44 protein-coding genes and 1 tRNA gene are annotated in these 43,348 nt (G+C 64.0%); 23 read left to right on the forward strand and 22 right to left on the reverse strand.

Features of this window, described 5'->3' with window-relative positions:
* Positions 1 to 265 precede the first annotated feature (265 nt).
* Positions 266 to 2,062, reverse strand: coding sequence for an adenylate/guanylate cyclase domain-containing protein (locus Q3C01_RS37895; protein WP_458150406.1), 1,797 nt, complete (start codon positions 2,060 to 2,062; stop codon positions 266 to 268).
* Between the two features lie 219 nt (positions 2,063 to 2,281).
* Between Q3C01_RS37895 and Q3C01_RS37900 the strand changes: the two genes are divergently transcribed.
* The gene (locus Q3C01_RS37900) at positions 2,282 to 2,917 is read left to right on the forward strand and encodes a LysE family translocator (RefSeq protein WP_458150408.1); all 636 of its coding nucleotides are present in this window, start codon (positions 2,282 to 2,284) and stop codon (positions 2,915 to 2,917) included.
* Here Q3C01_RS37900 and Q3C01_RS37905 read toward each other — a convergent pair.
* Positions 2,914 to 3,666 (reverse strand): sulfite exporter TauE/SafE family protein, encoded by a 753-nt coding sequence (locus Q3C01_RS37905; protein ID WP_458150410.1) that lies wholly within the window; start codon positions 3,664 to 3,666, stop codon positions 2,914 to 2,916. The genes Q3C01_RS37900 and Q3C01_RS37905 overlap by 4 nt on opposite strands.
* Positions 3,667 to 3,758: 92 nt before the next feature.
* Between Q3C01_RS37905 and Q3C01_RS37910 the strand changes: the two genes are divergently transcribed.
* The gene (locus Q3C01_RS37910) at positions 3,759 to 4,652 is read left to right on the forward strand and encodes a LysR substrate-binding domain-containing protein (protein WP_458150411.1); all 894 of its coding nucleotides are present in this window, start codon (positions 3,759 to 3,761) and stop codon (positions 4,650 to 4,652) included.
* A 6-nt stretch (positions 4,653 to 4,658) separates the two neighbouring features.
* Complete coding sequence (locus Q3C01_RS37915; protein ID WP_458150412.1) at positions 4,659 to 5,306, forward strand: glutathione S-transferase family protein; 648 nt, start codon at positions 4,659 to 4,661, stop codon at positions 5,304 to 5,306.
* A gap of 121 nt (positions 5,307 to 5,427) precedes the next feature.
* Here the strand turns inward: Q3C01_RS37915 and Q3C01_RS37920 are convergent, their stop codons facing one another.
* The 3 genes from Q3C01_RS37920 to Q3C01_RS37930 form a co-directional block, all read right to left on the reverse strand.
* Positions 5,428 to 6,405 (reverse strand): Bug family tripartite tricarboxylate transporter substrate binding protein, encoded by a 978-nt coding sequence (locus tag Q3C01_RS37920; protein WP_458150413.1) that lies wholly within the window; start codon positions 6,403 to 6,405, stop codon positions 5,428 to 5,430.
* Between the two features lie 21 nt (positions 6,406 to 6,426).
* Complete coding sequence (gene hisN / locus Q3C01_RS37925; protein WP_458150414.1) at positions 6,427 to 7,209, reverse strand: histidinol-phosphatase; 783 nt, start codon at positions 7,207 to 7,209, stop codon at positions 6,427 to 6,429.
* A 552-nt stretch (positions 7,210 to 7,761) separates the two neighbouring features.
* Positions 7,762 to 8,652: an N-formylglutamate amidohydrolase gene (locus Q3C01_RS37930; RefSeq protein WP_458150415.1), complete on the reverse strand. Its 891-nt coding sequence runs from the start codon at positions 8,650 to 8,652 to the stop codon at positions 7,762 to 7,764.
* 316 nt (positions 8,653 to 8,968) lie between these two features.
* Between Q3C01_RS37930 and cpdR the strand changes: the two genes are divergently transcribed.
* On the forward strand, positions 8,969 to 9,328 hold the full coding sequence (gene cpdR / locus Q3C01_RS37935) for a cell cycle two-component system response regulator CpdR (RefSeq protein WP_254105854.1): 360 nt from the start codon (positions 8,969 to 8,971) through the stop codon (positions 9,326 to 9,328).
* 75 nt (positions 9,329 to 9,403) lie between these two features.
* A tRNA-Val gene (locus tag Q3C01_RS37940) sits at positions 9,404 to 9,478 on the forward strand.
* Between the two features lie 354 nt (positions 9,479 to 9,832).
* On the opposite strand, the gene Q3C01_RS37945 is transcribed toward Q3C01_RS37940, so the two are convergent.
* The 3 genes from Q3C01_RS37945 to Q3C01_RS37955 are packed head-to-tail and all read right to left on the reverse strand — an operon-like array spanning position 9,833 to position 14,182.
* Positions 9,833 to 10,804, reverse strand: a complete 972-nt coding sequence (locus Q3C01_RS37945; protein WP_458150416.1) for an HlyD family secretion protein — start codon at positions 10,802 to 10,804, stop codon at positions 9,833 to 9,835.
* Positions 10,791 to 13,121 carry an ABC transporter permease gene (locus Q3C01_RS37950; protein WP_458150417.1) on the reverse strand — a complete coding sequence of 777 codons (2,331 nt, stop codon included), beginning with the start codon at positions 13,119 to 13,121 and terminating at the stop codon, positions 10,791 to 10,793. The genes Q3C01_RS37945 and Q3C01_RS37950 overlap by 14 nt, the downstream gene beginning before the upstream one ends.
* The gene (locus tag Q3C01_RS37955) at positions 13,118 to 14,182 is read right to left on the reverse strand and encodes an HlyD family secretion protein (protein WP_458150418.1); all 1,065 of its coding nucleotides are present in this window, start codon (positions 14,180 to 14,182) and stop codon (positions 13,118 to 13,120) included. The genes Q3C01_RS37950 and Q3C01_RS37955 overlap by 4 nt, the downstream gene beginning before the upstream one ends.
* A 397-nt stretch (positions 14,183 to 14,579) precedes the next feature.
* On the opposite strand from Q3C01_RS37955, the gene Q3C01_RS37960 reads away from it, so the two are divergent.
* Entirely contained in the window at positions 14,580 to 14,795 is a 216-nt protein-coding gene (locus Q3C01_RS37960) for a hypervirulence associated TUDOR domain-containing protein (RefSeq protein ID WP_458150419.1), read from the forward strand.
* An 87-nt stretch (positions 14,796 to 14,882) separates the two neighbouring features.
* The gene (locus tag Q3C01_RS37965) at positions 14,883 to 15,347 is read left to right on the forward strand and encodes an L-2-amino-thiazoline-4-carboxylic acid hydrolase (protein ID WP_458150420.1); all 465 of its coding nucleotides are present in this window, start codon (positions 14,883 to 14,885) and stop codon (positions 15,345 to 15,347) included.
* A gap of 4 nt (positions 15,348 to 15,351) precedes the next feature.
* Here Q3C01_RS37965 and Q3C01_RS37970 read toward each other — a convergent pair whose 3' ends face one another.
* Positions 15,352 to 15,537 carry a hypothetical protein gene (locus Q3C01_RS37970; RefSeq protein ID WP_458150421.1) on the reverse strand — a complete coding sequence of 62 codons (186 nt, stop codon included), beginning with the start codon at positions 15,535 to 15,537 and terminating at the stop codon, positions 15,352 to 15,354.
* Between the two features lie 192 nt (positions 15,538 to 15,729).
* Between Q3C01_RS37970 and Q3C01_RS37975 the strand changes: the two genes are divergently transcribed.
* On the forward strand, positions 15,730 to 15,972 hold the full coding sequence (locus tag Q3C01_RS37975) for a hypothetical protein (RefSeq protein ID WP_458150422.1): 243 nt from the start codon (positions 15,730 to 15,732) through the stop codon (positions 15,970 to 15,972).
* 34 nt (positions 15,973 to 16,006) lie between these two features.
* On the opposite strand, the gene Q3C01_RS37980 is transcribed toward Q3C01_RS37975, so the two are convergent.
* The 3 genes from Q3C01_RS37980 to Q3C01_RS37990 are packed head-to-tail and all read right to left on the reverse strand — an operon-like array spanning position 16,007 to position 18,434.
* Complete coding sequence (locus Q3C01_RS37980; protein WP_458150423.1) at positions 16,007 to 16,672, reverse strand: HAD hydrolase-like protein; 666 nt, start codon at positions 16,670 to 16,672, stop codon at positions 16,007 to 16,009.
* A gap of 36 nt (positions 16,673 to 16,708) precedes the next feature.
* A complete protein-coding gene (locus Q3C01_RS37985; protein WP_458150424.1) occupies positions 16,709 to 17,302 on the reverse strand; it encodes a DUF1349 domain-containing protein in 594 nt (197 codons plus the stop codon).
* Positions 17,303 to 17,342: 40 nt separating this feature from the next.
* Positions 17,343 to 18,434, reverse strand: a complete 1,092-nt coding sequence (locus Q3C01_RS37990) for an enolase C-terminal domain-like protein (protein ID WP_458150425.1) — start codon at positions 18,432 to 18,434, stop codon at positions 17,343 to 17,345.
* A 191-nt stretch (positions 18,435 to 18,625) separates the two neighbouring features.
* On the opposite strand from Q3C01_RS37990, the gene Q3C01_RS37995 reads away from it, so the two are divergent.
* Positions 18,626 to 20,188: an adenylate/guanylate cyclase domain-containing protein gene (locus Q3C01_RS37995; protein WP_458150426.1), complete on the forward strand. Its 1,563-nt coding sequence runs from the start codon at positions 18,626 to 18,628 to the stop codon at positions 20,186 to 20,188.
* Between the two features lie 6 nt (positions 20,189 to 20,194).
* Here Q3C01_RS37995 and Q3C01_RS38000 read toward each other — a convergent pair whose 3' ends face one another.
* The 4 genes from Q3C01_RS38000 to Q3C01_RS38015 all read right to left on the reverse strand — a co-directional run bounded on the left by Q3C01_RS38000 (position 20,195) and on the right by Q3C01_RS38015 (position 23,603).
* Positions 20,195 to 21,418 (reverse strand): ABC transporter substrate-binding protein, encoded by a 1,224-nt coding sequence (locus tag Q3C01_RS38000; protein ID WP_458150427.1) that lies wholly within the window; start codon positions 21,416 to 21,418, stop codon positions 20,195 to 20,197.
* 147 nt (positions 21,419 to 21,565) lie between these two features.
* On the reverse strand, positions 21,566 to 22,495 hold the full coding sequence (locus Q3C01_RS38005) for an alpha/beta hydrolase (protein WP_458150428.1): 930 nt from the start codon (positions 22,493 to 22,495) through the stop codon (positions 21,566 to 21,568).
* 206 nt (positions 22,496 to 22,701) lie between these two features.
* The gene (locus Q3C01_RS38010; protein ID WP_458150429.1) at positions 22,702 to 23,190 is read right to left on the reverse strand and encodes a hypothetical protein; all 489 of its coding nucleotides are present in this window, start codon (positions 23,188 to 23,190) and stop codon (positions 22,702 to 22,704) included.
* Entirely contained in the window at positions 23,187 to 23,603 is a 417-nt protein-coding gene (locus Q3C01_RS38015) for a DUF3606 domain-containing protein (protein ID WP_458150430.1), read from the reverse strand. The genes Q3C01_RS38010 and Q3C01_RS38015 overlap by 4 nt, the downstream gene beginning before the upstream one ends.
* A gap of 170 nt (positions 23,604 to 23,773) precedes the next feature.
* Here Q3C01_RS38015 and Q3C01_RS38020 point away from each other — a divergent pair, with 170 nt between their 5' ends.
* Complete coding sequence (locus Q3C01_RS38020; protein ID WP_254098688.1) at positions 23,774 to 23,920, forward strand: hypothetical protein; 147 nt, start codon at positions 23,774 to 23,776, stop codon at positions 23,918 to 23,920.
* 7 nt (positions 23,921 to 23,927) lie between these two features.
* Here Q3C01_RS38020 and Q3C01_RS38025 read toward each other — a convergent pair whose 3' ends face one another.
* Genes Q3C01_RS38025 through Q3C01_RS38035 form a run of 3 tightly spaced genes read right to left on the reverse strand, consistent with a single transcriptional unit; the run spans position 23,928 to position 27,728 of the window.
* Positions 23,928 to 25,514, reverse strand: a complete 1,587-nt coding sequence (locus Q3C01_RS38025; RefSeq protein ID WP_458150431.1) for an ATP-binding protein — start codon at positions 25,512 to 25,514, stop codon at positions 23,928 to 23,930.
* Positions 25,511 to 26,215: a response regulator transcription factor gene (locus Q3C01_RS38030; protein ID WP_458150432.1), complete on the reverse strand. Its 705-nt coding sequence runs from the start codon at positions 26,213 to 26,215 to the stop codon at positions 25,511 to 25,513. The genes Q3C01_RS38025 and Q3C01_RS38030 overlap by 4 nt, the downstream gene beginning before the upstream one ends.
* A 16-nt stretch (positions 26,216 to 26,231) precedes the next feature.
* A complete protein-coding gene (locus Q3C01_RS38035) occupies positions 26,232 to 27,728 on the reverse strand; it encodes a DUF4153 domain-containing protein (RefSeq protein WP_458150433.1) in 1,497 nt (498 codons plus the stop codon).
* Positions 27,729 to 27,915: 187 nt separating this feature from the next.
* Here Q3C01_RS38035 and Q3C01_RS38040 point away from each other — a divergent pair, with 187 nt between their 5' ends.
* Positions 27,916 to 29,220 (forward strand): glycoside hydrolase family 3 N-terminal domain-containing protein, encoded by a 1,305-nt coding sequence (locus Q3C01_RS38040; RefSeq protein WP_458150434.1) that lies wholly within the window; start codon positions 27,916 to 27,918, stop codon positions 29,218 to 29,220.
* A 7-nt stretch (positions 29,221 to 29,227) separates the two neighbouring features.
* On the opposite strand, the gene hydA is transcribed toward Q3C01_RS38040, so the two are convergent.
* On the reverse strand, positions 29,228 to 30,682 hold the full coding sequence (hydA, locus tag Q3C01_RS38045) for a dihydropyrimidinase (RefSeq protein WP_458150435.1): 1,455 nt from the start codon (positions 30,680 to 30,682) through the stop codon (positions 29,228 to 29,230).
* A 120-nt stretch (positions 30,683 to 30,802) separates the two neighbouring features.
* Positions 30,803 to 31,411, reverse strand: coding sequence for a TetR/AcrR family transcriptional regulator (locus Q3C01_RS38050; protein WP_458150436.1), 609 nt, complete (start codon positions 31,409 to 31,411; stop codon positions 30,803 to 30,805).
* Between the two features lie 101 nt (positions 31,412 to 31,512).
* Here Q3C01_RS38050 and Q3C01_RS38055 point away from each other — a divergent pair, with 101 nt between their 5' ends.
* The 8 genes from Q3C01_RS38055 to Q3C01_RS38090 all read left to right on the forward strand — a co-directional run bounded on the left by Q3C01_RS38055 (position 31,513) and on the right by Q3C01_RS38090 (position 38,007).
* Positions 31,513 to 32,208, forward strand: coding sequence for a PspA/IM30 family protein (locus Q3C01_RS38055; protein WP_458150437.1), 696 nt, complete (start codon positions 31,513 to 31,515; stop codon positions 32,206 to 32,208).
* 40 nt (positions 32,209 to 32,248) lie between these two features.
* Complete coding sequence (locus tag Q3C01_RS38060; protein WP_458150438.1) at positions 32,249 to 32,524, forward strand: YiaA/YiaB family inner membrane protein; 276 nt, start codon at positions 32,249 to 32,251, stop codon at positions 32,522 to 32,524.
* Positions 32,525 to 32,738: 214 nt separating this feature from the next.
* On the forward strand, positions 32,739 to 33,764 hold the full coding sequence (locus Q3C01_RS38065) for a hypothetical protein (RefSeq protein WP_458150439.1): 1,026 nt from the start codon (positions 32,739 to 32,741) through the stop codon (positions 33,762 to 33,764).
* Positions 33,761 to 34,978, forward strand: a complete 1,218-nt coding sequence (locus tag Q3C01_RS38070; RefSeq protein ID WP_458150440.1) for a hypothetical protein — start codon at positions 33,761 to 33,763, stop codon at positions 34,976 to 34,978. Before Q3C01_RS38065 ends, Q3C01_RS38070 begins: the two co-directional genes overlap by 4 nt.
* A 140-nt stretch (positions 34,979 to 35,118) precedes the next feature.
* The gene (locus Q3C01_RS38075) at positions 35,119 to 36,180 is read left to right on the forward strand and encodes an amidohydrolase family protein (protein ID WP_458150441.1); all 1,062 of its coding nucleotides are present in this window, start codon (positions 35,119 to 35,121) and stop codon (positions 36,178 to 36,180) included.
* Between the two features lie 15 nt (positions 36,181 to 36,195).
* Positions 36,196 to 37,308: an amidohydrolase family protein gene (locus tag Q3C01_RS38080; protein ID WP_458150442.1), complete on the forward strand. Its 1,113-nt coding sequence runs from the start codon at positions 36,196 to 36,198 to the stop codon at positions 37,306 to 37,308.
* 7 nt (positions 37,309 to 37,315) lie between these two features.
* Positions 37,316 to 37,729 carry a Rieske (2Fe-2S) protein gene (locus tag Q3C01_RS38085; RefSeq protein ID WP_458150443.1) on the forward strand — a complete coding sequence of 138 codons (414 nt, stop codon included), beginning with the start codon at positions 37,316 to 37,318 and terminating at the stop codon, positions 37,727 to 37,729.
* 71 nt (positions 37,730 to 37,800) lie between these two features.
* Positions 37,801 to 38,007 carry a hypothetical protein gene (locus Q3C01_RS38090; RefSeq protein ID WP_458150444.1) on the forward strand — a complete coding sequence of 69 codons (207 nt, stop codon included), beginning with the start codon at positions 37,801 to 37,803 and terminating at the stop codon, positions 38,005 to 38,007.
* Positions 38,008 to 38,175: 168 nt separating this feature from the next.
* Here Q3C01_RS38090 and Q3C01_RS38095 read toward each other — a convergent pair whose 3' ends face one another.
* Complete coding sequence (locus Q3C01_RS38095; RefSeq protein ID WP_458150445.1) at positions 38,176 to 39,027, reverse strand: SDR family NAD(P)-dependent oxidoreductase; 852 nt, start codon at positions 39,025 to 39,027, stop codon at positions 38,176 to 38,178.
* Between the two features lie 199 nt (positions 39,028 to 39,226).
* Between Q3C01_RS38095 and Q3C01_RS38100 the strand changes: the two genes are divergently transcribed.
* The 4 genes from Q3C01_RS38100 to Q3C01_RS38115 all read left to right on the forward strand — a co-directional run.
* Positions 39,227 to 40,723 (forward strand): aldehyde dehydrogenase family protein, encoded by a 1,497-nt coding sequence (locus tag Q3C01_RS38100; protein ID WP_458150446.1) that lies wholly within the window; start codon positions 39,227 to 39,229, stop codon positions 40,721 to 40,723.
* 119 nt (positions 40,724 to 40,842) lie between these two features.
* On the forward strand, positions 40,843 to 41,970 hold the full coding sequence (locus Q3C01_RS38105) for an alkene reductase (protein WP_458150447.1): 1,128 nt from the start codon (positions 40,843 to 40,845) through the stop codon (positions 41,968 to 41,970).
* Positions 41,971 to 42,099: 129 nt separating this feature from the next.
* Positions 42,100 to 42,603 carry a GFA family protein gene (locus Q3C01_RS38110; RefSeq protein WP_458150448.1) on the forward strand — a complete coding sequence of 168 codons (504 nt, stop codon included), beginning with the start codon at positions 42,100 to 42,102 and terminating at the stop codon, positions 42,601 to 42,603.
* 107 nt (positions 42,604 to 42,710) lie between these two features.
* Positions 42,711 to 43,348 (forward strand): thiamine pyrophosphate-binding protein (locus Q3C01_RS38115; protein WP_458150449.1); only part of this gene is annotated, 638 nt, incomplete at its 3' end.

The raw sequence follows: 43,348 nt of genomic DNA on the forward strand, positions 1-43,348 counted from the left end.
GCGCAGGAATGGACAGGGATTGTTCGGCGACACCTGGATCGAGGGGTCGAAGGGGGGCTTCGAAGCGGAGTCATGCATGGCCCAAAATCCTGAAAACAGCGAATCATGAAAAGCAGACGCGCCGATAGAGCGCGGAAAGTCCTAACAAAGCGAAAGTGCTGGACCGGCAGCTTATGCTACTACAGCGTGCAACGAAGTGTGGCCGAATTCATTGTCCTGTCAACAGAAGCGCGCGTGACAGCGCCACCCTGCAGCGGTTTGCCCTTCAGGAATCGGCGGCGCGTTTGACGTCGCTCTGGACGAGGCTGAGCTTGACGAGCGGGACGCCCGCTTTCAGTAGCCCTTCGCGGTAATGGGCGAGGTCCGGAGCCTGCTTCCAGTGAAAATTCCTCAAGTGCCGTTCGACTGTCAGGCTCGGGTAATTGCTCAACAGCACCTCGGCGGCCTCAGTGGCTTCTTCCGCCCGCCCGAGCTGCGCCAGTGCCGCGGCGCGGATCGCGAGCGCCTGCATGTGGTTCGGATTGATGTAGAGCTGCTCCCGGGCCCACGACAACGTCGCGTCGTATTGGCCCAGCATATAATGGCTGAATGCGTTCAGCGCCGCCCATTGGTAGCGCGGATCGCTGTTGCCGCGCTGCGCCGCCGTCGAGAACAGCTCGATCGCCTGGCGATGCTCGCCGATGACGAAGTGGCAGATGCCGAGTACGCCGCGCGCGCCCATGTCGTAGGGGTTGAGCGCGACCGCGCGCTTGGCGGCGTCCATCGCAGCCTCGTAATGCCCGTCCTGTGCATGGACCCAGGACAGGATCGAGAATGCGAAGGAGGACCGCGGGTCGAGCCTGACGCTGGTCTCGGCCAGATGCATCGCGGCGCCCCACATCTCGCGGGAGCCCTTGACCCAGCCGAACTGGATGCTCTGGAGCTGGATCGTCGCGAGATAGGCATGCGCGATCGACAGCTTGGGATCGAGCGAGATCGCCTCCTTGAACAGCGCGATGGCGGTGTCGAAGTCCTCCTTGGTCTGCCGGTAGTAATGTGACAGCCCCTTCAGGAAGCGGTCCCAGGCGGTGACGTCATTGGTCTGGCGCGCAGGTGCGGAGGCTTCGGCGCGGAAGATTTCGGTCGCGATCGCCGCCGACAGGTTGGTCGTGATCTCGTCCTGCATGGCGAAGAGGTCGCCGATGTCGCGATCGTAGCGGCCGGTCCAGAGCTGCTCGCCGGTCTCCGGCGCGATCAACTCGGCCGTGACGCGGATCTTGCTGCCGGCGCGCCGCACCGAACCCTGGATCAGGTAGGTCGCGTCGATCTCGCGCGCGATCAGCCGGGTCGAGAGATTCCTGCCCTTGAAGGCGAAAGTCGAGTTGCGGCTGAGCACGCGATAGAAGGACTGCAGGGCCAGCGCGTGGATCAGATCCTCCGTGAGGCCGTCGGAGAAATATTCGTCGCCGGCGTCGCTCAAATTGGCAAACGGCAGCACGCCCACGATCGCGGTGCGATATTGCTGCGGCAGCGCCGAGACCTCTTTGGTCTGCGCCACCTTTGCGGACGTGCCGTCCGGCGTCCAGGTGAAGACGCCCACCGGTTGCTTGATGTTCTTGAAGCGGTGCGTGCCGGCGTCGGCCAGGGGCATGTTGAGATGCTTGCCAGCCTCGCCATAGGCCTTGGCCGAGATCGCGAACCCTCCGGGGCTCGCCACCGATTCGAGACGGACGGCGATGTTGACGTCATCGCCAAACACCTCGTCCTCGTCGACGATGATGTCGCCCATGTGGATCCCGAGGCGGAACTGCATCGCGCGGTCGGCGGGCAAGTGGTCGTTGCGCTCCGCCATCAGCATCTGCATCGCGATCGCGGCTTCCGTGGCGCCGACGATGCTGGGGAATTCCAGCAGGAAGCCGTCGCCGGTGTTCTTCACGACGCGGCCGCCATGATTGAGAATAATGGGATGGATCGCGCTGCGATGGGCCTTGAAGACGGCATGCGTGCCGGCCTCGTCAGTGCCCATCATGCGCGAATAGCCGGCGACGTCGGCGCAGACGATGGCGGCCAGGCGTCTCTCCATATCCTCGCGGGCTCCAAGGGATCGGGCACCGGCCACCGGCGTGTCGGTCTTCCGCGAATCCGTGCATTTCCAGAACCTAGCCCTTATAGAGCACGCGCGGGCAAGCGGAAGTGTGATCCGCATTGCAATTTCGTTGTAAATCCTACGCAAATCCGGTGGTGGACGCAGCTCGCCGAGCCAGCTAAGCCGGCCGCTTGGCAGCCTTCAGGGACGCGCGACATGCTCGGCATTCACGAACTCTGGCTTTTCGTCCTCTCGGGCGTGGCTCTCAACATCACGCCGGGACCGGATACGGTCTATGTCATGGGCCGCAGCATGCAATTGGGCTGGCGCGGTGGCGCGGCGGCGACGTTCGGCATCAGCTGCGGCTGCTTATTCCATGTCACGGGTGCGGCAATCGGCCTCTCCGCGTTGCTGATGGCCTCGTCCACCGCGTTTTCGGTCGTAAAGCTGGTCGGCGCCGCCTATCTCGTGCTGACTGGCTTGCAGATGCTGTGGTCGCGACCGGTGCTCGCCGGTTCCCTGACGCGCGAGGATGGACGGACGCCGCTCCGGCGGGTTTTCCTCCAGGGCGTCTTCACCAACGCGCTCAATCCCAAGGTCGCGCTGTTCTTCCTGGCCTTCCTGCCGCAATTCGTCGCAGCCGATGCCCCGCACAAGCCGCTCGCCTTCCTGACGCTTGGCCTGATTTTCATCTCCACGGGTACACTCTGGTGCCTGTTCCTGGCGGCGTTCGCGGCGCGCGCCGCGCAGCGGCTGCGGCGGTCCGATGGAATCCTCGCCTGGATCAACCGCGCGCTCGGCGGGTTTTTCGTCTATCTCGGCTTCCGCGTCGCGATGCTTCAAGCGCGTTAAACAAACTCTTTGAGCAGCGCGCTACCGACGAGGTAGAGGCCGAGCAGGATCATCGCGATCAAGAACCAGCGGCGAAATGTCTCGGCCGGCATCTTCGAGCGCAGCGACTGGCCAATGAACATGCCGGCAAAGGCACAAGCCATGGCGACGATGCCTGGCACGGCGTTGGCTGAAGTCAGCAGCCCGCCCGCGGTGAGGTTGAAGGCGAGCGCGAGCGTTGCCACCGTGAAGAACACGCCGAGCGCCTGCACCAGCTCGTCCTTTTCCATCCCAATTGCCTGCATGAACGGCATCGATGGAACCACCTGCACGCCGGTTGAGGCCGAGATCACGCCGGTGACGACGCCGACGGCGCCGCCGACCCATTTCTCGTTCTTCGGCGCGATGCGGAACTGGAACTTGTTCAGCCCGATGATCGCGTAGATCACGAGCAGAACGCCGAGCACTACCGTGCCGTAGCGGGCATAGGGGCCGGTCAGCGCGCCCGCATTGAGCCAGCTCCCGATCACGGTGCCGAGCATCAGCGGCCACAGCCGCCTGAGGATGTCGAGCAAATGAGGGCCGACAAAGGTCTGCCAGATGTTGGTGATGATCGCCGGCACGATGACGATGGCGATTGCCCGGCCGGGCGCCATGGTCACGGCGAGCAGGCCCATCGACACGGTCGGCAGGCCGAGCCCGATCACGCCCTTGACGAATCCGGCGAGCAGGAAGACGGCGGCAATCAGAATGATGAGCGGGTCGATCATGCCGACCACATTGACCGATCGGCGGGGAAGGCACAATCTGGAGGATACGGAGATAGCCTTCGCCCTTGACGAAGGCTGAAGGAGATTGTTCCGTGCGATTCGACCTCGTCGACCTCCAACTCTTCATCGCGGTGGCCGACCAGCGCAGCATCACCCGCGGTGCCGAGCGCTCGCATCTTGCGCTGGCCTCTGCCAGCGCCAGGATCAAGGGCCTGGAGGATGCGTTTGGCGTCGCACTCTTGAAGCGCGGCCGGCGCGGCGTGGAGTTGACCGCCGCGGGGGAAAGCCTGCTTGAGCATGCGCGGCTCGTCATCCACAATGTCGATGCACTCCAGGGCGATCTCGCCGCCTATGCCAGCGGCGTGCGTGCGAGCGTGCTGTTGCTCGCCAACACCTCGGGGCTGTCCGAGCATCTGCCGCGGGCGCTCGCGGCTTTCCTGCGTGAGCATCCCGACATCAATGTCGACGTTGAGGAGCGCGAGAGCGCCGATATCGCGACCGCGATCGCGAGCGGCGCTGCCGATCTCGGCTTCGCCGCCGAGCATGCTTTGCCCGACAGCATCGAGCGATTCTTGTTCAGCGAGGATCGGCTGACCCTGGTGGCCGCTCGGCGCAGCGAACTCGGCAGTCGGCGTCAAATCGATTTCCAGGAGGTGACGGATCGCGATTTCGTCGGGCTCACCGCCTCGACCGCATTGCAGGTTCATATTTCCCGGCATGCGGCGAAGCTCGGCGCGCGTCTGCGCGTGCGGGCCCGCCTGCGCGATTTCGACGCGATCTGCCAGATGGTTGCCGCCGATGTCGGGGTCGCCGTCGTTCCGGAGACTGCGGCGAAGCGCTGCGCGCGATCGATGCCGATCGTGCCGATCCGGATCCGCGATGGCTGGGCCAATCGGAGGTTGACGATCTGCGCGCGAAGCTTCAAGGCATTGCCGCGCCCCGCCAAGCAACTGGTGGAGCACTTGCGCGCCGCAGTTCGGAGCTGAGATCATATGTTGAAGGTGTGGGGACGACGCAGTTCGTTCAATGTGCAGAAGGTGATGTGGCTGATCGGCGAACTCGGTCTCGCCCACGAGCACATCGATGCCGGCGGCTCGTTCGGCGGCCTCGATGTGCCGGAGTTTCTGGCGATGAATCCGCACGGCCGTGTTCCGGTTATCGATGATGACGGGACGATCGTCTGGGAATCGCATGCCATCCTTCGCTATCTCGCAGCGCGCCACGGGGCGGAGCGGTTTTGGTCGGAGGACCCGGCTGTGCGGGCGCGCGTCGACGGCTGGATGGACTGGTCGCAGACGGCGCTCCAGCCTGATTTCCTCACCGGCGTATTCTGGGGATTCTTCCGCACGCCCGAGGACCAGCGCAATTGGCCCGCGATTCGCGCAGCCCTTGCCCGCTGTGCGCAGCATTTTGCCAAGTTGGAACGGCTCCTCGAACAGCAGCCGTTCCTGCTTGGTGAGGAGTTATCACTTGCCGACATCACGGCCGGCACGTCGCTCTATCGCTATTTCGAACTGGAGATCGAGCGTCCCGCGCTGCCGGCGGTGGACCGCTGGTACCGCACATTGCAGGAACGGGCGGCGTTTCGCGCGCATGTGATGATTCCGTTCGGGGAATTGCGCGGCCGGCTCGCTTATTAGAGCATGATCTGGAAAAGTGTGAGGCGGCTTTCCCTCGCGACGAACGCGGAACGCGTTTGCGCGGAGATCATCCTAAAATAATAAGCTAAAGCGCGATGACCAATCACATCGCGCTTTAGAATCACTTCGCCGTCTCGACGCCGGCGTCCTTGATCACCTTGGCCCATTTCGCAGTCTCGTCCGCGATGAACTGTCGGAAATGCTCGGGGCTATCGCCGATCAGCGTCGCCCCTTGCGCGGCGAGCTTCTCCTTCACGGCGGCATCAGCCATCGCTTGCGTCGCGAGGCGGTGCAGCTTGTCGACGATCTCTTTCGGCGTGCCCTTCGGCGCCACCATGCCGTACCAGTTCTCGATCCGCAGGTCCGGAAAACCCGCTTCGGCCGTGGTAGGTACCTCGGGGGCGGTGGGTGCGCGGTCGGGCGAGCCGACGGCAATGGGTTTCAAGGCGCCCGCCTTGATCTGCGGCAGCAGCACCGGGAGGTCGAGGAAGGTCATCTGCACCTGCTGGCCAAGGAGATCGTTCACCGCGGGCGCCGCTCCGCGATAGGGCACGTGCACGATGTCGATTTTCGCCGTCAGCTTGAACAATTCGCCGGCAAGATGCGGCAGGCTGCCGGGTCCCGAGGAGGCGAAGTTGAGCTTGCCGGCCTGAGCCTTCGCCAGCGCGACCAGCTCGTTCATGTCTTTCGCCGGCACGTTGGTTGCGACGACCAGCATCTCCGGCACGGTTGCGACCAGCGTGACCGGCGTCAGGTCGGCGTGCGTGTCGTAGGCGACCTTCTCCATGCTCGGGCTGATCGTGAGCGCCCCGGCGCTGGAGATCGCGATCGTGTAGCCGTCGGGAGTGGCCTTTGCGACCGCATCGGTGCCGAGCACGCCGCCCTGGCCGCCGCGATTGTCGATCACGACCGGCTGGCCCGATATCTCGGACATGCGCTGGCCAATCACGCGGGCAATGATGTCGTTGGGGCCGCCGGCCGGGAACGGCACGATCAGCTTGATCGGCTTGGCGGGGAAATCCTCAGCCATCGCCAGCGACGGCAGGAGCAGCAGCAATCCCAATACCAATCCGGAGAGAAGCCTGCGTGAGACGGTCATGCAAGCCCTCCGCTCGCGTTGTTATTGGTTGAGGAGTTTCAGCGCTTCTTCGTGCACGCGGGGATCACCGGCGGCGATGATGCGGCCGCCGCCTTGCGCGGGCTTGCCCTCCCAGGTCGTGACGATGCCACCGGCGCCGGTGACGATCGGGATCAGCGCTGCGATGTCGTAAGGCTTCAGCTCGGTCTCGACCACGAGGTCGACGTGACCGGCGGCCAGCATGCAATAGGAGTAGCAGTCGCCGCCATAGCGCGACAGCCGCGCGCCCTTCTCGATGCGGCCGAAGATGGCGCGGTCGCGCTCGTTCATCAGAAGAGGGCTCGTGGTGTAGGTCGTCGCTTCGGCAAGCGAGGCGCAGCGGCGGACCTGCAGGCGGCGCTCGCCGGAGGGGCCTTTGTAATTGGCCGAGCCGTTGTCGCCGGAAAACCGCTCGCCGATGAAGGGCTGGTGCATCATGCCGAATACCGGCGTGCCCCTGTACAACAGCGCGATCAGCGTGCCCCAGATCGGAAAGCCGCCGATGAACGATTTTGTACCGTCGATCGGGTCCAGCACCCACACATAATCGGCGTCCTCCCGCTCGTTGCCGAATTCCTCGCCGACGATGCCGTGCTGGGGGAAGTTGGCCTTGATCAGCCGCCGCATCACCGCCTCCGCGGCGCGGTCGGCTTCGGTGACGGGGTCGAAATCCTTGGTCTTGCTCTTGTCGTCGATGGACAGCGAGGTGCGGAAGAACGGCAAAATGGTTTCGCCGGAGGCGGTGGCAAGCCGTCCGATGAAGGCTGAGAAATCGATCACCGTCACAGGCCTGTCCCTTGAACCCGAAAGCCAAACGAATGCTGGCTATTGCCTAGCTCAAATCGAGAGGCTCGGGCAGCGCTCTCTTGAATTGCACCCTGGTATTTTGGATGCAGTCCCCCGGCCGCCTCGTCGAGCCATCCGCTGACCAAATATCGATCATGGGTTTGAGAGCTTAGTTCCGGGTATGCCTCATTGGTATGCAAACGATAATCAACCCATTGAAATTCCTTATTAAAGAAACTGAATCCGGGTTTCTGCGGAGACATTGGAGCCCTGTGTTTTTTGCATAGGAAACGGCTCGAAAGCCCTTGCGCTTTGTGCAGCGCAGTCGCATATTGTTGCGGTGCGGTAGCGCCTCGCGTTACCGCTGCCCTCCTTGGGCGTTTCCTCCCTAGACTTGGGCCGCTTGCTCATAACAAGCGGCCCTTTTTTCTTGCCCATTTTCCTGGTCGATCATTTTCATTTCGATGCGCGCATCGGGGCGAAGCGAAAATCGGATCGCGTATTGAGAAGACCGTCGTCGCGACCTGTGATAGGCGCGGAAGATATTGCCGCTTATTCAGCCGCGGCCTGGAACGGTCCGAGATCGCCGAACGGAATCGTCGTGGCGAGCACGTCCGACAGGATCGCGAAATCCGCCGCGACCTGGTCGAAGCGCGGGCCGCGCTCGCGCCGCCGCTCGTCCATATAGATCGCGCGGTTGAGCTCGAGCTGCACCGCGTGCAGGCCGCTCGCCGGATTGCCGTAGTGCTCGGTGATGAAGCCACCGGCATAGGGCTTGTTGCGCCCGACCGAATAGCCGAGCCCGCTCAAGGTCTCCTCGACCCGGTCGGGAAGCAGCGGCGTGCAGCTCGTGCCGTAGCGGTCGCCGATCACGACATCGGGCCGGCGCGGCTCGTCGCGCGAGACGCCGACCGAGGGCATGGAGTGGCAGTCCACCACCACCACGGTGCCGAACATCTGGTGCACCTTGTTAATAAGCCGCCTCAGCGCGCGGTGATATGGCTTGTAGAGCGTCTCGATTCGCGCGAGCGCGTCGTCGACCGCGATACGTTCGCGATAAATCTCCTGGCCGTCGCCGACGACGCGCGGAATGGTGCCGAGCCCGCCCGCAACACGCATCGAGCGGGTATTGGCAAAGCTCGGCAGCCGACCGGAAAACATCCGCGGGTCGAGCTCGTAGGGCTCTCTGTTCACGTCGACATAGGAGCGCGGGAAATTGACGCGCACGACCGGAAAGCCGCGCGCGCTCAAATGCCCGATCAGCTCGTCCATGAAGGAATCTTCCGAGCGGCGGAGTGTCGGCAGGTCGATGCGCGAGGCCGCCAAAAAATCGTCCGGATAGACCGAGCCGGAATGGGGCGAGTTGAAGATGATCGGCGCCCGCCACTCGACGGGCTCGATAATCTCGAACGGTGGCGACAAGTCGCCGTCAAACCGGGGCATTTTGGTCAGTTTCGTCCCTCTGATTATCCGCGAGAATCCGGATTGGACTCGAACAGGCCGGCAAAGCGGGGCTCTTATGTGTCGTCATTGTCAGGAATCGCAACCATTCTGCCAAGTGAAAAGTACGGGTGCGCGCTGGAACGTGTCTTAACCGTGCAGGCATCGCGGGTGCGGGGCTCGATTGATTCGTGCCCCATTCCGGTTCACAAAGAGCGCTCTGTGTGCGGCCGAGGGACGCATTTTTCACCCGAAATTTACCCTCTGTCGGGCTTACTGAACTCTAGTAGTGTACCCTGGGGATTCGACGTTTCCTGCCATGCCAAAAATCCTGCTCGCCGAAGACGACAACGACATGCGCCGCTTCCTGGTCAAGGCGCTGGAAAACGCCGGCTTTCAGGTCTCCTCCCACGACAATGGCATGTCGGCCTATCAGCGGCTGCGGGAAGAGCCGTTCGAGATGCTGCTGACCGACATCGTGATGCCGGAGATGGACGGCATTGAGCTCGCCCGCCGGGCCTCGGAACTCGACCCCGACATCAAGATCATGTTCATCACCGGCTTCGCCGCCGTGGCCCTGAACTCGGATTCGGAGGCCCCCAAGAACGCCAAGGTCCTGTCCAAACCGGTCCATTTGCGGGAATTGGTGAGCGAAGTGAACAAGATGCTGGCGGCCTAAATCGGTCGCCTTCCGTCCTTGCGCGGGCTCCCCTGAGCCGTTATAGGGACCGCACCCGATTTTCTTGGACTTCTAGGGCACGTAGCTCAGCGGGAGAGCACTACCTTGACATGGTAGGGGTCACAGGTTCGATCCCTGTCGTGCCCACCATCTTCTTCAATCAATTGGGCACCCTGCGCCTAAGGCCTGAAGAGGTGGTTTCCGCTAAATCCGGTTTGCGCATTAGAGGGGCCGGCCGGGTTAGTCTGGGTGGCCAGCGCACGAGTTCGGACGGCCCATCGGCTAGGATCGATGCCGAAGAATAGGCCCGGTTCGATCCCCATCGGTCTGATTGTGCCGATCACGTCTCCGTCCCACAGTCGGCGTTTGTAGGCTCACGATCGTTCGGCTCAGAGAACTCCACAAGAAGAGCACCAGGGAAGCTGCGAAGCGACAACGCGCATCGGCTCGTGCCGAACCGCTCGAAGCCTCGATCGTCCCAAACACATGTATGGGTCCAGATCGTCAGCGCTCGATCCAGACGGTCATTCCCGGCGCGAAGTTTGCCGCAGCCTTCTCGGGATCGAGACGCAAGCGCAGCGTGTTGCGGTCATGATCCCCGATCACCCGTTCGGCTTGCCAGGTGGCGAATACGCCGAGCGGTCTCAGCTCGGTGACGAGGGCCTTGATTCCGGCGTCCGTCCCGTTCCGCGCCACGTTCACCGTGTCGCCCATCGCGAGCCGATCGAGATGGTCCTCGCGGACATTGAAGGAGAGCCATTGCTTGCCTGCTGCTTCGACCATCAGGATCGGTTGGCCGGCACGGACGTTTTCGCCGACCTCCGCGGCGATGACGCTGACCGTGCCGTCGGCTGGGGCGCGCAGCACCATCTTGTCGAGACGACGTTCGAGCACGGTCACGGCTGCGGCCGCGGCCTGCACCTGCGCGTCCGCGATCGCTCGTTCCTCCCGGGTCGGGCCCGCCACGGCCGCACCATAATTTGCCTGGGCCTCGGCAACATCGGCGCGTGCGCTTGCGACATCATTCTCGGCCTGGTCCAGCGCCTGTTGGGACTCAAAGCTCTGGCGCGCCAGCGTACTAGTCCTTGTGAGCTGGGCCTGCACGTAGTCGAGGCGGGCGTCTGCCTTGGCGATTGCAGCTTTTAGAGACTCGGCCTGTTCATGACGAACGCCCGCATAGACGTTGTTGCGGTTGGCTATTGACGAGCCAAGCGCGGCGCGCGCCTGGTCCAGCTGAGCGGTTAATTCCACCGCGGAGAGCCGCGCCAGGACATCGCCCGCGTGCACTTGGGCGCCCTTCTCGACGGTAATCGACATAAGTTGGCCGTTCACTTCGGGCTCGACCCTGATTTCGGTCGCTCGCACCACGCCAACGATTGCACCCGCAGATCCGGTTCGACGCGTGGAATAGATCAGCGCGCCCGCGACGAGCGCGAGCGGAATCGCGACGATGGCGACGCGACTAGCCTTGCGCATGTTCCTGTCCTCTCTTGACGGAAAATGCCGAGATCACGGCAAGCGCGAAATAGCCGAGCGCCAGACACCAAAGTGTGAACCAGTCATGCGCGACCTCCCAGATGCTGGCTCCCATCTGGTTGATGCGCACGAGGCCGTCGATCGCGGAGTCGGCCGGGAACAGCCGGCCGAATGCAAGGGCCGCGTCAGGGATCGCTTCGCGCGGCCACGCAAACCCAGCCATGAAGAACTGCGGGAGGCTCGTCGCCAGCAGGAGGATTGTTGCGTTCTCCGGCCGCGTGAACCAGGCCCCGACAGCCTGTCCCATGAAGCTCGTCGCCAGCAGAAAGATACTCGCAAGTGCGAGGATATGAGGAAGATGTCCGAGTGTCGAAAAACCGTAAATGCGCGGCAGCACGATGACGTAAAGCGCGAGCGCCGGAAGGTAGATGGTCAGGTGAGCCACGCCGCGGCCGAGCACGCCGGCAAACGCTCCGCCCCCCGCCGCCAGCGCAGTGCCGGTCAACATCGCCGCGCCGATCAGGAGGGTTTGCTGCAGGATCAGGACGAACGCGGCCGGAACGACGTAACTTGCATACCCGCCCACCGGATTGAAGATCGGCTGGAGCAGAACGTCGGCCGGACTCGAACTCGCGAGCTTCGCCTTGACCAGGCTCCCATCCGAGCGCGCGCCTCGTGAAATCAGCTCGGACGTCAACGCTCCGATGGCGGTGGCTATTCCGCTGGCGCTCGATCTGAATATGAACAGGTAGGTCGCATCCGCGTAGATCGGGATGTGGGCGGTGATGCCTTTGAGCACATCGCGCTCAGTGTTCGGTGGAATCTCGACGGCGGCAAAGGCCTGTCCACGATCGATTGCGGTGCGTGCTTCGGCAAGCGTGCGGGCGCGAACCACCACGTTCAAGGCGCCACTCGCATCCAGCGTCTCGACGATCTGCCGGCTGAGATCGCTCAGATCATTGTCGACGACCGCGATGGGAAGCTTGCGAAGGATCTGATTCAGATAGGGCTGCGGATAATAAATGCCGTAGACCAGGGGAGCCAGGAACAGGAGTGTGAAGGCGCTCCGCGTTCCGAGCACGCGTCGCCACTCCGCGTTGAAGGCACCGCCGATGCCGCGCGGCACTTCCTCTATTTCGGGCGGCTCGGGAGGGCGCGCCGTCGCAAACCAGCCCTTGCGGGTGACGCTCGCCATGCGCAGCAATGCGAGGCCGGCAAAGAGCACCGCCAGGCCCGCAAGTACCGCGAAGGGAATGGCCGAGTCCGAGACCGGCAATCCGCGCGCCGCTTGCCCCAGCAAGACTGCCATGTACCAGCGCAGCGGCAGGATCGCGCTCCAGGTTTGTGCAAAGGCATTCATGCCGATGGTGGGAAAGCCGACGCCGGCGTAGCCGAACGCGGGAGAGGCAATGAGGCCCGCAAGTCCGAGCCCCGTCGCCAGATCGCCGACCAGGAGCTGGAGCAAGGCACCCAGCGACAAATAGGCAATGATGAGCAGGGAGGCCGCGGCGACCATCAATGGCAGGTCTCCCCTGAAGGGGATTTCCAGCACGCCCTCCAGAAACAGCGGCTCGACCAGCATGATCAGGACGAAGATGACGAACAGCGGCGTGAGCTTGCCGGCCAGCGCGACCACGGGATCGCCACCGGCACTTTCGAGCCAGGCCCGCGCGTCGCGACGCCGGAACTCGGAGCCGACGGAATAGCCGGCGGCAAGCGTGATCACCACATGGATGATGGTCGGCAGCAGTGCGCGCAGCAGAAATTGCGCATAGTTCTTTTGCGGATTGACGAGCGCGATGGTCTCCGCCTTGAGCATTCCCAGGGACGCAGGCGCAGGCGCAGCGCGACTGGCAGGAGCGGCCACGGCCGCCGCGGCGGAAAGCGAGTCGCTCAGGCCCGAGGACGCGATGCCGGACGGAGTCAGGAACTGCTGGTTATAGAATCCGACGACCTGCGGCCGGCGCTGGGCTTTCAGGTCGCGCTCGAAATTCGGCGGGACATAGATGGCCGAAATCGATTTGCCGGAGCGTATGTCCTCGACGGCCGTGGACAGCGTGCCGGAGCGGTCGACGATCTTCAGGCTCGGAGACGCAGCAACGTATTCCACCAGGGTACGCGAAGCGTCCGACTTGTCCTCGTCGACGACCGTCACCCCGAGCCCGCGGATGACAGGATGGCTGAACACGGTCGTAAGGACCACGAACGCAAAGAGCGGCACGGCGAGGATCAGCAGCAGCGCTACACGATCGTGAAGCAGCCAGCGGCACTCGCGCCGCACGACCAGCAGAAATCCGGGCTTTGGCGATGGCCTCATTGCCGTGACCGCCAGTCAAGATAGGCGCTCATTCCCGGTCTCAGTTCCGGCACCGGCTGGACCGGGTAGGCGCGGATCGAAAACGTCCGCAAGTCGAAATCGCCCGTAGCCCGCGTGGCCCGCCAGCTCGCATACTCGCCCTTGGTCGCAATGAGCTTGACCTCGACGGTGATGCGGCGGTCATCGAGAGCCGGAATACGGACATCGAAGCGATCGCCGACCTTGAGGCTCTTCACGAGATCTTCGCGAAGATCGAAGTGGATCCAAACGTCGGCCAGATCGATCAGGGTGACCAGCGGCACGCCGGGCGACACATATTCGCCCGGCTCCACGTTGCGCTGGTAGACTTGCGAGGCGACTGGGGCATAGATCACGAGCTGATCAATGATCGATTGCACACTCTGGGTATCGGCATCGGCTTTCTCGACGTTGGCCTTGGCGATCGCCCGTTCCTCCTGCGTGTAGCCATTGATCGCCTGTTCATAAGCCGATTTGGCCTGATCGACCGCGCGTTCGCTTTCGTGCAGCGCGTCGGTCACCTGATCGAGCCGAGCTTGCGGCGCGTTGCCTTGCTCGGTCAAGATATGCGTGCGGTCAAACGTCTTCTGCGCCAGCACCAGCGCCGCCTGCGCACGCTCCATCTCCGCCTTCCGTGCGGCAACGGTCTCGACACGCGTTCCGATGAGCACATTGGCGAGCTGAGCGACGGCCACGGCCTTCGCCGCTTTCATCTGCTCGAGCTTGGCGACGGTCTCTGGATTGTCGATCCTTATGAGCACGGCCTTCGCAGGCACGTTCTGGCCGCGTTCGACCGGTATTTCCTTCACCCGTCCGTCGACGCGTGCAGCGATGTCAAACCGCGTGGCGTCAGCCTCGCCCTGAACAAGCAGAGGCTCGGGCCGCAGCAGATAATAGACGGAAAGCGCGACGACGACCGCTGCGATGGCGCCTACGACGATGGAAGGACCGCGCCTCGCGGAAGGCCTGCTCTTCTCGTGTCCGTCACCGGGAGCGTCGAATGCACCTTGAGGCTCCTTACCGGAGCTCGACACTTTGTCCATACCCGACTCCATCCAGCTCCAAAGTGCTAAATGTCTGGAATGACGCGACGTTCGGTGTCGTAACTCGAGTGATGGTACTTCATATTCGGAGCGACTGGCGAACTATTTTGCGGCTGCTCGCGGCCGTCCAAGCATACCTGTTCTAGCGCCCACGCTCTCATTCAATATCGGGGCAAGCATTCGCGGCACTGTTGCCCCCGAAGGCAGACTGAGTTTGCGTCGGATAGTCATACAGGTTTCGCATGGCGGAAGTCACCAAGCGGAACAATCGAAGCGCGGGTCTCGGCACTCCCGCGAAGCGCGTCCGGCGTAGCTTGAGCGAAGCGAAAGCGTAGGCGGACCTGTTGTCGCTGGGGGAGCGCGGGAACAGCTTGAGGTGGTTCGGCATTGATTCGCCATGCCGAAAACATTCAAGACGGGCGATCACGTGAGCTGGAATTCCGAGGCCGGCCGGGTGCGCGGCCATATCCTGCGCGTGCACCGGAAGGATGTTACCTATAAGGGCTACGTCCATCACGCGAGCCCGGACGATCCGCAATACGAGATCAGGAGCGACAAGACCGATCACGTCGCTCTCCACAAGGGCAGGGCGCTGCGGCTGTTAACGAGCTGATGGCGTGTTCTCGCACGTTGTTCTGGATTGCGCCGCGCCCCATCCGGGCTACGCTCGCTGCTCCTTCATCTGCGAGGCGAGGCCGCCATGAGCGTTTCCGTCATTGAGCAGGCAAAAATCCAGGCACAGGTCCTGATCCCCCTCGTGAGGGCGCTCCAGGAGGAACTGGGCGAAGCCCGTGCGAACGCGCTGGTGCGCAGCACGCTCGGCGACCTCTATCGCCGCTACGGCGAGGAATTCTGGCGGGCGAAGAACGAGCCGGATCTCGGCAAGGCCGTGTCATCCGCCTTCAAGACCTACGCCCGCGACGACGCGCTCAAGCTCGAAATCATCGAGCAGTCACGTGATGCGTTCGCCTTCGACGTGACGCGATGCGCCTATGCGGAGTTCTACAAGGCGCTCGGCGAGCCCGAGCTCGGGTTTCTCCTCGTCTGCACCGCGGATTTTGCGACCGCGGAAGGGTTCGGTCCCGACATCAGCCTCGCGCGCACGCAGACCATCATGCAGGGCGCCAGTCATTGCGACTTCCGCTACCAGCGAACGCGCGTGTAGCGGACTAGCTGGCCGACGTCACCTCGTCCGTCCGGTGCCTGATGGAGATGTTCTGCTCCATGGCCTTTGCGAGCACCGTGCCGGTCGTACGGCCAAGCTCCTTCGCAATCATCGTCACGGGCATGGTACCAGCGAGCGTCTTAAGCTTCTTGATGTCTTCTTCGTTCCACGACTTCTTCCAGCTCGGCATCGTCCCCAATCCCGCTCATGTCTGCTCCCCCGACTCACCCGTACACATTATGGTAGAAGCTGATATGGAATGCCATCTGATGTGGCCACCACGGAGTGTTCGTCCGATGACACGGGGTGTTCTGTCAGTGCGCGAAGGTCTGGCACAAACTGCACTTGTCATTTCTCCACGAGGCGCGTCGGCGAGCGATCAATGAAGACGACATGTGTTGCGATGACGATGCTGGTGCTGACCGTGTCGGGTGCCGAGGCGCGGATCATCGACTGGCAGGCCGAGCTCGAGCGTTGTCGCGCACTGCGCGAGAACATGGCGCCGCTGCTGCTGGCCGGCGAGGGGACGTCGGGCGTTGCACGCTCAGGCCGGGCCGCCCGCCGCTGCATGTGGATCGAGCGCAGGGCGGCGCGCAGGGGCATTACGGGGGCGGATACGCGGTAGCGCTGGCTGTTTCCGCCGCGTTGCCGAGCGGCAGCTACCCGTTCAACATCGATAAGACCGTGCGCGCGAGATCAGAAGTCTGGTCCACCAACTGGTCGGGGCCGGCCGCTTCAAGCTCGTCTCGGCTGCCATATCCCCACAGCACACCAAGACAGCGCATGTCGACCGCGCGAGCCCCGATGATGTCGTGCCGGCGATCCCCGACCATCAGGCTGTGCGAAGCATGGATATCCTGTTCAGACAGGATATGGGCGAGCAGCTCCGGTTTATGATCCAGCCTGCCGCCGGGCACCGAGCCGTAGATGCCGTCGAAATACGCTGCCAGTTTCAGGTTCTCCAGGATGCGCCGGGCAAAGACTTCGCGTTTCGATGTAGCGAGGTAGAGCCGCAATCCGGCTTGCCGCATGTCGTCAAGCGCTCCGCAGATTCCGGGATAAGGCTCGCTTCCGAGCAGGCCGCTTTCGCCGTAGTGCTGACGATAGGCCGCCACGGCTTGATCGACCCGGCCGTCGCCGCGCGCCCTGAGCAAAGCCTGCAGCATCTCTTCGAGCGGAGGCCCGATCGCGCGCCTGATGTCGAGCGCTTCGCCCGGATCGTGTCCGAGCGCGCGCAGCGTGGCCAGGCAGCTTGCGAAAATGCCCGGCTGCGAATCAACCAGCGTTCCGTCGAGATCGAGGAGTACGCAGCGGGTTGGAGTCATGCTGTCAAATCCTGCTCCCGGCACGATGGCCGGCCTTCAGCTGAGATCGTGGAGATCCTTGCCGAGCGGCGGTGTCAGGTGGAACGTCGAGAAAGTGACCTTCAACCCGGCCCGTTCGGGCGTGCAGGCCATGGGTCCCACAAGGTAGGAGTTCGCCCTGGGAAATGGCGCCAGGCGCATCAGGGGCCAAAGCTTGCCATCGGCCGAAACCTGGAGGCGAACGACGCCGTTCGCGACGGTTGCGCGCAGGCGGAAGTCACGGGCGTCGTGCTCATAGGGCGCGGTCGCCCAATCGGACCGCCCGTCGGTCAGCACGCTCGCAAGCATGGCGCGTCCGTCTGAAAACTCGATGCCGGCCTTGATCCAATGCTCCGCGTCGATGCGGACCATGATGCCCGCCTGGTCGTAGAGGGCCTGGAAGTCGCCCCGCACATGCAGCTCGGCAGTGAACGCCGCGCCGGTCGGGAAGCCCAGGAAATGCCCGCTGTCGCGGTGGAAGCCGTAATGGGTTTCCCGCCAGAAATCGGTGGCATTGTCCGTGACGATCTGGAGGCCGTCGCCCTGCGCAGTCCATCGTTCCGGTTCATTCAGCCAGACACCATCGCTTCTGCGAAAGATTGGATCGCTCATGTTGGACCTCGATTGGCAGCGTTGGCATCGCCTTCAATGACTAGCTGACGCGATATCTGGCAACCGCCGCCTCGTCCCATTGAATGCCGTTGCCTGGCTCCTCGCCCGGCAATGCAAAACCGTCCTTGACGGTCAGCCGCGTTGCCAGCACGGCATCGGCCCAGTCGACATATTCCAGCCAGTGCGCGGTCGGCGTGACACAGAGCAGATGCGCGCTCACTTCCGAGAACAGGTGCGTCGACATCTCGACGCCGGCGGCATGCGCAAGCGAGGCGGCGCGCAGCCAGCCGGTGACGCCGCCGATGCGCTGCACGTCGGGCATGACGAAGTCGCAGGCCTCGGCGGAAAGCGCGGATTGCATCGAGAAGGCGCTGTCGAAATTCTCGCCGATCTGGACCGGAGTGTGGAGCGCGTCCGCGACGCGGGCGCAGCCGGCATAGTCGTCGTGGCGGATCGGCTCCTCCATCCAGAGCAGGCCTTCGTCGTCGAGCATCTCGCCGCGGCGGATCGCTTCGGCCACGGTGAGCGCCTGGTTGTAGTCGCACATCAGCGTCACCTGATCGCCGACCGCCTTGCGCACCGCGCGCACGACGTTGAGGTCTTCCCGTGCATCGGGGCGACCGACGCGGATCTTTGCGGCGTGAAAGCCTTCGGCGAGCAGTTTTTGTGCCTCGTCCACGGCGGCACCGGCCGGCATGATGCCGAGCCCCTTCGAATTATAGGCGCGCACCGGCTTCGGTGCGCCGCCGAGCAGGCGCGCAAGCGGCAGGCCCCTGGCGCGGGCCAGCGCGTCCCAGGCCGCCATGTCGATGCCGGATTGCGCCAGGCGTTGCAGGCCGGCGAGCCCAAGCAGCGTGAAGCGTTGGGTTAGTTTGCGCTCGATCTCAAACGGCAAGAGCTCATCGCCCGCGATCATCTCGGCCATTTCGCCGACCATCGCCGTCAGCGGCTTCAAGGCTGCCGGTGTGATCGAGAACAGATAGGCGTGGCCCCGCACGCCAAGATCGGTCTCACAGTCGATCAGCACCAGCGGCGCCCTGGCGACCGCGCCGGTCGAGGTTTGCAGCGGCAGGTTCATCGGCACGATGACGGGGCGGGCGACAAGGTGCTTGATACGGATGGTCTCGGTCATGGGCACTGGCTCCGGATCAATCAATGCAGGTTGATGCGATCTTAAACATTCGTCATGAAACGAAAAGCCGCCTTCCTGCGACTCCCATAAAATGGGGTTGCGCTGGCTCGCGTTTGCGGGCTCTGTGCAGGCGCATGTTGCGTCGCCGACGCCGGATATCGCGACAAGAACGCACACAACGGGGCCACAGAGTGAAACAAGAGATCTCCGAAGAACAGCGCAAGCGCGGCATCTTGACCGGCGTGGCGATCGCCTTTCTCTTGCTCGCGCTGCCGCTTGCGGTGTGGCTCGACCTGACCGAGCTCAGCAAGGCGGCGCTGCGCCGGCAGGCCGCCGACCTCAATTCGGTGATCACGAGCGTGCGCGGCTACTACGCCACCAACGTGGTCGGACGGATCCTCGCCAATCCGAATGGCACCACCAAGGTCGTGCACAACTATGAATCCGTGCCCGGCGCGGTCCCGATCCCGGCGACGCTGTCGCTCGAGCTCGGGCGCGTGATCGGCGCCCAGCAGGAGAACATTATCTATCGCTTCGTCTCCGACTTCCCGTTCCAGAACCGCGCGCCGCACCAGCTCGACAAGTTCGAGAAGGATGCGCTGGAGGGCTTGCGCGCGGACCCCGAGAAGAAGATCGTCGAGACCGAGACCTCGCTATTCAACGACAAGGTCCGGCTCGTCGCCCCCGTGACGATGGGGCCGGCCTGCGTGAGCTGCCACAACAGCCATCCTGAAAGCCCGAAGAAGGATTGGAAGGTCGGCGATGTCCGGGGCATCCAGGAGGTGATCATCGCACAGCCGATCGCGGCGAACATCTTCTCGTTCAAATTCCTGCTCGCCTATCTCTTCATCGCGGCTGGCAGTGGCCTTTCCTTCCTCTCCATGCAGCGCCGCCAGGCCAACCGCATCAAGAGCATGAACAAGGAGCTCGAATCCGCCAACGACTTCCTCGCCTCGCTCTCGATGAAGATCTCGCGCTACATCCCGCCTCAGGTCTACAAGAGTATCTTCAGCGGGCAGAAGGACGTCACCATCCATACCGAGCGCAAGAAGCTGACCATCTTCTTCTCCGACATCCAGAATTTCACCGCGACCGCCGAGCGGCTCCAGCCGGAGCTTCTGACCCAGCTTCTCAACGAATATTTCACCGAGATGTCGGCGATTGCACATGAATATGGTGGCACCATCGACAAGTTCATCGGCGACGCCATGCTGATCTTCTTCGGCGATCCCGAGACCAAGGGCGACCGCGCCGACGCCCAGGCCTGCCTGCGCATGGCCTGGCGCATGCAGCAGCGGCTTGCCGAGCTCAATGCCAAATGGCGCGCCTCCGGCATCGAGCAGCCGTTCAAGTCGCGCATGGGCATCAATTCCGGCTATTGCAACGTCGGCAATTTCGGCAGCAGCGACCGTATGGACTATACGATCATCGGCGCAGAGGCGAACCTCGCCGCGCGCCTGCAATCGATTGCCGAGCCTGGCGGCATCGTGCTGAGCTATGAGACCTTCGCGTTGGTCAGCGACGTCGTCGCGGCGCATGCGCTGCCGGCGATCACCATGAAGGGCATCAGCCGCGAGGTCATTCCCTATTCGGTCGATGCGCTGAGCGATGGGGGAGCTGCGAGAGGTGGCGTCATCACCGAGCGCGTTCCGGGCCTCGAGCTTTATCTCGACCCCTCGGTCGTGAAGTCGGGTGACGCCGCGCGGGTGCGCTCTCTCCTGGAAAACGCTCTGGCCTCGCTCAAGCCGGCGTAAGGCCGGTCAGCGTTTCCGGCCTTCGGTGAACGCGGTCTCGATCACGTCGCCGAATGACTGCCAGGAGTGGCCGTCGAACTGCTCGAGGCGCATCTGCTTGATCGGCAGGTAGTTGTCCGGCGACGTGCTCATCTTGATGCCGGGTAATGCGACCGAAGGCTGGAACTCGCGAAGCGAAGCCGCCTGCCGCATGACGTTGTCGCGGGAGAGGTTGTCGCCGCATTGCTTCAGCACCTGCGCCAAGGCTTCCGCCGCCGCATAACCAAAGAGCGCGGCGCTGTTATTGCGGCTTTCGGGGTGGTTGTACTTGTCCATGTAGGCGAGCCAATCCTTCATGCCGGGATCATCCGTCCAGGCCGGGTCGCTCGGGTCCTTCAGGAATGCCGCCGAGATCACGCCGGCCGTGTTCTCGATTCCCGCGGGCGTCAGCGCGTTGGCGATCGAAGCTGCTGCATCGTTGAGAATGATCACCGGATGCCAGTTGAAGCCGGCAGCCAGCTTGATCACGCGGGCTGCGGTGCTGGGCACCCCGGCAAAGACGAACACCTCGGCGCCGGACTGCTTCAGGACGGAGACGTGCGTGTCGAGATGCTCGTCGGTGATGTCGAAGGCGATATCGACGACGACGAAACGGTTGAGGTCGCCCAGTCCTTCCTCGATGCCCTTGAACAGGTCGCGCCCGAACTGATCGTTCTGCCAGAGCACGACGATCTTGCGCCCGGGATAATAAGCCTGGATGTAGTTGGCGTAGATGCGCCCCTCCGCCTTGTAGGAGGGCTGCCAGCCCATCGTCCAGGGAAATGCCCTGGGCCGGCTCAGTTCCTCGTCGCCGGACGCGACGAAGAGCTGCGGGATCTTCCGCTCGTTGAGATACCAGCGCGTGGCGAGATTGCCCGGCGTGCCGAACGAGCCGAACATCAACAGCACGTCGTCCTTCTCGACCAGTCCGCGCGTCAGCTCCAGCGTGGTCGCAGGATCGGAATTGTCGTCGCGCGTGATGAAGCGGACCTTGCGGCCGTTGATCCCGCCGCGCTCGTTGATCATGTCGAAATAGGCGGCTTCCGCTTTGCCGATCGCACCGAACTCCGCAAGCGGGCCTGAATAGGGCATGACGTTGCCGATGCGAATCTCGGAGACGGGCGCCGCATCATCGGTACGCTCCTGCGACATGGCGCCAAGCGAGCCGACGGCGACCATCAACGCGAACAGCATCTTGCCGGTCACACGCATGTTCGAAACCTCGACGTTGGATCCCACCTGGAGATCGGCGCAGTCGGCATCGAGAGCGCTTGATTTAGGTCAAGGATTTGTCATTCCTGTGTCCCGAGCGCTGTCCAACCAAGCGGCAGCCGGGCTGACGCGTCGAAAGCCGGCCGGCTACGGCAATCCGCGCGCCTCCAGCTGGCGGACCAGCAGCAGCGTCGGCTCGGCGAGGCTGTCGGCGGAGCCATCGAGCCCGAATACGGAGGCAATGTCATCGCGGGTATGCAGGATGGTCGTGCGCGGGCAGTGGCCGGCGCTGCAAAGCGCCTGCTTCAGCGCTTCGCCCTGTGTCACCAGGCCTGCGGGATCGGCCGCGGCCCAGGCCAGCACGATCGGTTCCTCGACCTGGAGGATGCCCGGGAGAGCTGAGCGCTTGTCATATTGGGCGGCGTCAGACCCGAGATAGGCCTTCTCGCTGTCGCTCGCGTCCTTGCCCGCGCGATAAATGCCGGAGATCAGCACGACACCGGCGACGTCAGTGTCGGTGCCCTGCAATTCCGGATGTGCCAGGAGGCTCGCGACGTGGAACGCGCCGGCCGCGTAGCCGACCGCCACGATCTCGCGGGCGTCGCCGTTGAAGAGATCGACGTTCTGGTGGATCCAGGACAGGGCGGCGGCGACGTCGCGTGCGCCGGAAGGCCAAGGGGCTGCCGGCGCGAGCCGGTAGTTCACGCGCACGCCGACCATGCCGTTGCGCGCGGCAAAACACATCGCCTGGTCCTGGAACTCCCGCGCCGAGTCTGGTGCGGCGCTGTCGCCGGTGAAGCTGTCGCCGGCCACGAACAGCAGGATCGGCTGCGGCGTTGCCGCCCTGGTCTCGCTGGTCGCGACGTCAAGGACGTTCTGCTCGCTGTCACCGTACCGCAGGCCCCGAGAGAAGGCGACCTGATCGCACAGCCGGGTCGTGCCTCCGGCGGCCGTATCGGTGTCGGTGAGGCCTGTGCGCACCAGATCGGACGGCGGTTGCGGTCGGCCGGGAAACAGCCCGTGTGCCGAGGCGGTCGTGATGGTCAGCAAAAGCAAAAATGCGAGATAATTTTTCATTTTTATGTGCCGTGCTGAGCGCTCAAGCGCCGGCTCGCGTTCCGGCTTGGCCCGTCAATGAGCCTTATTGATTGATTGCCGTTGGGGCGATTTGACGGCGCCCCGCCAAAGCGCGATGAGATTGGGATGAACCGTCATTGCGCTTTAGGTTGTTGTTTGAGCAAGATCTCTTCGGAAAACCGCTACGCACTTTCCCGGATCATGCCCTAATTCCCCGGCTGGAACGTGCAGCTCGCGCCGCTGCCGTCCTTCTGGCGGATGGCGTTCGGATCGATCGTGCAGCTCAGCTTGGACAGGCTTTCGAAGTTCGATCCCGCCGCGCCGTCCGCCGGCACGCCGGCGAGCGCCTCGGTGGCGTAGACCTCGTTGGCCGTGGAGCCGTTCACGGTCTTGACCTTCTTGCCGAAGGTCACCTCGCAGTTGCGCACGGTGATGTCGACATTGCCGGTGCGGCAGACGATCCGGTCGGCGGTCACGACGATCGGTTTCTTGTAGGGAACGTCGTTGTTGGCGGCGAACAGCATCGCGATCGCCTTTTTCTCGGCCGATGCCAGGATCGGCGACAGCGGCGCAATAATGCCGGCGAGCGCCAGCGCCGTCGAGCCTGAGATCGTCGAGGCGGTATCGGCAGCCTGCGCGACAGACCCGCTGCCCAGCGCGAATGACGCCGCAAGGATCAGCTTCCCGAACTTCATCTCAGGGCCGCCTTCCTGCGTTTGGCCGCCTTCTTCGCAGCTCTTCTTTTCTTGACCGCCTTCTTCTTCGCGGCTTTCTGGCCGGCGAGATAGGCCTCGACCTTCTTGGACGAATGGCCGGCGGCGGCCACGGCGGCCTTCAGCCTGGCCGGCGTGATCTTGAATTTCATCGACCAGTAGCGGACCTCGTAGGGTTCGCTGAGCGCGATTCGAATCCTGTCGCCGGCTCGGTGCTTCTGGAGCTTGATGTAGGCCTCGACCTTCTTGGCAGAGTGGCCGACCTTCTTGACCGCATATTTCAGCTTGGCCGGCGTGACCTTGAACTTTTTCGACCAGTAGGCGACCTCGTAGCGCTCGCCGAGCGCGATCAGGGCACGATCGGCCGCGCCCCGTTTGGACTTGTTGTCGGCCATGCGTCCCTCCTGCCGCGGAATGCGCGCGCACTCTAGCACGCCACCAGCGGTAGGAAAGCAGTCCTGCCACACGCTATCGCGGCACGCGCGGCTCCTCGCATTTCCGTGATGGAACCAAATTGCCCCCCGCGCGACTTAATAAGACAAGCACAGAAACGTGCGAGGCTGTCATGGCAGAGCATTGGAAGCACACCGCCGATCCGAACGAGATCATGCGGGCGACCGGTCATCCCGAGCTGGAATATGCCGCGGGGTGGACCATCGCAGGCCTGGTCACGCTCGGCACCATCGTCGCCGCCTGGGTGTTCGCGATCTGAGACGGCGTTAGGCCGCCGGAAACTGCAGTTCGAAGGCGGCGCCTTCGTCAGTCGGCTTCAGCTCGATCGAGCCGCCATGGCTGGCCATCACCGCGCGCGCAATCGCAAGCCCCATTCCGGTACCGCCCGATTCCCGTCGGGTGGTGAAGAAGGCATCAAAGATCCTGTCGCGGTTCGGCGCCGAGATCGGCTCACCGTCATTGCTGACCATCAGCCGCACCGTGGTGCGCTCGTCGACCGCTTCCAGCCTGATATGCTTGGCGCGATGCCGCATCGCATTATCGGCTAGGTGCGACAGCACGATCAGCGCCTTTTCCCCGGACATGCTGATTGGCCGATCGAGGCTGCCTGTGGCGAAGATGGTGCCGACCGAAAAGCGGCTCTTGAGGTCGCCGATGACGGGTGCGAGCTCGGTGCGCTCGTTCTGCGGCAGGCTTTCGGCCCGCGCCAGCTCACGCAGTCGCTGCGCCATCGCTTCCAGCCGCTCGGCATCTGAGAGGATATTGGCGACGAACGTCTTCTGCTCGGCCGGCGTCAGGCTGTCCGGCTTGCCTTGCAGCGAATCCTGCAACAGCTCGGCCGCGCCCTTGATCGAGGTCAGCGGCGATTTCAGCTCGTGGGTCAGGTGCGCCGAGAATGTCGCGATGTAGTCCGATCGACGCGCGAGCTGCTCGGCCATGCCGAGGAAACTGTGCGAGAGCTGGGCGAATTCGCGCGTGCCGTAATGTTTCAACGGCCGGAATGCCTCGCGGTCGCCACGGCCGATCCGGGCCGCGCGGTCGATCAGCTCCCGCATCGGCAGCGTGATGGTCCGGGAGAACACCAGGCCGATCGCGATCGTGCCCAGGATGACGGCGAGCCCCGCCAGGACGAACTTGCCGCGTTCCTGGTAGAGATGGTCGAAGATGTTGCTCGGCGTGCGCGTTGCGTAGACGACGCCCGCGACATGGTTGTTGACGATGACCGGCATTGCCGAGAACACATGCACGCCGAGGCCGCGGCTGAAGGAATAGATCGGCGGCGGCGGCTTGTCCGGCACGCGGTTGCGCAGTGTGGCCCGGTATTGCCCGTGCAGTGCCTCAGTGACTTCCTCGATATGGGCGAGCGACTGCCCGACTTCCTGACGGCCCGCAATCACCACGCCGTTGGGATCGAGGATACGAAAGCCGGCGAGCGTCACCTTCTGCGTTTCGCGGATGATCGGCGTCAGCTTGGCCCCGATCTCGACATAGGCCTGATCCGCCGGCCGCGTCGCAGGCATCGCGTCGGGCCGCCGCCGCAACAGATCGTTTGAGGTCAGGTCGAGCGCAGGGCGGATCGGCGTGAACTGGTCGCCGGGATCGGGCAGTAAGCCGGGCGGCACCTCGGGGCCGAGCGGTATCCCGCCATCGAGGCGCGCCGAGACCTCCTGCGCATAGATCGTCGCGATCACACGGCTCTGCGCGATCAGCTCGGCCTGGGTCTGGCGGATGAGCTGGTTGTCGTAGAGGCGGAAGAAGAACAGCCCCACCAGCGGCAGCACGGCGACCGTCGCCAGCACCGCAAAGATCACGAGCCCGAGCGAGGGCCGCCATTTGTCGGGCGCGGAGCTCATGACTCTTTCTCGCAGCGCCCGAGCTTGAAGCCGACGCCGTGAATGGTCTCGATCACGCTGTCGCAGTTCTGAGCCGCGAGCTTGGCGCGGATGTTGCGGATATGGCTGTCGATAGTGCGGTCGGAGACCTGGATATTGAGCTGATAGGCTGCCCGCATCAATTGCTCGCGGTTGAAGACCGAGGTCGGCCGGGTCAGGAACGCGCGCAAGATGCCGAACTCGATCGCGGTCAGCTTGAGCGGCACGCCCGCGAAGGATGCGACATGCTGCTCGGGATCGACCAGCAGGCCGCCTTGCGAGAGCGCGGTCGAGTCTGTTCTGGCTTCGCCGTTACGCGGGCCGATCCGTCGCAGGATGACGTTGACCCGCGCAACCAGCTCGCGCGGGCTGAACGGCTTCGTCACATAATCGTCGCCGCCGATCTCGAGGCCGAGCACGCGGTCGATCTCCTCGTCGCGCGCGGACAGGAACAGGATCGGCACGTCGGAGGATTTGCGCACCTCGCGGCAAACCTCGAGCCCGTCGAACTCCGGCATGCCGATGTCGAGCACGATCAGGTCGGGCTTGTCGGCGGCAAAGCGGCCGAGTGCCTCCTTGCCGTCGCGCGCCTCAATCACGTCCATGCCGGCCTTCTTCAGCGCGACGTGGATGACCTCGCGGATGTGGCCTTCGTCGTCGACGATGAGAATGCGATGCGCCAATGATGTCTCCGCGTCTTCAACCGGCCGCCTGGCTCTTCGCCAGTGCGTCGAGCCGGCGTTGCAGTCGCCAACCCCGGAAGCTCCAGGCGCGCCAGGACGCCATGTCCTGACGCTGCAGTTCTACAAGCCGATCGCGGCGTGACACAACCCAAGCCTCGTTCGGCGTGTTCCGGAGCGCAATCGCCTTGTCAATGGCAGGCAGCGCCTGCGGTCCGAGCGTCAGCAGGTAGTTGGTATCGATCTGCACGCCCTTGCCTGACATCTCGTGGCTGTGGCTCAGATTATAGTCGGCGATGATCGCATCGAAGTTCACGAGCGCACAGATATACAGCACGATCGTTAACGCGATCAGATTGGCGCCGATCAGCCACCGGTTGGGACGATCGAGCACGATGCGGGCGAGGATCAGGACGAGGCCGAGTGCCACCAGTCCCATCCAGATGAAGGCCGCGATGCGCCAATAGGTCAGGAGATAGATGTCGACATAGAGGTCGAGCCGGAGAATGGAGGAAAGAACCAGAAGCACGTTCTGTCCGACCCAGAGATAGACCAGCGACCGGATCACCGTCGATCTCTCGGCCGGCCCTCCCGGCCGCATCGCGGCGAGCACGAAGCCGGCTGCGAGCAGCGCTGTGACGATCAGCGGATAGGCGCCGCGATGGGCGTAGGCGGCGTAGGTGACGCCGGTCGGCAGCGCCGCATGGCCCCAGAGATAGATCGCATCGAGGATCGATTGCGCCGCGAACAGCAGGTTGAACAGGATCAGCGCGCGCAGGATCGTGGGTGCGCCGAGCAGCTCGACACGCCCGCTGGGAGCCGCCGGCTCCTGTTCGACCAGCGTGGCAGCTGCCACCGCAGCCCGGCTCCTGCGCCGCCACTGCACATGGATGAACGGCCAGACCAGCGCGCCGATCAGCGTCCAGAACAGGATCCGCCAGACGCTGAGATGGTCGAGGATGAGCTTTGGATTGAGCAGGTCGACCCACTGCTCGATCAGCGGATTGGCAGCAGCGAATAATGCGATGAAGACGATGCCGAGAACGGCGGGGACGAACCAGACCGCGATGCCGCGTGTAAATCCCGTGAGATCGAAGATCTGGAGCACGTCGCGGAAGATTCTGAACGGGCCGAACAGAAACAGATTGCGCAACGCGCGGGCGCGGTCGGCGAATGCGGTGGTATCCGGATTGGTCGCAAGCAGAAGGCCGATCGCAAATGCCGCGATGAGGAGCAGGACCGAAAGCGGCGAGACCTCCTCGATGACGGGCACGAGGCCGACGATCACGATGATGCCGCCGAGCGTCGCGCGCCGCAGGTCCAGCGTCGCATGGTTGGCAAGCCAGGATCCGCAGGCGATGGCGCTTGCAAAGATGGCGAGCGAGATCCCGATGCGCTCGTCGTAGAACAGCCAGTCGGCGAGGGCGACGAGCGCCAGCGCCATTGCAAGCCTGGCCGGAACGGCTGATCGCTGGATCGGGAGGATGTCGGCGGCGGCTGATGCCGGGCTTGTCATGTCGAAGACCTTCTCGTGGATGGTGACGGCACGAGCTTGAATGGGCGATGTGCAGATGTCGGGAATCCGCTCTGCACGTCTTCAGGAGTTTCGTGCAGTTTTCGTGCAGGTGCGGTTTCACCACTCGCGCGGCGCAAGACGCTTTGATAGGTGCGAAGCATCCTTTGCTTCGCAGATGTCGTCTCACATGCAATTCACGCGTCGTATCGGCCTCATCCTGCTCTGGCTGGCCCCGCTCGCGCTGGCTTTCGCTGCCGCAAACAAGAACGATCCCTATCTGATCCTGTTGCGTGGCGCGGGAAACATCGCGCTCGTCGTTCTGAGCATCGCGATCGCGATCGTCATCTTTCGCCGCGGGCATTGGCGGCGGGCCACGGGCAGGCTGCTCATCGTGCTTTGGTGTCTGCCGCCGCTATTGATGTCAGCCGCGCATCTCAGGTTCGAGCTGTGCAAGCATGATGTCCTGCACGCAAGCCGCGCGGAGGCGCGCCAGCTCGGGCCGCATTTCATCGTCGGCTATTCGTCGTTTCCCGAGATCGCGCGCCTCGCCGAACAGGGCCTGATCGGCGGCATCTACATCACCCGGCACAACATCAGGCGCAGGACGATCGACGAGCTCCGCGCCGAGATTGCAGCTCTCCAGGACAAGCGGCGCGCGGCGGGCCTGCCGCCGCTGGTTGTGACCGCCGACCAGGAAGGTGGCATCGTCGGCCATCTCTCTCCGCCGCTGACGAAGGTGCCGGCGCTGGCAACGCTGGCCGAGCTTCCGCCGGAGATGCGCAAGGAAAAGGCGGAGGAGTTCGGCCGCACGCATGGGCGCGAGCTGGCGGCGCTCGGTGTCAATCTCAACCTCGCCCCGGTGCTCGACCTGAAACCTGCGGCTAAGCGCAATCGGCTCGATTTCCATACCCTGATCGGACAGCGCGCCATCGCCAGCGATCCGGCCGTGGTCGGCGAGATCGCCAGCGCCTATGTGCGAGGGCTGGAGGAGTCAGGCGTCGGCGCGACGCTCAAGCATTTCCCTGGGATCGGCCGCGTGCGCACTGACACTCATCATTTCGCCGCCAATCTCGACACGCCGGTGGAGGAGCTCGAAGCGTCCGACTGGCGTCCCTTCAAGGAGGTGCTAGCGCATACGAACGCGGCGCTCATGATCGGTCATGTCACGCTGACGGCAGTCGATCCCGATCGCGCCGCCTCGCATTCAAGGCGTGTCGTCCAGGGCGTCCTCCGCGACAAATGGAATTATCAGGGCGTCGCGATGACCGACGACCTCGTGATGGGCGCGATCTACCAGCACGACGTCTGCAAGGCCGTGGTCGAGGCGATGAACGCCGGCGTCGATCTGCTGCTCGTCGCCTATGACGGCGCGCAGTTTTACCGGATTTTCGATTGCGCGCTGGAAGCGTCCCGGCAAGGCCGTCTGGATGTTGCCGCGCTGGGGGCCAGTGAGGGGCGGCTGGGGCGTGCTCTCCTGGCGACAGAACCATAGGTGAGGGCTAAGGCGTCACCGCGCCGCGCTCCACGCCGCGCGGCGCGGTGAGCTCCTTCCAGGTCGAATTGGCGACATGCACCGGCGAGAACGCGGGACGCTCGACGTAGTGGCCGTCGCCGGCCTCGGCGCGCAAGTTTCCATCTTTCCAGACGATCCGGCCGCGCGAAACCGTCACCGCCGGTCCGCCCGTGCATTCGAATCCCTCGAACACGTTGTAGTCGATGCGGCTCATCTGTCGCTTCGCGCTGATCGTCTTGGTCGCCTTGGGGTCCCACACGACGAGGTCGGCATCCGAACCGACGGCGGCCGCGCCCTTGCGCGGGTAGATGTTGAGGATGCGGGCGATGTTGGCCGAGGTCACCGCAACGAATTCTTCCTTCGTCAACCGTCCCGTGGTGACGCCTGCCGTCCACAACAGGCCCAAGCGGTCTTCGAGCCCGCCAGTGCCGTTGGGGATCTTGCGGAAGTCGTCGCGGCCGAACCGTTTCTGCTCGGTCGTGAAGGCGCAGTGGTCGGTCGCCACCACCTGGAGCGAGCCGGATTGCAAGCCGGCCCACAGGCTGTCCTGGTGCGATTTATCGCGGAACGGCGGCGACATCACGCGCTGCGCGGAATGATCCCAATCCTTGCTGGCATATTCGCCGGCATCCAGCAGCAGATGCTGGATCAGCGGCTCGCCATAGACGCGCTTTCCCGCCGCGCGCGCCCGTGCGATCGCCTCGTGCGCTTCGCGACAGCTCGTGTGCACGATATAGACCGGCGTTCCCGTCATGTCGGCGATCATGATGGCGCGGTTGGTGGCCTCGCCCTCGACCTCCGGCGGCCGCGAATAGGCGTGGCCTTCGGGCCCGGTGATGCCGCGCGCGATCAACGCCTCCTGCATCAGCGCGACGACGTCGCCATTCTCGGCATGCACCACCGGCATGGCGCCGAGATGGGCGCAGCGCGCGAACGAGTTGTAGAGCTCGTCATCGTTCACCATCAGCGCGCCCTTGTAGGCCATGAAATGCTTGAAGGTGTTGATGCCGTAGGTTTTGACCACGGTCTCCATCTCGTCGAAGATCTGCTTCGACCATGACGTCACCGCCATGTGGAAGCCGTAGTCGGAAGCCGCTTTCTCGGATTTGTGCCGCCACTCCTGATAGGCCGCGAGCATCGACTGGCCGGGATCGGGCAGGCAGAAATCCACCACCATGGTGGTGCCGCCGGTCAGCGCCGCCTTGGTGCCGGATTCGAAATCATCAGCCGTGACCGTGCCCATGAACGGCATTTCGAGATGGGTATGCGGGTCGATGCCGCCGGGCATCACGAAGCAGCCGCCGGCGTCGATCAATTCAGTGCCCGCCGGCGCATCGATCGACGCGCCAACCGCGACGATGGTGTCTCCGTCGATCAGCACGTCCGCACGGCGCGAATGATCATGATTGACGACAGTGCCGCCGCGAATGAGGAGGGGCATGTGGGACTCCGGCAGAGGGGAGAGGACTGGATCTGCGAAGGCTAAGCTCGCCGGTCGTGATGCGACAGACGAAATTTTAGTCAGCCGCTGCCGACGGCTTCTCTCCCCGGTGACCGAAGCTTAGTCCATGCGTGCCACGAGCCCGTCGAGCGTCGCGTGCACCAGTGCAGCGATCTCTCTCCGCAACGCCGGCAGCGGAACTGCGACCAGCTTCTGCTCCAGGCCCAGCGCCACCATGCCATGCACGGCGGAGAACAGGCTGCGCGCAGTGACACCCAGCTCCTCCGGCGCGCGCTTCGGAAACAACGCCGCAAGCGGCCGGTAGATGTGGCTGAACAGCGCCATCTGGTCGCTGATCGCCCAGTCCGGGACCTCCTTGCCGCGCTCCATGCGATGCTCGAACAGCGCGCGCCAGAGCTCGAGATTTTCCGCCGCGAAATCGCAATAGGCGATGGCTATGCGGACCAGCGTTTCCTTGGGCGCGGGCGCGCCCGCGCTCTCGGCGGCCGTCAGCGCCTCGTCGAGTCGCGCCAGCGTGCGCGAGCCGACGCGCAGGATCAGCTCGTCGACGTCGGCCACGAGATTGTAGACCGCGCCATTGGCGCAGCCGATCTCGCGGGCGAGATCGCGCGTCTTCAGGCCGGCCAGTCCCTTGGCGGCGATCGCCCGCTCCGCCGCCTGGATCAGCTCGGCTCGTTGTTTCTCTCGTCGTTCCAGAGCTTTAGACATTTGTTAACCATACCTATGAGCGTCGCTCAAATATTTCTTGAGCAATGCTCAAGATGTGCTACAAAGAATCTGTGAGCAATGCTCATAACAGGGAGTTACCAATGTTCAAGACCGTAGTGACGCTTTTCCGCGGCAGCGTGGCAGCGGCCGGAGAGGAGCTCGAAGACCGCACGGCGCTTCTCATCCTTGATCAGCAGATGCGCGACGCGGCCGCCGCCGTCGAGCGCAGCAAGCGGACGCTGGCAGTGGCGATTGCGCAAGACCAGCAGGAGGGCCGGCGGCTCGAAGCCACCTGCGCCCGCATCGCCGATCTCGAAACGCGTGCCACGGCGGCACTCGATGGCGGCCGCGAGGACCTCGCGAAGGAGGCCGCCGAAGCCATCGCCGGCCTCGAAGCCGATCGTGATGCGGCGATGACCGCGCGTGCGCTGTTCGCAAGCGAGATCGCGCGGCTGAAGCGGCAGGTCGCAAGCGCCCAGGCCCGCATCACCGAGCTCGATCGCGGGCGTCGTGTCGCCCGAGCCGCGGAGGCGGTGCGCTCGCTTCGCCGCAGCGGCATCGAGGTGGCGCGGCCGTACGAGTCCACGCTGCCTGAAGCGGAGAACACGCTGAAGCGTCTTCGCGAACGGCAGATCGAGGCCCAGGCCGCAGACGACGCGCTGGTCGAGCTCGATGCGGCCACCGGACCGCTCGCGACCGCTGAGAAACTCGCCGAGCAAGGCTTTGGCCCCCGGCTCAAGACGACCGCAGACGACGTGCTGGCGCGGCTGAAGGCCAAGCGCACGCAATCTCTCTGAACTCAAATCCAAACATCATTCGTATCAACAGGAGACGACCATGAACCAGAACGGCCAGCCCCATAGCAGCGCCTGGGTGACCTTCACTTACGCGTCTTTCGCAGCCTCGGCTTTCCTTGTTGCTGTTGGCATCTTCTTCCTGCCGATCGACCTCTGGATGAAGGGCTATCTCACCATGGGCGTCGTGATGCTGATCCAGACCTGCGTCACTTTGACCAAGACGGTGCGCGACAACCACGAAAGCGGGCGGCTCGTGAACCGCATCGAGGATGCCAAGGCCGAGCGGCTGCTGATGGAGGTCTCCAAGGCGGCTTGAACAAAAAGGCGGCTTGAGCAAAGCCGGCTTCAGCTGCATACGAGGCGACGCGCGACGCGGGGGCGGCGGACAGCATCCGCCGCCTCATGCGCCGCAGGCAGATTGAGGCTGTCCCGGCAAGAGATCCTTTACCGCCTTAACTTTTGCTTGAGGTTGCGCTCATCGCTCCTTAATAGCCTCGCGCCAAATACGATCCCGCAGATGGGCAGGCGCAATGGCGGCTTCTGAGAACGGGCGAAATTGGAGGCAGGTTCGGTCGGCGATCGGACGGCTGCGCAGCTACGCCGCGTTCTGGGTCAAGGCCTTTGCCCAGCCGACCATCGATCTCACTTTGCGCACCCATCCGGGCCAGGTGACCCGGATCGTCGAAAGCCCAGGGCTATCGCTGCCGCAGGACGAGCTCGACCGGCTGGTCGCGCAGCTTCGCATGGTCGCGGCCAAGACCTTGCCGGCTGATGAACTGACCTACGGGATCTTCTCAGGCGCCAGTGAGCGGCTCGCGCATGCCATCGTCACGCTCGTCTCGGAGGAGGGCAGTGGACGTCCGATTGCCTTCAACGCCTTGTCACTGATGCAGGTCGAGCTTGACGGCGCGCCGGCCGATGTCACCCATCTTGGACTCGTCATGGTCGATCCCGATGCGCGCGGGCAGGGCCTGTCCTGGGTGCTCTACGGTTTGACGACGCTGGTGCTGTTTGCACGCGACGGTCTGCGCCCGCGATGGATCTCCAACGTCACGCAGGTGCCGGCAGTGGTCGGCATGGTGAGCGAGACCTTCTCCGACGTCTATCCCTCGCCGCGGCCAGAGGCGCGGCAGAGCTTTGTTCATCTCCAGCTCGCCCGCGATATCATGCGGCGGCATCGCGCCGTGTTCGGTGTCGGGCGCGATGCGGGCTTCGACGAAGCGCGCTTCGTGATCACCGACGCCTATACGGGCGGCTCTGATGCCCTAAAGAAAACGTTCGACGAGGCACCAAAACATCGCGACGCGCAATATGCCGAGTTCTGTGCCCGCGAGCTGAACTACGATCGCGGCGACGACTTCCTGCAGATCGGTCGCATCGATCTTGCAGCTGCGCGCAGCTATTTGTTCGAGCAGGTGCCGCACCGTTCGCTGCCCGGTCTGTTCGTTGCCTCCATGATCCTTGGCCTCCAGCGGCTCGTCCTGCCGGTGCTGCATTGGCTCGACGACAGCCGCGCCTTCGGGACGTTGCGGCCCCGGCAGGGGAACGGCCAATGACGTCGACCGTCATCGCCAATGCGATCGTCAATCTCTGCGGCGCGATCGGGCTTTTTGTCGCAGTGCTCGCGCTCCATCGCCGCGATGCGCGCAGTCCGCTGACCCGGCGCCTGGTGATCGCGCTCGGCATCGTCGCGCTGCTGTTCCTGGTGCGCAGCACGGCTTGGCTCACCGGCAGTACGCTGCTCGATGATCTCTCGGTGATCCCCGCCGCCCTGATCCCCTTCGGAGCCCTGATCGTGACCGAGGGTATGCTGCGGCGGCACGCGCCGCGTGCCATCAAGCTTGCCGTGATCGTCATCGCGGTCGTGCTCGGGCTCGGCGGTGCGCTGGGGCTCGGGCATTTCGACCGCGCCTATGCCGTTGCGCTGGCGCTGTTTCAACTGGGTGGCTTTGCGGCCTGCGCCTATCTACTCGCGAATCGCGATCGTCATTCGCTTTTAGCCTCCGAGAACCGCAGCATCGATCGCATGACGGTCGGCGCGGTGATCGTGCTGCCCTTCATCGTCACCGATTTCAGAGCCCTGATGCCGGACATGCCTGTCAAGCTCGGCGCGCTCGGCGCCTTGCTCGTGGTTACGGCGGTCCTGATTGCCGGCAGCAGCGGCGAAGCCCGCTGGCATGGCGTCCTCTTGACGATGCTGCGGCTCGTGACTTCCGCTTTGCTTGGGCTCGCCGCAGCCTTCGTCGCCCCTGATGTCGATGCCGCACAGCTCGCGCGCTTCTGCGCCATCGCCGTATCGGGCGTGCTGACTATCGGCCTGATGACCGACACGCTGCGGGCCTACCTCGAGTCCCGCGCGCCGGGCGTGCTGAGCTCGGTCGCGATCTCACCGGCGACCACGCGCGGTCAGCTGATTGCGGAGCTGCTGCGCCATCCCCTGTTCGAGAGCGCACGGCGCTATCGCGAAGAGGATCTTGCAGCCTACGATCCGCTCTTGCTGCGCAACCGCCTCGCGACACATCGCGTGCTGCGGCGGTCGGATGCGCCCTGGGGACATCCGCCGATCGATCCGGCCGTGGAGCGTCTGGTGTCGCTGATGGCCGCAGGCAGCGCGACGCACCTCGTCGTGCTCTCGTCCGATCCGGTCGATATCCTCGTACTGGCAGTTCCCGTGATCTCGGACGATCCCGCCACCGAGACCGCGATCGCGCTTGTGCAGCGGATCCTGATCATGACGGACGATGTCCCGCGCGGCTCGATGATCGCCTAGCTCATATCGCGCCTGCGAAATGCAACCGAGCCATGACGGAACGCGCGGGCGTGCACCCTTGTGCCCCGGCGTCGACCGGAGCACTCTGCACCGGACGGCGCAAAGAACGCCGCTGACGACAACGACCCGAGGAAGCTTCCATGGCGGCGACGCGGATCGATTGCGATGTCCACCCGGCGGTCGGGGGCACCCGCACCACGCTGTTGCCCTATCTCAGCGATCACTGGAAAGAGCAGGTGGTGAGCCGCGCGATCGATGGGCTCGATCTCACCAGCTATCCGCCGAGCATGCCGCTCTCCGGCCGCGCCGACTGGCGCCCCGCGAGCGGCGCAAAGCCGGGCTCTGACCTTGCGATGGTGCAGAAGGGCGCGTTCGATCAGCTTGGCGCCAGCCACGCGATCCTCAACGTGCTCTATGGCGCGCAGGCCGTCTACGATCCCTACATGGCTGCGGACTTCTGCAAGGCGATCAACGACTGGATCGCCGTCGAGTGGCTGTCGCGCGATCCGCGCCTGCGGGCATCCATCGTGGTGCCGATGCAGGCCCCGGATCTGGCGGTCGAGGAGATCGAGCGCCGCGCTGGCGACAACCGCTTTGTGTCGATCCTTGTACTGGCGCAGGGCGAGACGCTGCTCGGTCGCCGCCACTACTGGCCAGTCTACCGGCTTGCTGAGAAGTACCGCCTGCCGCTCGCGATCCACGCCGGCACCCAATATCGCTACGCGCCGAGCTCGGCCGGCTGGCCGTCGCATCGCTACGAATCTTACTTCGTCGAGGCGCAGGCCTTTCAGGCCCAGGTCCTCAGCCTGATCTATGAAGGCGTATTCGGCAAATTCCCTGATTTCAAGGTTGTGCTGATGGAATCAGGGGTGAGCTGGCTGCCCGCCTTCATGTGGCGTGCGAACAAGACCTGGCGCGGCGTGCGGGTCGAGGTGCCCTGGGTCGAGCGCGAGCCGGCCGCGATCATCCGCGACAATGTCCGCGTCACCATGCAGCCGTTTGATGCGCCCGCGGATGCCAGAAGCGTCCAGGAGATCATTGACCAGATCGGCTGCGACAAGATGTTCCTGTTCGCGTCCGATTATCCGCACTGGCAATTCGACGGCGACGATCCGATCCCGCCGAACCTGCCAAAGAGCATCATCTCGAAAATGTGCGCCGACAATCCGCTGGAGACGTTTCCGCGATTGTCGCTCAATTAGTTGCTGGAGGATCGCATGAGTGACGTCATCGACCGCCCGTTGCTCGAGGAAGAAAAGTCTGCCGCCGCGCGGCTGAAGATCGTCGATTGCGACGTTCATCCCAGCCTTCGCTCGACGGATGATCTCAACGAGTTCCTGCCGAAACGCTGGCAGCAGCACCTCAAGGAATATGGCAGCCATCTGCGCACGCCCTATCTCTTCACGACGCCCTATCCACGGTCCTCCCCTCTGATCGCGCGACGCGACGCCTGGCCGCCGACTGGCGGGCCGCCGGGCTCCGATCTCGCCTTCATGCGAAAGCAGCATCTCGACCCGCTCGACGTCGAGTTCGGAATCCTGCAGGTGCTCGATCTTTTCATCTTCTCGCAGCAAAACCTCGAATTCGGCGCAGCAATCCAGCGCGCCATCAACGACTGGCAGCTTGCCTTCTGGTCGCATCGCGATCCCCGATTGAAGGCATCGATCCTGGTCGGGCAGGACAGCACCGACCTTGCCATCGCCGAAATCGATCGCTGCGCGAAGATCGGAGAGTATATCCAGATCAACGTCTCTCCGCGCGCCAACGAACCGCTTGGCCGCCGTCGCTATTGGCCGATCTACGAACGTGCACAAGAACTCGATTTGCCGCTCGGCATCCATGTCGGAGGTTATGGCGGGCACGCGCCGACCGGCGGCGGCTGGCCGTCTTATTACGTCGAAGAGCATCAGTCGAACGCGCACACCATCGCGGCGCAGCTTGCAAGCCTGGTCATCGAAGGCGTGCCGGAACGGTTTCCCAAGCTGAAGATCGTCTTCATCGAAGGCGGCTTTGGCTGGATCCCGTCGGCGGTGTGGCGCATGGACCAGCACTTTGAGCGCTTCCGCAGCGAGGTGCCGCATCTCAAGCGCAGGCCGTCGGAATATGTGCGCGAGCACTTCTGGTTCACGACGCAGCCGATCGACGAGCCGGACGAGGCGCGGCATCTGCGCTCGCTGATCGAATGGGTCGGCATCGATCGCCTGCTGTTCTCGTCGGACTACCCGCACTGGGATTTTGACGATCCGCGCTTTGCCTTCAAGACGCCGCTGACGGAGGTCGAGCGGAAGAAGATCTTCAACGCGAACGCCCGCGCGGTCTACAAATTCTGAGACCGGTATGGCCCGTCACATCGTCGCCCGCACCTCGGATATCCCGCCCGGCGGCAACAAGGTCGTCGATATCGCGGGCCGCGACATCGTCGTGTTCCACGTCAATGGCGAGTTCTTCGCGCTGTTGAACCGGTGTCCCCACGAAGGCGCCCCGCTCGACAAGGCGGCTTGCGTCGCGCGTCTCACTTCACCAGAGCCCGGCGTCTACCAGCGCTCGCGCATCGGCGAGCTCCTGCGCTGCCCATGGCACGGCTGGGAATTCGACATGCGCAACGGCCAGTCCTGGTTCGATCCGACGCGGGTGAAGGTGCGGTCCTATCCGGTCGCGGTGGAACGCGGTGAGGAGTTGCAGAAGGGGCCGTTTGTCGCGGAGACCTTTCCGGTGCATGTCGAGGACAGTTACGTGATTGTTGAGGTTTGAGCCGGCTTTGCGGATTGTGGTTTCGACCCAGGTGCGATAAGGCTCGCCCGCATTCATGGCGGAGATGAGCATTGTCGAAACAATCCTTGCGCGAGGAGGCCGAGCGCCTGATCCGCGAGACGATGGAAAAGAAGAACATCGTCGTCAAGCAGGGCACGACCCGCATCGAGGCGGTCTGCGGCAAGTGCGGCGCGCCGAACCGGGTGCAGGCCGCCAAGGGCCAGACCCGCGTCAAGTTTGCCTGCAAGCAATGCGGGCAGCAGCAAGAGACGCTGTAGGCGTTCGCGACTGCACCCTCTCCCTTTGCGGGAGATGGTGGCTATGCGGAGCGAAGCCGGGTGAGGGGTCTCTCTCCGCTGCGCTCGTCTCTCAATTGAGTTCGCGGAACCAACCCCTTATCCGGCGCTTCGCGCCACCTTCTCCCACATGGGGAGAAGGGAAGACGACTATCTGCCCTCAACAAATCTCTTGAACGCATCCGCATAGTCCGGATGCCAGCGCGACAGCGGCGGCCGGTTCTCGACGACGTCGCCGGCGGCCCACAGCATGCGCTTTTCGTCGAGCTCGCGTGGCACGTCGTTGTCCGGGCAGAGGATGTAGAAGTCGCCAGCCTCGAGCCGCGTCATCATGAAATCAACCGTCTGTTCCGGCGTCCATGCGCCGGCGGGTTTCTCGGTGCGGCCACGCGCGGTGAGCCTGGTGAAGACGAACCCGGGGATCAAGAGGTGCGCCGTGATGCGGCAATCCCTGGTGTTTCGCAACTCGTGCTGGAGTGCTTCGGTGAACGCCTTCACGCCGGCCTTCGAGACGTTGTAGGCGGGATCGCCCGGCGGCGTGGTGATGCCCTGCTTCGAGCCGGTATTGATGATGAGGCCGGCCTTGCCGCGCGCGATCATGTTGGGCGCAAAGAGGCGCGCGCCGTGGATGATGCCCCACATGTTGACGTCGATGATACGCTGCCAGGTGTCGGGCTCGCCGAACATCGTGCTGCCCGGCTGGATGCCGGCATTGTTCATCAGCACGTCCGTTCCACCGAAACGCTTCTGCACGGCGGCTTCCAGTTCCCTCAGGCTGTCCGGCCGACTGACATCCACAACGGTCGCCATCACGTGATCGGCGCCGCCGGGTGCGATCGATGACAGTTTTGTTTCCGCCTGGGTCAACTGTACCGAGTCGACGTCGGCGATGCAGACCTTCATGCCGAGCCTTGCTAACTGTTCCGCGGCGGCGAGACCGATGCCGGAGGCGCCACCCGTTATCACGGCAACGTTATTGGCTGACAGGGCAGGGTGCGGCATGAGGATACTCCGGATCGCAGCGCGCGGGGTGAGAGCGGGTTCGACCTATAGCACGACAATCTTGCGACCATGCACAAGTCGGCATGGGAGGTCTTCGTTCCGCGCCGGCTTTACGCCGATTCGGCACCGCTGTATTTTATGCGACCTAACGATCCCGCCCAGATCGAACCCAATCAAGTCAGTCAGAGGGAGTGCAGCCATGGCTGTGTCGCAGGCTATTCCGATCACGCGCCATCCGTTCGCCAACGGGTCCTACAAGCAGATGCTGATCGACGGCAAATGGGTCGATGCGGCTTCGGGCAAGCGCTTCGAGACCCGCAACCCCGCGACCGGCGAACTGCTCGCGACCGTCGCCGAGGGCGACAAGGAGGACATCGATCGTGCGGTTGCGGCCGCGCGCCGCGCTTTCGAGGGGCCGTGGAGCAAGGTCAAGCCGTTCGAGCGACAGAACCTGCTGCTCAAGCTCGCCGATCTCATCGAGAAGAATTTCGACGAATTGGCGCAGCTCGATACGCTCGACATGGGCGCGCCCGTCAGCCGCACCCGCTCTTACAAGCTGCGCGTGCTCGGCATGCTCCGCTACTATGCGGGGCAGACGACCGCGATCCATGGCGAGACCATCGAGAACTCGCTGCCGGGTGAGATTTTCTCCTACACGCTGAAGGAGCCGGTCGGCGTCGTCGGCGCCATCATTCCCTGGAACGGCCCGTTTACCGCGACGATCTGGAAGATCGGGCCGGCGATTGCGACCGGCTGCACCGTGGTGCTGAAGCCCGCGGAAGAGGCGCCGCTGACCTCGCTGCGCATCGCCGAGCTCGCGCTGGAAGCGGGCGTGCCGCCCGGCGTCATCAACGTCGTGCCGGGCTATGGCGAGACCGCGGGTGCTGCGCTCGCCTCGCACCACGATGTCGACAAGGTCGCCTTCACCGGCTCGCACGTCACGGGCCAATCGATCATCCGCGCCTCGGCCGGCAACCTGAAGCGCGTCTCGCTCGAGCTTGGTGGCAAGTCGCCGGATATCGTGTTTGCGGATGCCGATCTCGATGCCGCCGTGCCTGGCGCGGCAATGGCGGTGTTCGCCAACTCGGGGCAGATCTGCAGCGCCGGCACGCGGCTGTTCGTCGAGCAGGCGATCTACGACGAGTTCGTCGGCCGCGTCGCCGAGTTCGGCAAGAAGCTGCAGGTCGGCAACGGTCTTGACCCCAACACCCAGATCGGCCCGCTGGTCTCCGAACAGCAGCTCGAGCGCGTCACCGGCTATCTCGATGTCGGCCAGAAGGAAGGCGCCAAGGCGCTCGCCGGCGGTGGCCGCGTGACTGAGGGCGCGCTTGCCAAGGGCTACTTCGTTTCGCCGACCGTGTTCGCAGGCGTCCAGGATAACATGCGCATCGCGCAGGAGGAGATCTTTGGCCCCGTGATCTCTGCGATCGCCTTCAAGGACATGGACGAGCTCGTCAAGCGCGCGAATGCGACGATGTTCGGTCTCGGCTCGGGCCTGTGGACCCGCGACGTCAGCAAGGCGCATCACGTTGCAAAGTCACTGCGCGCCGGTTCTGTGTGGGTCAACTGCTACCAGGCCATGGACCCGGCCGTGCCCTTCGGCGGCTACAAGATGAGCGGCTATGGCCGCGAATCCGGCAAGCAGCACGTCGAGGAATATCTCAACGTGAAGGCCGTCTGGATCAAGACAGCGTAGCGCTCATTTACCTCTCGCATCTCGCGGGACGGAAAATTCTCTTTATCGGGGCGGCACCTTTTCCGGTAGCCGCCCCTCGCTATATGATCCGTATCCTTCCATAGCCATTTGGGGCAGACATGAAATTTCCGGCGTTGTTTCAACCGTTGCAGGTCGGTCCTTACAAGCTTGCGCATCGTGTCGCGATGGCGCCGTTGACGCGCATGCGGGCCGAGCGCGAGAGCTTTGCGCCGCGCACCCTCAACGCCGAATATTACGGCCAGCGTGCGACGCAAGGCGGCCTCATCGTCGCCGAAGCCTCGCCCGTGCTCTCGCATGGGCGCGGCAATCCGGCCACGCCCGGCATCTATTCGGACACGCAGGTGGCCGGCTGGCGCAAGGTCGTCGATGCCGTGCATGCCAAGGGCGGCATCATCTTCCTCCAGCTCTGGCATGTCGGTCGCGTCTCGCATTCCTCGTTCCATGGCGGCGAGCTGCCGGTTGCGCCTTCCGCGATCCCGATCAAGGCCGAGGGCATGAAGGCGATGACCGCTGACGGCAAGATCGCCGACTATGAGACGCCGCGCGCACTCGAAACCGGAGAGGTCAAGGGCATCGTCGAGGCATTCCGGCAAGCCGCGAAGAACGCGCTTACCGCGGGCTTCGACGGCGTCGAGATCCACGGCGCCAACGGCTATCTGCTCGAGCAGTTTTTGCAGTCACGCAGCAATCAGCGGACCGACCAGTATGGCGGGTCGATCGAGAACCGCGCGCGCCTGCTGCTCGAGGTTACGCAGGCCGCGATCGACGTCTGGGGCGCGAACCGCGTCGGCGTGCGGCTGTCGCCCTATGGCATCGCCAATGATTCCGGCGAGCCGGATCCAATGCCGCTCTATACGCATGTCGTGAAGGCGCTCGACAAGCTCGGCCTTGCCTATCTGCACTTCATCGAGCCGCGTTCGAGCGGCTCGGGCCGTGCCGAGGTCAACTGGCAGAACGTGCCGTCGGCGATGGTGCTGTTCCGTCCGCTCTATAGCGGCGTCCTCATGACCGCAGGCGGATTCAGCGGCGAGACGGCGAATGCCGCGATCGCCGACGGCCATGCCGACCTCATCGCCTTCGGTCGTATCTTCATCTCCAACCCCGATCTGCCGCGCCGCCTTCAGCACGACTATCCGATCACACCCTACAACCGCGCGACGTTCTACGGCGGCGAGGAGAGGGGGTATACGGATTATCCGGCTTATGACGAGCTGACGCCGGCGTAATCCTCTTTCGTCATTCCGGGGCGACGCGGAGCGTCGATCCCGGAATCCATTTTTCCGCTTGAACATGCCGTTCGATGGATTCCGGGCTCGCGACTTCGTCGCGCCCCGGAATGACAGGAGCAAGCATCCATGGCGAAAGCCGCAGTCGCCGCAGGAACCGCCAGCGGGCAATGTCTCTGCGGCAAGGTCACCTTCGAGATCGACGTTCCCGCGCGCTGGGCCTGGCACGATCACTCCGCAGCCAGCCGCCGCGCCCATGGCGCGGCCTATGCAACGTACGTCGGAAGCTGGAAAAAGCGTTTCCGCATCATGTCGGGAAAGACCGCGATCACCCGCTATGAGGACAAGGCGACCAAGACCGCGCGCAGCTTCTGCTCCCATTGCGGCACGCCGATTGCCTACGAGCGCCCACGCGGCCCGCACATGGTCAACATCCCCCGCGCGCTCTTCAACGAGCGTACCGGCCGCCAGCCGCTCTATCACCTTGCGATCGAGGAACTCCAGGAATGGGCCTATACCGGCGAGCCGCTGGTGCCGCTGAAAGGTTTCCCCGGCGTGGTCTGGCAGCGCTCGAAAAAGAGGAAGCGCGCTAGCGGCGAGGACCCTTTTGAGCTCGGCCGCGAGGAGATGTGACGCTCTCGCACGCAACGCAGCCATGACCGCGCTTCCTTGCGCGCGTGCTTCGACTTCGGCCATCATGCTACCGTCCTCCGGCAACGTCCGAGAGGCCCGGAGGAAACATGAAGAACCGCGTCACCGGCCGCTCCGCCTTTCTTGCGCTGCTCAGGGATGAAGGCATCACGCATCTGTTCGGCAATCCCGGCACCACCGAATTGCCGATCATGCATGCGCTGAAGGACCATCCCGATCTCACCTATGTGATGGCGATGCAGGAAAGCCTGGTGGTCGCGATCGCCGACGGCTTCAGCCGCGCCTCGGGACAACTCGTCGCCTGCAACGTCCATGTCGCGCCCGGGCTCGGCAACGCGATGGGCTCGCTCTACAACGCGCAGTTCACGGGCACGCCGATGATCCTGACCGCGGGCCAGCAGGAGCAGGGCCACGGCCTGATGGAGCCGGTGCTCTATGGTCCGCTGGTGCGCATGGCCGAGCCGCTGGTGAAATGGGCGGTCGAGGTGACGCGGCTGGAAGACCTGCCGCGCATCGTGCGCCGCGCCGCGAAGGTCGCGATGACCCCGCCGACCGGGCCGGTGTTCATCTCGCTGCCGGGTGATATCCTCAATAGCGAAGCAGGCATTGATCTTGGCCATTCCACCCGCATCGATGCGCGCGCAAGGCCGTCTGACGAGGCGTTGAGGGCATTCGCAGCACGGCTGCTCGAAGCCGAACGTCCCGTCATCGTCACGATGGACGAGGT

This window comes from Bradyrhizobium sp. UFLA05-109 (genome assembly GCF_054185165.1).

What these genes read in the sequence shown, in the direction of transcription:
- Q3C01_RS38055 (WP_458150437.1), top strand. Translation starts at nt 31,513, where the DNA reads ATGTTCAAGACCGTAGTGACGCTTTTCCGCGGCAGCGTGGCAGCGGCC.
- Q3C01_RS37945 (WP_458150416.1), bottom strand. Translation starts at nt 10,804, where the DNA reads ATGCGCAAGGCTAGTCGCGTCGCCATCGTCGCGATTCCGCTCGCGCTC.
- Q3C01_RS38010 (WP_458150429.1), bottom strand. Translation starts at nt 23,190, where the DNA reads ATGAAGTTCGGGAAGCTGATCCTTGCGGCGTCATTCGCGCTGGGCAGC.
- Q3C01_RS37915 (WP_458150412.1), top strand. Translation starts at nt 4,659, where the DNA reads ATGTTGAAGGTGTGGGGACGACGCAGTTCGTTCAATGTGCAGAAGGTG.
- Q3C01_RS38100 (WP_458150446.1), top strand. Translation starts at nt 39,227, where the DNA reads ATGGCTGTGTCGCAGGCTATTCCGATCACGCGCCATCCGTTCGCCAAC.
- Q3C01_RS37955 (WP_458150418.1), bottom strand. Translation starts at nt 14,182, where the DNA reads ATGGACAAAGTGTCGAGCTCCGGTAAGGAGCCTCAAGGTGCATTCGAC.
- Q3C01_RS38015 (WP_458150430.1), bottom strand. Translation starts at nt 23,603, where the DNA reads ATGGCCGACAACAAGTCCAAACGGGGCGCGGCCGATCGTGCCCTGATC.
- Q3C01_RS37975 (WP_458150422.1), top strand. Translation starts at nt 15,730, where the DNA reads ATGAAGACGACATGTGTTGCGATGACGATGCTGGTGCTGACCGTGTCG.
- hydA (WP_458150435.1), bottom strand. Translation starts at nt 30,682, where the DNA reads ATGCCCCTCCTCATTCGCGGCGGCACTGTCGTCAATCATGATCATTCG.
- Q3C01_RS38065 (WP_458150439.1), top strand. Translation starts at nt 32,739, where the DNA reads ATGGCGGCTTCTGAGAACGGGCGAAATTGGAGGCAGGTTCGGTCGGCG.
- Q3C01_RS38005 (WP_458150428.1), bottom strand. Translation starts at nt 22,495, where the DNA reads ATGAAAAATTATCTCGCATTTTTGCTTTTGCTGACCATCACGACCGCC.
- Q3C01_RS38020 (WP_254098688.1), top strand. Translation starts at nt 23,774, where the DNA reads ATGGCAGAGCATTGGAAGCACACCGCCGATCCGAACGAGATCATGCGG.
- cpdR (WP_254105854.1), top strand. Translation starts at nt 8,969, where the DNA reads ATGCCAAAAATCCTGCTCGCCGAAGACGACAACGACATGCGCCGCTTC.
- Q3C01_RS38105 (WP_458150447.1), top strand. Translation starts at nt 40,843, where the DNA reads ATGAAATTTCCGGCGTTGTTTCAACCGTTGCAGGTCGGTCCTTACAAG.
- Q3C01_RS38070 (WP_458150440.1), top strand. Translation starts at nt 33,761, where the DNA reads ATGACGTCGACCGTCATCGCCAATGCGATCGTCAATCTCTGCGGCGCG.
- Q3C01_RS37970 (WP_458150421.1), bottom strand. Translation starts at nt 15,537, where the DNA reads ATGCCGAGCTGGAAGAAGTCGTGGAACGAAGAAGACATCAAGAAGCTT.
- Q3C01_RS38025 (WP_458150431.1), bottom strand. Translation starts at nt 25,514, where the DNA reads ATGAGCTCCGCGCCCGACAAATGGCGGCCCTCGCTCGGGCTCGTGATC.
- Q3C01_RS37950 (WP_458150417.1), bottom strand. Translation starts at nt 13,121, where the DNA reads ATGAGGCCATCGCCAAAGCCCGGATTTCTGCTGGTCGTGCGGCGCGAG.
- Q3C01_RS38075 (WP_458150441.1), top strand. Translation starts at nt 35,119, where the DNA reads ATGGCGGCGACGCGGATCGATTGCGATGTCCACCCGGCGGTCGGGGGC.
- Q3C01_RS37895 (WP_458150406.1), bottom strand. Translation starts at nt 2,062, where the DNA reads ATGGAGAGACGCCTGGCCGCCATCGTCTGCGCCGACGTCGCCGGCTAT.
- Q3C01_RS37985 (WP_458150424.1), bottom strand. Translation starts at nt 17,302, where the DNA reads ATGAGCGATCCAATCTTTCGCAGAAGCGATGGTGTCTGGCTGAATGAA.
- Q3C01_RS37960 (WP_458150419.1), top strand. Translation starts at nt 14,580, where the DNA reads ATGCCGAAAACATTCAAGACGGGCGATCACGTGAGCTGGAATTCCGAG.
- Q3C01_RS38035 (WP_458150433.1), bottom strand. Translation starts at nt 27,728, where the DNA reads ATGACAAGCCCGGCATCAGCCGCCGCCGACATCCTCCCGATCCAGCGA.
- Q3C01_RS37980 (WP_458150423.1), bottom strand. Translation starts at nt 16,672, where the DNA reads ATGACTCCAACCCGCTGCGTACTCCTCGATCTCGACGGAACGCTGGTT.
- Q3C01_RS38040 (WP_458150434.1), top strand. Translation starts at nt 27,916, where the DNA reads ATGCAATTCACGCGTCGTATCGGCCTCATCCTGCTCTGGCTGGCCCCG.
- Q3C01_RS37990 (WP_458150425.1), bottom strand. Translation starts at nt 18,434, where the DNA reads ATGACCGAGACCATCCGTATCAAGCACCTTGTCGCCCGCCCCGTCATC.
- Q3C01_RS38050 (WP_458150436.1), bottom strand. Translation starts at nt 31,411, where the DNA reads ATGTCTAAAGCTCTGGAACGACGAGAGAAACAACGAGCCGAGCTGATC.
- Q3C01_RS38095 (WP_458150445.1), bottom strand. Translation starts at nt 39,027, where the DNA reads ATGCCGCACCCTGCCCTGTCAGCCAATAACGTTGCCGTGATAACGGGT.
- Q3C01_RS37900 (WP_458150408.1), top strand. Translation starts at nt 2,282, where the DNA reads ATGCTCGGCATTCACGAACTCTGGCTTTTCGTCCTCTCGGGCGTGGCT.
- Q3C01_RS37930 (WP_458150415.1), bottom strand. Translation starts at nt 8,652, where the DNA reads ATGCCCCGGTTTGACGGCGACTTGTCGCCACCGTTCGAGATTATCGAG.
- Q3C01_RS38110 (WP_458150448.1), top strand. Translation starts at nt 42,100, where the DNA reads ATGGCGAAAGCCGCAGTCGCCGCAGGAACCGCCAGCGGGCAATGTCTC.
- Q3C01_RS37965 (WP_458150420.1), top strand. Translation starts at nt 14,883, where the DNA reads ATGAGCGTTTCCGTCATTGAGCAGGCAAAAATCCAGGCACAGGTCCTG.
- Q3C01_RS38085 (WP_458150443.1), top strand. Translation starts at nt 37,316, where the DNA reads ATGGCCCGTCACATCGTCGCCCGCACCTCGGATATCCCGCCCGGCGGC.
- Q3C01_RS37920 (WP_458150413.1), bottom strand. Translation starts at nt 6,405, where the DNA reads ATGACCGTCTCACGCAGGCTTCTCTCCGGATTGGTATTGGGATTGCTG.
- Q3C01_RS38000 (WP_458150427.1), bottom strand. Translation starts at nt 21,418, where the DNA reads ATGCGTGTGACCGGCAAGATGCTGTTCGCGTTGATGGTCGCCGTCGGC.
- Q3C01_RS37905 (WP_458150410.1), bottom strand. Translation starts at nt 3,666, where the DNA reads ATGATCGACCCGCTCATCATTCTGATTGCCGCCGTCTTCCTGCTCGCC.
- Q3C01_RS38060 (WP_458150438.1), top strand. Translation starts at nt 32,249, where the DNA reads ATGAACCAGAACGGCCAGCCCCATAGCAGCGCCTGGGTGACCTTCACT.
- Q3C01_RS38080 (WP_458150442.1), top strand. Translation starts at nt 36,196, where the DNA reads ATGAGTGACGTCATCGACCGCCCGTTGCTCGAGGAAGAAAAGTCTGCC.